The following is a 57671-nucleotide window of genomic DNA, read 5'->3' on the forward strand; positions in this document are numbered from 1 at the left end:
ACTCCTGAATATCACTCCAGCCTTCTGCGCCCGCAATCACGGCACACAGTGACGAAAACAGGATGTCAAATAAAGGATAGGTGACTTTCGCACTCTGGCGAGGGTCTTGGATTGCCGAAAAATGAAGGGTAAAGTTCTCAAGGCACATGATATAGGTTTTCACTCTCAAAAGAGAGTATAAGATCACAGTGCTTTATTTGAAGCAACCTATTTTATTTTTGGCTAAAAAACATTCGTGATCTTGCCCTGCATATCTCATTCCAGTAGTACCCCAATAACCCATACCTCCAATATGGTTATGATTGGGTATTTGTGACTCTGTTAATATTGTATTTTCCACAGTAACATTGACCGAAACTGTAGTTGATGTTGTATTTTTGAAAAAGTTCTTTCCGGTGCCACTACCACTGGCTTTACTATTGCTTTTTCCTGTCTCAGAAATAGTTTCACCACACATGATAAAACGGCTTCTTAAATCTGGCGTTCCATTATTACCATCACAAAAAGTCCAGCCGGTAGGAGTATCTTTACCGGAGAACATCACAATCATTCCTTTTGGGAATACATTATTGGGATCAATACTGATTCCGCTGCTATCTACCTTAATACCATTACTCGCTTTAATTTTTACACTTAATCCATCTTTATCTGCTTTTAAGCCACCATCAGGGTTAATTTTTATTGCTTGTGTATAGTCATCACCCGGTTTTAGCGCTGAATTTGGATTATCAGTCCGACCAAGCGTTTTACCAACTTCATGGCGATCCATAGTATTGGTATTCTCTATATTGGACTCTAAAGTGGACCGGTTATATTCTTTTTCCATTTTTATCACCTTGTATATGATATTGAGTTGTTTTATTTAACAATGAAATTGATGATTTTTTTCCTTTATTTACTATTTACATTTAAAATATAAAAAACGTTTATTACTATGTTTTCATTAGTTTTGATTCAAGGGTATAGCTACCGCAATAACATGATTTATAGATGTTATTGTTTATATTTAAAAATTTAACCAATGGCTATTTAAATAATTTATCGTGAAACAAAATAATTATGGGGATGAGATTCTTATACACAACATTAATTAATGACAGAGATTGTTAATGGATGTTTATTTCTATGATTATTCAATTTCAATTATGACAAGGATGTGATAATGAATAGGGTTATTTTTATTGCTTGGGATAAGTGGATTGGTTTTATTTCTATGTTTATCGTGCTGCTGAAGAATTAATATGCCCGTTATCTTCCAAGTTGCCTTTTTACTGGCAACAAAATGATAAGAAGCTCGTTAATTCACTTAACGAGCTTCTTAAAGATATAAAAAGAACACCATTTTGCGGTGTTAATAAACCTGAGCTAATACAGATTAGTGCCTGTATTATTAGTGAGATTTCCGATTAAATCTGGCCATGCCCGGTTTTTGTGGATTGGAAACGAACCCGGGATTTCCAGCACCTGGTTTCCAGCTTGCTTTCATTTTTGCGCCAATACTATTATAAAACTGATTCAGTTCATCGATATTATTGGCAATGGTCCATTTCCCTTTACTGACAATAGCAACCGGAAATTCCCCTGGTTCAGCAACCGCTTTGACAATTCCCCCGTGTTTCTTTATCTCTTCTTGTTCTTTATCCATCGCAAAAGCAGGGTAGCTTACTTGAGGACCATGCCTGATAACATTATGTTCTATATCTTCAAATGGCCGGTTTGAATCAGATTTAGCAATATATTTGTTAATGCGATCGATGATTTTCTTTTCTTCTGATGAATTGGATGGTACTGAATGCGGTTGAGTGGTGAAACTAATCATGTCATGCATATCATAATCACCGGTGAAAGGCAGTGCGGCCCAATTCTTTTTTTCTTTCAAAGGAGCCAGACTTGTTTCGAGATTGTTTAAATCTATGGGATAAATTTTCCCATTGACTTGTTCATCTGATAGACCGTGACCGCTGCTCATATAAATACCTTCGAGACGTCCCGTTTCTTTATTCCAGTGACCGACATAGCCTTCAATACCCGCCTCCTGCACTTGCTTTATGACATCCGAAGCTTCATCTTTGGGATAAGCTTTGTTAATTGAACCGGGTTTAATGGTTTTTTCCAGAATATCATGCCCCTTGGCTGCGGCGCCTTTACCTAAGGCTCTGAGTGTTGGTTCGCCCGCTGCCCGAAAACTGACAGCAAAATTACCGAGTCTGGACGCTTTTTCAATTGCCTCCATATGGCCTTCCCAGATAAATTGTCTCTTAACTTCTTGGCGAACGGAGGAGTCGTTAGTCAGATTATTTGAAAGTGAAAGATGTCCATCAGAAGGAATTGATAATGGAGATGTTCTACGGCTGTTTTTACTATTCTGTGTGGGTATTCTCTGAGAATTAGAATATCTTGGCATATTTATAAATCCTTGGTCATTAGTTTGATCTATTATCTGTATAATTTTCTCTTTATTAATGATTTTATATTGAAGTTAAACTGTCGGAATTTTCTTTAGCGATAATAATACCTGTTCCATTTACTTTAACTACGGCTTTCTGGTTATTTACCCATGTGGAAAGAATATCTTTTATCTTAGCTAAATAGATTGAACGAGTAATACCCGAAACTTCAAGAATAACACTTTCATTTTCCTGATTATCATTATTATCTGTTGTAGGTTCGGTTATTAGATTCACTTTAGCCAAGGCAAGGCGAATATCTTCTGTACCACCTAAATCGGTACATAATTTATCTGCCAGAGCCTGACTTATTTGTGAATTATCCAGACTGGGTTTTTGAACCACCGAAGTCGATATTTGGCTAATTGGTGTCATATTGTCTTTAATATCTTGTAGTTTCATAGGTACGGTAATGGAATAGAGTAAAGATAGGCGAGGGCGATTACCCAGAGCTTGCCAAAAATTACCTAAGCTATTTAAATTTTCCTGTTGGGGAATAACCCGGGTATAAGCACCGGGAATACCGGTTAATTGGCGGTTGTTGATTAATGCATTTAAAATTCGCGTCATCACTTGCGCAGCTTGATTATTGGGTAGGCTGTCTGGGCTGGAGCTGTCACTAGAGGGCTTGCTGGCATCCCAATAGGTGATTAAATAGTTACAATTTATATTGACCCATCCCGGTAATAATGTGTTAGTTATCGGGTTATAACGTCTTGATTCAGCGGATCGTAATTGTAGATCTTCATGTATTTCATAAAGAAATACACTCACTGTCGGTTCCGATTGGATGGAGTTAATTTCAGGTAGATCAAATCGAATATCAATTTTTTGACCGGAAATGTCTAAATATTGAGATAAAATAGTATTTAATGCTTGATTAATCTCGATAATCGCATTGTCAGAAGCAATGATGGTTGTCATGGTTGTTCCTATTCTATTAAATATTTAAAATGCTAATCGGCCAGTTTTATTTAATTCAAGTATCACGGCGCGATCGATATGTTTATTTTCGATTTGTTCACCGTTATCATTTGCTGATAATATTGATGACAATAAAGCAATATTCCTGATATTAGCACCGGTTAAATCAGCACGTTTAGCCAGATGAGCAAAATCAATTTCATTGGATAATAGCAATTGTTCCGGCCAAATGACTTGCCACATTTTTTTTACGTAACTCTTCATCAGGGTAAGTAAAACGGGTAATAAAGGTAAAGCGGCGATTAAACGCGCTATCTAAATGACTGCGATTATTGGTGGCTAAAATCACTAGCCCCGGATAATTTTCCAGTCGTTGTAATAAGTAAGATACTTCGATATTCGCGTGCCTGTCTTGAGCATCTTTGGTTTCGCTGCGTTTGCCAAATAGGGCATCGGCTTCATCGAAAAACAGGACCCCGGAATCCGCTTCGGCCAGATCGAAAATACGAGAGATGTTTTTTTCTGTTTCACCAATATATTTATTTACTACGGTGGAAAGATCAACTTTAATCAGATCAACCCCAAGATAACCGGCAATCACCTCGGCAGCCATTGTTTTGCCGGTACCCGATTCGCCGTAAAATAGGGCGCTAATACCGGTACCGTAATTGATTTTTTCCTGAAAACCGGCTCCCAAAATTTGGTCACGGTAATTAATCGCTGAGATAATTTCTTTTAATTGTTGTGCTAATGTGTCTGAAACCACTAAATCGTCAAAACTGCGCTTTGGAGTAATTCGTTGAGCCAGTTTGCCGAAATTCTGTTGGGCGCGAAAACTTAATGCTTGACGCAGATCGGTTTCTTCCAGTTGGCCTTCTGGTTGCCGGATCATTTTATATTGATAAGCTTCTTCAAGAATGAGCGGTAATGTTTCCGCAGTAAAAGAGAAGCGCTGGCATAGCTGAGTAATATTAATTTTTTGGGCGATATTTTCCGGTAAGCTTGTTTTTAGTAAAGTTTCTTTATCGGTCAGTGTCGCAACGGGCATATTGATTTGCACCATTGGCAGATGCTTAATCCAGACTAATGCATCTCCCGGTTCTACCAGGCAAACTACGCGTAATTTCGGCTGGTTCAGCAAAATAGATAAATCGCGGTGTAATATTTTCTTTGCCTCTGTAAATAAAGAAAAATTGCGAATTAATAGACAAGCGTTATGTAGCCGGGTTTCTCGTATTGCGTCTGCGAGCAGGCTGGATATTAGGGTTGTGTTTTCTTCATCGGGCAGGAGAGCTAAATCAACAGTTAAGGTATTAATGCCATGAGATGCCATGATATTACTGACTGCTAATTCTCTGGCGCTGCCTTCTTTTCCCCGGAGTATCACCAGTGGTCGTATTTCATCAGTTTCATTCAACAATATCTTTTCCAGTGAATGATAAAGAGGCAGAGGATACCAATTATATGAAGCAGGCGTTTGCCAATTAGCACAGGTTATTAGGGGTGGTAAAAGTGTTCGTTGTCCCGATAAAAAATGCCAGATCGCGTTGTGGGTTAAAAATTGTGTTTGTAACCAGATAGATTCTTCATGATTATTGAGCCGTAATAATTGGTTACTGATTAACGGTGTTTGCGGTAAAAAGCTGTTTTGTAGTAATTGCCGATCACCTTGGCGTTGGCTAAATAATTCAATAGCTAAAGTAAAACTGGGCCACTGTTTTTTACTGCTACCATTTAGAACGGCAAATAACGCATGATAACGGCTATCGAAATGGGGTAATAAACCTAATAATAAAACATCACGCTCAAATTCAGTCAGTTCAAAACGTTCGACTAATAATGATAATGCATCAAGGGCAGGGCTTGCCTCGATTTCTGGATCGCGAATAGGATTATTTACTTCAATTAACCAATGAGGAACTCCTTGCGGTGATATTAAACATTGTTCGACTTCATCTTCGGTCAGTAGAAAACTTTCCGGTAATGAGTCGTATTGGTCTCCCTTTTGATAATAATAGTGCTGTAATAGCAGATCGATACGTTCCAAATGGGGATAAATCCAGTGTAATTCAGCCATGCTACAGGGGATATTTGTCAGTAGGTAGTCCATATAAACCTTCTAAATATTTTTCCAGTCAATCTTTAAAGGGCGATCCAGCCAGGGAAGCTTGGCGATATTTAATGGCCACGGCCAATCGGTTAATAGCATATCAAATGGCTGAGGCTCTACCGTGATGTTGATTTCTTGATCGCTGATCAGCAATTTACCCGGTCGTTGTAAAAACAGTTGGCGAGCGTCATTACGGGTTAATCTTTTCCAGCCGGGAAGTTGGTTAATAATGGCATCTAGCCATTGATCTATGATCAACTGTTTTTCTGGTTCAACAAGCGCTAATTCAATAGGTTCGTTAACCATTAATCCGCACAGAACGTTATTCAATATATTTAGTTCTGTCTGTATTTTTCCGTTTTCCCAAATCAGATAGTTAAGGAAATTAACTGCGCTAAATGGGGCTTGACGATGAATAAATTTTTGCTCTTCAAGTAAGCCAAATTGATTAAATAATGAGGGTAGCATCGGCCATAAAACTAATATTCCAGCATTATTTACCTGATATGGAAGAATTTGTTTAGGTAATAGAACGTATTCAGAGTGTGTTTTATTGATATTCTGTAATTGGTTGGAGTTATTTCCTGTAATATGTGGGTTATTCGATATTGGTGATATTCTCTGGTTTTCGGATATTACTTCCTGATTTGCAGTGTATTGATGTGTCTGAGTATCTTTAATATCAGCGTGAGTAACGGTTAATTTCTTATTAGATTTATTTTTATCTGTATGGCCTGAAATAAAATGTTCTGGAGTATATTGGTTTCCCTGAACGTTTTTGCTGCTAGTGTCAGTAATGACCGGTTGTTTACTGGATTTGTTTTTATTCGTATGGTTTTGAGTAAAATAATTAGGTAAATATTGATTTTCCTGAACATTAATATTGTTATGATTAGTGACAATTAATTTTTCACTGAGCATATCTTTATTCATATGATTTGAAATTAAACGCTCAGATAAATATTGATATTCTTTAGCCGATAGATGTTTTTTACTGAATGTTGCAACAGTAATAGTTTGCCATAATTGTTTTAACCAATTATTTAATGGAATATTGCGAGTGATAATTTGGCGAAATAACGTAATAATAGATGTTGCATTAAGTGTACCACTATCTAATTCAGTGGTGATATGTAATAGCACTTTGGCATCCAGTTTAGGTATTTCCTGTGTATTATTTATCTGTATATATTGCAATGCATTGAGTATCAGTTTTCCGGGGGAGACAGGCTCCCCAAAATATTGTGATCTGTTTATCCTTGCGGATAATCTGTGGTTAATAGCGCTTAATAAAGTGGATTGCTTAAGCGCTATTAACCGTTGTAGACTTGGTTCAGATAAACAGCTTTTTGCTAAAAACAAAGCCCATTTATCTTCTATTCCAACTAATTGATAAACCAATTGCTGAATATTAGTGTCAATATTTTGATGATGAGTTTTAATCTCTATTGAATTGAATGCGGAATTTTTTTGATTTAAGTAATGAATGAAATCTTCAATATTAATTGAATTATTATCGTATAATAAAGAAGGTTTGTTGGTTATTTCCTGTGGTTTTGATTGTCTTTTCTCCTGATGATTAATTTGATATTGGCTTAATGCTTTATTTAGCGCAGTGTTAAGCCGTACAGGGAACAGTGAATTAAAGTTATGTAAACTTATTTCGCCAAGGTCCAGAGTTAATGTTTCTAAATAGATATCCTGATTAATGGGATATTGAGTAAAGAATGTATTAAATAACTTATTGATATCAGCCTGATTAAGCAGGGAGCCATGTAATACTTTTTTAGCCGCCTGTTGATTATTAGCTTCAATAGTAATGGTAATCCGGTTTAACAGATTTGGCTCCCAAGGCATATTAATATTTCCTCTGTCGTGAATTTACGTAATAAATGTGAGGCGGGTTTTATATAGGATATATCACTATGATTAACTGATTTATTTTTTCATAATATATCTCATGAAATATACATTTGCTGCTACATGTGTTCCATAATCTAACTGCCAATAATTAGTATTTTTACCCGTAGAGCCTGAAATTAAATTAATATGGTCAACTGAGTCATGATGATTATTATTAGTATTTAAGTCAGGTGTGCCATTACTTCCATCACACCATACCCAACCAGAAGGAGGGTTATCATAATTGCCATAGAATGGCACAATTGTTCCAGGTGGAATGATTAAATTAGCGAGTTCTGATGCAATTGATTGTATATCAATGCTTACGCCATCACTGTCTACTTTAATACCACTACCAGCCTTAGCTTTTACAGAGACGCCACTACTATCAACATTAATTCCATTACTGGCCTTAACATCCAATCCTCCTCCAACTTTTACCCCCCAACCAAGATTCACAGATATTCCTGTGGGATCAACGCTAATTGTATTATCTTTGGATCTTACAGAGACACCATTCCAATCAGCAGTAATACCATTGCCGGCCTTGACATCTAATCCATCACCTATTTTTATTCCCCAACCAAGTCTTACGGATATCCCTGTAGGGTCAACGTTAATTGTGTTATCTTTGGCTTTTACAGCGACACCATTACTATCAACATTAATGCCGTTGCCTGCTTTAACTTTTACACCGTCTGAACCTAGGCTTAATCCACTTACACCACTCCAACCATTACCGGAATTACCCCCTGCTAATTTTAAATAAAGGCCAGAGCCGTCAGTGACTGTAATACCACCGTTATCCCAACATTTAACAGCTACCCCCTCGTTATCAATGGCAATAGCGCTGTTGGCCTTAGCTTTTACAGAGACGCCACTACTATCAACATTAATGCCATTATTCTCCTTAGCTTTTACAGAAACGCCACTACCATCAACATTAATACCATTACCCGCCTTAACCTTTACACCGTCTGAACCCAGTCCCAATCCACTTACACCACTCCAACCATTACCGGAATTACCCCCTACTAATTTTAAATAAAGACCAGAACCGTCAGTGACTGTGATACCACCGCTCGGCCAACATTTAACAGCTATGCCGCTAGAATCAACAGAAATACCGCCGGTAGGGTTAGTTTTTACTTTCAGTCCAGAGCTATTATCCAGTTCCAGCGCTGAATTTGGATTATTAGTTTGATCCGGTGCTTTGCCCACTGCCCGGCGACCGATATCAGCAATATCAATCAGGTCTGAATAATCAGTTTGTAGGGGAATACTGCCCGCTTTAAAACGATTTTTTAATTCATCTGATGAAGGCCCTATTGATTCAGGATTGGCATTTTCTGTATTGGATTGCCCAGTAGATAGATTATATTCTTTTTCCATTTTAGTGACCTTATATATAATATTGAATTATTCTGTTTTAAATATCCTGTAAATATTGCCTGATCATAGGATAGTAATCTGAGGATATTTTATTTAGTAATGAAATTGATGGTTGTTTTTATAGCGCGGTATGAATTTCTGCGACTATTTTTATTTAGATTGAATATTAGCTTGAATTTTCGGTACATATAATAACTGATTATCTTCTATTACCTTTTCGTTCCATTCGGTTCCAGAGTCGCCGATAACCTCTTTGCGCTGCTGTTCGGTGGCGATTCGCATATTACCCGTACCGGTTGCCTCTGAAGGTAAACGCCCTAACGTTAAGGTTTCTAAAATATTATAGGCTTCATCACCCAGAGGCGCGCCATTGTTCTGCCAACGCTTGTAAGTACTGGCAAAATTCTTGAAATGTTCTGGTGATAGCCAGTGGAAAATCATGGAAAGATGTGCCGGGAATTCAGCTAAGATTTCCGTTTTTACCCACGCCTCCAGTTTATAAGGATCGACTTTATCATTCTCAATAAGTTGACGATTAATCACCACACTGACCATAAATGAAAAGCGGTCAGCTAGGGCATATTTGTCATTGGAAAAGTACCAATGGTAGCGCCATGCGTCTTCTGGTTTTGGAAAATTATATTGTTGGCCCGGTATTTTTTTAATTAATATCCGGCCTTTAATGCGATCAAATTCTACAACTTGTGCTTTAAGCTCATAATCGGTTGGAGAATCACTATTAGCTAATATTGTTGTTGGCGGTCCATCGGGGGTAATAACATATTTCAGCGTAATTTCATCATTGACTTCGATCATGGCAGGGAAGGGACTTTGGGTGCTGGAGGTGATCCAACGTTCATCTTCTGTTCCCGTTTGATATGTGTCACTGGCATAAACCAGTTGGTAATCCATATCCTCCATCCATACCGGGCTATTACACCAGCGTAAATTACCTTGCTTAAACGCTTGTTCCACGCGGTTTAAATTGCGCTCTAGATCGGTGCTATTACGGGTGTTAAGAGAGAAGGCGTCTCCTGTAATATCGGTGATCATTTGGCCTCGTAATATGAATTTTCTGTCTCCCTCAATAATAATCAGATTAATGACCTGCCCGTGCAATAATTGGTCCGCTGTTCCTTTCTGGGTAATGATTAATTGATGATTTTTAGCATTTGGCTCACTTTTTTATTTCCAGATTATCGGGTTTTTGCTCACTATCGAATTTTTTGTCAGGTTTTATCGGTAATAGCTGAAGATGTTCAATCAGATAGAAAGGCAAATTAGCCAAGTTGGGGTTGTCTTTAAAACATTCTCCACCTAAGCCAATGCGGGCGGCAATCCGTTTTTGCAGCGCTGACACTTTATCAACACGAATATTATTACGCTGATAGGTCAGTTCAGGTTGTTGCGCCAAATAACCGCGCTGAGTAGAGAGAAAATCCAATGAATCCAGAGTGAGTGGTCTGGCTGCACGATGGGTGCCAAAATATTCCAATAAATAATTCAGGATTGATAATTCTTTTGCATAATTTTGTCGATGGATACCGTCATCATTATTAATTTGGGAATCATTATTTAGTTGTTTGATTAAATTGGGCATGATCTCCTGATGAACTTTCTGACCGACGGTATTAGCTTTAAAAGGCCATTTGGCGCCATATACCGCATTTCCCCGTTGTTTAAAGGCTAACAATTTCGGCAAAATAGCAAGTTCAGCGCAGCCGTTAGCCAGCATCTGTTCAAAAGGCAGCATAAATTGGTGCAAGTGTATTTGCTGTTGAGTTTCCGCATAGGTCTGTAATCCATAGCAGGCGGGTAATTTATTGCTGATCGGATAGTAGTCCAGAACTTTACGATGTTTGCCCCAGTTTAATAGTTCGGGTTGTGTCTGAATTAATGGTGCAATAATAATTTTGTTCTCTATATCTTGTTTAGAAACGGCGACTTTTACCCCGCCTTTGGCGGTAATAATGAGCGGGCTTGCTGGTGAAGTAATTAAGCTTAAGGGATCACTGCCCCATAGCCTGGGATAATATCTTTGAGCGATTGTCCAGGACCAATTATCGTCCGCCAACGGAGAAATATTTTCATCGTGTTTGCCTAATGCTAATTGGGTAATACTTTGTACTCCGGGGATAGCCAATAAGCAATTAGCCAAATGGCTGAGTTTTAATTCTGTCGGCTTGGTGTAATCTTTGGCCGCCGGTAATTCGGGTATCCAGCCGTGATGTAAATAAGGTCCCGCGAATATTTCTTCATTACTGTAGCCTAATTCTTTCATGGCCTGAGTGGTATGACGTAACGGTTTAGCCAATGCCATCTGTGCGGTTGTCATATAGACTTTGGCGAAGATGTCAGCAATATCTTTTACATCATCATCCAGCTCGATAGCAAGCTGCAACAGGAAATCCGTCGGTTGTAGCCAGATAATTTTACTGACGGATTCCCCTAGATTACGGTTATTTTTTAAGAAAGCCGCCAGACTCTGTTGTGCCAGTACCTTATCGGCCTCAGTTTCCCGGCTAGGGAGTAAATAAAGCCAGTAGTTGCCTCTCAGGGTTAACTGTTGGCTATCTGGCGTCTGAATGAAACTGTATTCACGTTTCTGTTTGTTATACCAGTACTGATAACGTTCACTTTCAGGTTCACGAACTAGCTGCACATCGTTAAAGAAAAAATAACCTTCACTTTTGTCGTTAATATTATCGCTGCTATGTAAATCCAGTAAGGCGCGGCGATAATCTTCCGCGGTAATGGGGCCGCAGGTCAGCATTTGTTGTGGGCCGAATTCTTGTGGAAAAATGCCATCGTTCGGTGTCTGTTCTTGTTTTTCGGGGGTAAGCAGATCGCGCAGGGGTAGCGAATGACGATAGGCCAGATCAGATGCACCGTAACAACCGGCTTCTAATAAGGTAATACCGGGATCATTTTCTGCTGTATTGCTCCAGAGTTGCCCAGACTGTTGCTCAATCACTGTCTTGGCTTGAGTGAGTAGGGTTTCAAAGGCGATATCGTCTTTAACGGTGGGAAACAGGGCATCCTGATTATCCATTGTTTGCTCCTTTATTAGCGGAACTCTTTTCTGACCAAACTAAAATCAGTACTTCATTATCAGCGGCCTCTACGCTGTCACCGACTGCTTCTGCGGTTTGGGGCGATTTTTTCAACGTTAAGTTAGTGACCCGTTCAACTAAAGGTGACTGCTGAATGATGGCTAATAACGGGTAGTAATCAATGCGATTACCGGTTGTGACGCCGATAGCGCTATCTTCTGCCCACGGCATATATTTTCGGCTTAGCTCCTGCTGTAACTGATGACGGCCATAGTCGGGATTAACCCCTGCGACAAATACCAGTTGATAGCTGATCAGCACGTCAACGTATTTGGGATTGTCGATTTTGAGGGTGGTCCAAGGGCTGCTTAACTGGCTTATCCAATCGGCCATTTCCGCCAGTCGGGCCGGATTCAGGATCGGGCGCAGCGCATCGTCGTTATCTTTGTAACGACTGTTAGGGATCACAGTCAGTTGTTGCGTTTCCGGCGCCGGGATTTTGGTTAGTTCATTGGCGGAAGGGTATTTGACATCAAATATACTGATAAAATTCTCTTTCAGTAGCGTAACGATATTATCCCAACTTAAAGCACGGTTACGATGGGACAACCGGGGAGGAATTCGCTTGAGAAAAGCGGATTCTGTTTCTTTCGGATGACCGTTCCAGGATGCCCAGGGTTGCGTCACACGGTTAATGGCATCGGACGCGCTGACGGTCTGCTTGATGCTATCGGCGGCTAATCCATTGATAAAGTGATCATTTTCAATGACTTCTGAGTTGATTAATGTAACGGTGGCGGCGTTATACAGTATGCCTTGCATTTTTGGGTAATTCTCAGGGGCGGTCTGTTGAGTGATCTCTGCTTTCAACCAGTATCGTCCTGACGGCATTAAGGCTGCCTGATTTGACGCGTCTTGTGGCAATAACGTACTCCATATTCCCCGGTCAAACAGGTTGTGAGTTTGGTCGTGAACCAGTTGATTTAATGGCTGCCAGGTGTTTTGTTGATTCAGATAAGACCAGAATAGCGTAAGTTCCTGAACACCGACCAATTGCCAGTATAGGGATAAGGTTTGTCCCGGTGACACGTTAGTGAAACCCAAATAGAGTGCGTCATTGGCGAATGAAGGCGTTTCAGCGTTCGCGTTTCCCCAACCGAAAGGCGTGAGAGGATAAACGGTGTATTGCTCGGTTTTTACTTTAGCGCTGAATGTGATTTGCAATGCGCTGATTTGTGGGGTGTAGGGTAAATTTTTACCGGTCGGATCTTGCCAGTATTGGGTGTGCATAAAATCTTGTTCAGCCAATTCTATGCGCACTGACGCAGGCCAGTCGTTGGGTGATGGGCTATCAGACACAGAGTAGTCCATTGTCGGTAAGGTAAAACTCAGGCTTTGTCCTTGAGGTGCATCGGTTCCGCCAAATAACGATGGGGTTCCCGTGAGCTTTTTTCTTTCCTGAGGCGTGACTAAATAGCCCTGGACTTTAAACGCGCTATTATCCGGTTCAGGGGTGTACCCTTTATACCACGCTTTAAAACTCTTTGTCGGCAAGCCAACCCATTGCGGAGTCAGGGTAAGCGTCGCGTTTTCAGAACCATACCATTCAGGGGCAACCAGATTAAAGCCGGAACCCAACGATGGAAATTGACCAAAGGGGAAACTGGTTTTATCGGTTTGTTCAGTTCCGCCGTCAGAGGCATAGTGCACACTACGGTTGCCGTTAATGTTGATTGCAATCCCGGTAATTTTGGGCAAAGTGGGTTTTTGAGTTGTGCCTAATTTTAATACCGGTACGTCGAATGCCATGCCATCAAGGTTATCTGGCGGGCTGATAGGATCAGCCGTGGATGATAATCCTAGTTCAATATTCTTTTTGTCGATAAGTTTTACCGACAACGATAACCAGTGATCTTCTGCACTGATTTTAGCGGTGAGATGTTCCGCTTGACCTTCCCAATCATTTTCCAGCGTCAATGTGATATGGCGTTCTCCGGCGGACATTGCAAATAAAGAGGAGGTAATCAGATAACCGGATAGCACCGGCATATCATTAGCTGTCGGGCTAAAAAGTCGGATACCTTTTTCAGGTAATGCAATGTTATCCGAAAGATTAAAAGGGATTGCCGATTGCCAGCCATTATTGCCGTCTTTCCTATACCAACGCAGGTCGGTCAGCGCCCCTTGATTGGCCAATAAATCCGTGTCTGACGCATACTGTAACGAATTGCCGGCGCTATCTTGCCCGGCATCAAACAGCGTGCCTTGTGCTACTAAAAATTCCGCGTTATCCGTATTCAGGATAACGCTGATGGCGACACTATCCGCTTGGGCGTTTTTAGGATTCAGTCCCAGTAATTCTCGATAATAAAGATCACGGTGTCGTGCCGGGAAGGTGTTTAATAAGCGTTTGGTTGTTTCTAATAGTTTTAAAAAAGCCAGTACGAAAGCCTGATGTGGCGGTAAAAGGCCATTGGCTTGATTAACTTGCTGGTAAATATTGGCTAATTGCTGAGGACTATTTTTTTGAATAAAGTAGAAACTGTCCCAGAACTGTTTTTTATCTTGATCGAAAGGGATGATTGAGGAGTATTTTTTAAGCCAGTTTAAAATATCCAGCGTACTTCTTTCATCAAGTTTAAACGCAGTATTTGGCACAATAGCGGAGAGTTTATTATCTAACTCGGCCTGTCCCATATTGACACCACCTATTATTTGAATATATTCCTGATCAATTTTCAGGAGATCATGGTTATTTAGAAATAAGGTTGAAGGGAGGATTTATCCGGCAGTGACGCTATATTGGCTGGCAATAAAACGGCCTTTTCCCATACTCGGCGTTGTCACATCCGGGCCACTCGATGGATTATTCGCCGGTTGTGTCGGGGTGAAACGGGCGGTAAATTGCTGACCGACAATAATCACCGTGGCGGTGCTGCGACAAAAGTTTGCCTGCTGGCTGGCATCCAATTGAGCAATGGTGACCATTCCCATACCGGGTATCGGATGGCTAGGGGTAATATATTGCGCCTGAAATTGGACCTTTTTTTTCGTCACCCACAATGGCGATCTTTTTGCCTTGGATCTGGGCGTGCCCGCTGCCTCTAATGGTGGCTGGTCCCAGAAGAGTGACTTGCCGGTTGCCGAATAACGGTTCAAATAGCAGATTGTCGCCATCCACTACCAGTTGTTTACTCATAGGTTCACCCACACCTGGCCTTCGCTGACCTCAAGGATGCCATCAATTTGTTGATTGATTTCGCTCCCTCTCAGGGCGTAAGTCACCTGAACATGCAGGGTATTGGGCAAGTCCGTTCTCTGATTGACCTGAATTATCGTGATTTCCGCACGTGGTTCATAACGCAATACCCGTTCTTCAATTCGGGTTTGGATTTCTGCTATCAGTGCATCATTGATATTGGCAAACAGATAATCATTCAGGCCACAACCGTAATCTTCACGCATAATCCGTTCGCCGGGTTCAGTGAGAAAAAGAATTTTCATGCTTTGGCGAACATTTTCCGCACCTGCCGCCATTTGGACACCGGTAGGTATTTCTGAGTGTGCATTATCTTGGATAGAAAATTGTGGCGGAAAAGCCCAACCCCGGCCATAAATATCGGCTAATATGTTGTCTGTCATTTCGCTGTCCTATTATTGTGTTAAATTAATTTTCGCACCTTTAATATCGACGCCGGACTTTCCTGTGGCTGACAGGGATTTTTCCGCCTGTAGGTTAATTTCCTGACCTTTGGTGATAATATTCTTGGCCGAATTTATCGTAATATCTTTATCTTGTTGCAGAGATAACGAGTTTTTCCCGCTATTAAGAGCGGCAATTTTATCTTGATGATTGAATATTAGTTCTTGTTGATTATCCCCTTGTTTAATGACCAGAGTTTTTATTGGGTTTTTCTCACTGGGTTCGATTGGTGTTTTATTTTTCGGGTTGTGCATAGCGCCTAATATCACCGGGAAGCGGGGATCGCATTCAAAAAAGCCGATAATCACTTCATCCCCCGGTTCCGGGTAGAAACAGAACCCGCTTTCATGACTGGCATAAGGTTTACCCAGTCGGGCGAAAAGTGCGCTGTTGGTTAAATTCAACGCCGGTATCCTGACCGGAATTCGGTCCAGTGACTGCTTGTCTTGTTGGTATTTCTCCACAATCCCTACATGCAGCTCTTTAACCTGCGGGACTGCCGGTTCTGTCTCCGGCAACAAACCCAAAGTTAACCGGGTACGCCAGCCTTGCCGTTGATTGATGGTCTGACTGACGCCGGTGATAATACCTTTACCATCCATTCCCTGACCAAAGCCGCTTAACGCCAGAACATCCCCCGGTTGATAGCGGCTATTCCCTGCAACTTCAACATTGCCGGAGACGTTATCACTTCGCAGGTTATTCAGGATGCCTTGCGCAAGGTATTTAGCTTGTTCATTATCTTGCGGATAGCTAAAAACCCATTGCCATGCCTGATCGGTCAAAGTCGCTAAACTGTCTGGCGCGAGTTGACCACTGCCAAGCCGACTGTTTTTTGCCTGAGTGGCCTGAGACAGTTTTTGTTGTGCGATATCCCAGGATTGTACGCTTACTGTTTTGGGGTTGTGCCGGTTATCCCATTGCAGATCTGCCTCAAACAGCACAATGCCTTGATCGCCGGCACGTTGTTTAATTGTGTGCACCGTTGATTGATTAAGTGATTCCGGCGTCGCCAGCGTGACCGTTTCGTTACCGGGTAATAACCAGATATTGGTGGCGGCCAGTCGGCTTTTTAAGAATTTCCAGTCATGGCAGCGAAACTGGACCATTTGCTCATGCTCAGTTTTAAGCTGAGGCGCCTGTTTGATCGTGACGGGTATTCCTGCCTGACTGAATAGTTTTCTGATAATGGCTTCATCACTTTGTTGGCTGAATAGCTGTGAATGGAAATTGTCAGTGAGTTTTTGCAGTGGATGTTTCGCCGTTAGAGTAACCAGACTGTCCTGACCTTTGAACTTAAGCGCTTGTCGAACAATGATCCCCTTAAACAACACGGTTTTTTGCACTCTCACGATCAGCTCTTGATTGGGCCGACAGCTGGTGAGTTCAGTTTGCGCTTTAGCGGCAAAAATCGCGTTGGCGTCACCGGCTACGCTAAGCGTGATTTTGGCGGTGGGAATACCGTTGATTTGGTGGTTGACGGTCAGACTTATCACAGAAAATTGGCTGAGGGTTTTTCCCGCTATTTTAACGTCTATCGCCGGTATCTTCATGCGTCCCCCTGTGCCTGTAGCGTTTGCCCGGGGGTGAAATCATCAAGATTATCCAGATTGTTTTGCCAGGCAAGGGTGAGGTAATCAATGCCGCCTGCCAGAGAAGCCCCGGCGCCTAAGGCGATTAACGGCAGCGAGAGCATATCGGTGACGCTGACTGCGGTGATCGGCGGTGATTTTAACTGCTGTTCCGTAGCTTGAATAACAAAGCTTTCGTCCGCGATCAGCGATAAAGTGGCGCTGGCTCGTAGTGGCGTAGCGTCCCGGTCAAACAGGGTGTAATTGATGGTGAGATCACTAGCCCGGCAAGCGAAATAACCTTTGTTTTCCCAACGCATTTTGCCCCATTTGATTTTGAGGAAGTGGGGGACGCTGGTGCTGGCATCTACCGTACACAGGGCTTTCAAGGTTGCGAGTTGGGTTTCTACCGGGATATTGTTGCCCGGCATGGTGGCGTCAAATAGCAGAACTAACGTCAAACCGGCGGGTTGTGATAGCACATAGCGGCTGCTTTGGCTGGCATTGTTAACGCTTTCATCCTGTTGGTAGCGGGTTTGATAATCGAGCTGAATCCCATCAGGGTTATACATTGCCTGTAAGCTGCCTACGGAGATTTTCCCTTCCCGGTCTTTAAAGGCGGTCAGGGTGAGTTTGGACAGGCTGCGTTCAATTAAGCTCATAATAGCCTCCGGTTTCACGCAACGCCTCTAACACTTCCCGTTTGACGATTTCGATCAGACGGGCGTTATTCAGTGTCTCTTGGGCTAATGTCTGTGGTGTGATGGGATTGAGTGTGATGGGATTACTCTCGGAATCAGTCACTTTAGCCCGAATAATCAGCTCCTTAATTTCGACGGTCATACTTTTACTCCTAACCAGCGCATATCTTGATAACGCAACTCCAGCGAGTTCACCAAAACGGTGTTGCTATTGGCGTCAAAGTCGCCGGTGGACCAGCGCACCGGTAGCGCGTTGCTTAATGTCCAGCTTGCCACGGGTAACGAATTTTCATTCAGCAGCATAATCACGACATCGGCATAGACCGCTTTTTCGCCACGCAGGACGCGATCAAACACCAGCGTGAGTGGTGTCACGGTCATCACGCCACGTTCCAACATCAGACTGCCATGTTGGATTTTTTCGGCCAGCCAGGTATTTCTGGCGTTTTCCCCGCCCTGGCTGTGTTGGGTGGTTTGCAGCTCGCGGCTCAAGCCCGATATCCGTTGAAAGGCGATATCCAGTGGACTGGGAATGTTGTTAAAAAGAAAACTGGCGATAAAACGGTGTGACACTGCCGGGGTGTAGAGGTTGTTCATATTTTGCCTCTGTTTAACTTTTGTTTCTGTTTAACTTAGCGGGTGGTACCGGTACGGGTATCGAATGTCAGGCTTAGCTCAATAAATTCGGCCGGAATTAAGACTGAAAGGCTGATTTTCATGATCATTTTTCCGGCCCGTATATCGGCTTCACTCATTGATTCACCCACACCCAATAACACCTTGAACGCCTGATCTTCTTGGGTGCCTCGTAGCCCGCCGTTTAACCATAATTGACGCAACCAGTTGTGGGCTTGTCCTTTGAGTTTCATCCAAGTGATAGCGTTATTAGGCTCAAAGACAAAGGCGCGACCTAGTTGGGTCATATGGGCTTCGATATAAGAAACCAGACGACGGATTTGGATATAACGCCAGAGTGAACCGGGCGTATTTTCCAACGTTCGGCATCCCCAGATCCGAATGCCTTTGCCGGGAAAGCTGCGCACCAGATTCAGCGAGGCGCCATCCGGGTTAAAGAGTATATTCGCTTCAATATAAGAGCGTACCGGGCTAATCACTTTGGCTAAGGCAATGTTGGCCGGAGCGGTCCATACGCCTTGTTGGTTATCGTTACGCTGGATGACGGCCGCCACTGCGGCGGTCGGTGAAAGCACGATAGGATTTTGCGCATTATCCTGATAGGCGCTTTTCAGCAACGGCCAGTATACGGCGCCCCATTGTCGATCCGCGGAAGAAAACCGTTTTAAACACTCAGCGGCTAATGTGGGATTGTCTGGGGCATCCAATAATCCCATAATACCGCGTCGGCTCTTGCAAAGATTGAGCACTGATTGCCAAAATTGTAACCAAAGATCTCTTTGAGTATAGGAAACCTCTGTTTGATTAAAGCGGATAACATCCGGGGTGATAATCAAGGTAATGTCGTTCTCTGCGGAAATCGTTTGTGCCAGCCACGTTTGTTGCAGCGTGGTGATCAATGACGGAAAATCGCTCAATTGCTTCTCAGTACCCAATGACAGCACATAAGCCTGTTGACCGCCGTTTTCAAAGAAATGACGCACGGAATAGTACATTAATCCTGACTCAGGAAATGACCGGGCAAAATCGGCCAGACTGTTAAGCTTGATAGCCGTTTTATTGACCGGCGATGAGGTGTAACCAATAAAAACCGGTATACCGATAAACGTGTCATCCTGTTTTGGGGATATCAGGTTTTCTGTGACGGTGACGCTCGGCTGTATTATCTCCATTATCGTCTCCTTAGCGACTGAATAGACGCGGTGTTTAACCGCGTCTCAGTACGATTACTGTGCTACATGTTGTGAAAACTGAAGGATAATAAATTCAGCCGGACGTACCGCGGCCATACCCACTTTGACAATCATTTTCCCTTGTTTAATGTCGTCGTCAGACATGGTGATACCTTTACCAATCTGAACAAAATAAGCTTCCTGAGGTTTATTTCCCGCTAATGCCCCTTGTTGCCATAAGGAATAGAGATAATTGTCAATGGCTGACTTCACTCGCTCCCAAGTAGGTTGGCTATTGGGTTCAAAAACAGCGGTGCGCATGGCTTGCTTGATATCCCGCTCTGCGCTGTTAAACAGACGTCGAACCGGAATATAGCGCCAGTTGTCATCATTTTGCAGAGTACGTGCGCCCCACACCACAAAGCCCCTCCCATTGAAATAGCGAATAGCATTGATGCCCTGTTGATTCATGGTGCCTTGTTCATCGTCATTGAGTCGTTCAGTGACATCACTGATACCGCTTAGCACGACATTCGCCGGGGCTTTCCAGACACCACGGCTGGCATCAGTGGCACAATACACGCCCGCCATTACTGCACTGGCAGGAATGACGTTGCCGTTGGCGGCTATTTTGTTCTGTATTGTTTGAGTAGCTTGTTGGTAGACAGCTAGATTTTTCTGTTTGAGTTGTGACAGATTGGTGATTGCATCGGGCTTTGTTTCCGCATCTTCATAACCTGAAACAGCTATAGCACTATCTTCCGCTTGCATAAGTTGTGAGACTTTCACCGCTGGATAGTAAGTTGCGGTTTGCGATTGCACATTAACGCCAGGTATGCTGGTTTTAGTTTGGCTGTCAGCGATCAGAAAATAGCCGGCATTCAATAATGCGGGGGTTAAGCTGTTGTATATCGCGCTCTGGTAAGAAGAATCCTGTTCAGGGCAGACGATTAAAGTAATCTCCAGAGCCTGCTCAATTAACTCAGGGATTAATGCCGAAGTAGCAGTATCTTGGGGATTAGCAACCGGCAGGATATAACAAGGTCCACCGCCATTTTGAAAATAAAGTTTTACCGCTTCACTACTTGTTGTGTAGGTACCGACAGTCACAGTGTAAGTGTAACCGGAGCCTGTATCATTTGCGTTAAGAGCGATATCGGTTGTAGCAACAACTGCTGCATCGCCTGCAACTTTCTCGGAAGGCGGAGTGGGAGGCGGTGGTGTTGGCGTTGGTTTAGTCGATGTGATGGCGATTGACGTAATACAACCGACATTAAATAGATTGGTAAAATCCAGCCAGCTACTAATGCGTATCGCTTTTAGGGGTGAGCTGGTTTTTTTAGGTTGGAAACGGCCAATAAAAACAGGTATTGCGGTATTCCCGTGGCTGACAGAGAGCGATAATGACGCATCTTCTTCAATATAGACGCCAGGATAAGTTGGTGTCGTTGGCATGCTGCCTCCAATTATTGTGCGATATTCTGCGTGAACTGCAAGATAATGAATTCGGCTGGACGAACAGCGGCCATGCCGATTTTGACGATCATTTTGCCCTGCTTGATATCGTCATCAGTCATGGTGACGCCTTTACCGATTTGAACAAAATAAGCCTGTTCGGCTTTGTCGCCCATCAATCCGCCTTGCTGCCAGAGGGAATGGAGATAGTTATCAATGGCCCGGCGTACAGCTTCCCAGGTGGGTTGGCTGTTAGGCTCGAACACCGCGAAACTCATGGCATTTTTAATGTCCCGTTCCGCGCTGTTAAACAGGCGACGAACCGGGATATAACGCCAGTTATCGCTGTCTTCAAGGGTTCTAGCTCCCCAAACCAGCGTACCGATCCTAGGAAAAGTACGGATCATATTCAGTGCTTTACCCTGGTTATATCTCCCTTGCAGGTCGTCGGTCATCGGATATTTAGGTTGTAATCCGCCCTGAACAGGGACATTGGCAGGGGCTTGCCAGACGCCCCGGCTATTATCGACGCTGGCATAAATACCAGCCATGACGGCACTCGGTGGAATATCAATGGAGGCTTTATTTTCTCCCCACTCAGCGGTCAGCCAGGGATAGTAAACTGCGGCATATTGAGTTGCTGAATAAGGCTTAAGTACATCATCGGGTGTTTGGGTTGAGGTTATTTGAGTTTTAGGGCCGTCAAAAATGGCGAATAATCCCTTGCCTAATTGACAAAGTGTTCCGACGGCGGTGGTGATCTCTTCTCCGGCGGCAACCAATAGCGTGACATCATCAAGTACCGGCACTTGCTTTTCTAAATCTTGCGTTTTGACGAGATAACCATATCCACCGCCGTTAATAAAATAGGCGCGCAGTGCGATATCGAGTTTATCGGAAGGATTAAATTGTCCACCTTTTAGTGTCAAATACTCCAGCCAGCTACTGACGCGAATATAGGGCTTACTTGATATTAATGAATTATTATTTGCGACGGCAAAAACAGGTACTGCCGTTGCACCGGAACGAACAGAAAGGGACGGTGAAGCGTCCTCTTCAATATAAACGCCGGGATAAGTTGGGGTTATTGGCATATTGCCTCCAAGTTATTGTGCGATATTTTGCGCGAACTGTAGGATGATGAATTCGGTCGTGATGAGCCATGCCAATATTGATCATCATGTGTTAGCGCATGGATAATTGGCTATGTCAGACGATTATCTTCTGCAATATAAACATCGGGATAGATCGTTATTACCGAGGTATTAAGGTGCTTGAATAGTGACCCGATCCGCGACCAGAGCAATTTCTTGAATGGCAATATCATTGCTGGTGGCGTCAAAAGAAGGGGAGGTGAATGACGTTGGGAAGGCATTTGTCACATTCCAGGTCATTAGAATCTCGGTACCGGCTTCGTTGGTCAGACTAATTGCGATATCTTTTTTCTCAACTTGATTAAGTTGAATAGCATTAATCCAGTCAAAAAGCTTAGTATCGCCAGGGAAGACGCCTTTACGCAGGGTAATATTGATCGCTTGACGCTGGCCCGGCATTTTATAGTAATTACCGGTACCATCTTTATATTCGATGACGTCATGAGAGATATCGAGTCCGGAAACATTGTTAAAAGGGATTTTCTCATCGCCAATAGAGACAACAAACCGATAAGCAGGAATGGGATAGTCAACAGCAATTTGTTCTGGAGTTATAGCCATGATTGTTTCCTTGATTGTTTACATTTGAAATATAAGGAAAACGTCTATTACTTTGTTTTCCTTAGTACCTAACGATTGAGTATAGCTACCGCAACAACCTGATTTACATAGGTCTTTATTCGTATTAACGGGTTTGTTCAATGATTATTTAAATCACCTTTGATAAAGCGAGGTGATTATAGAGAATGGATTTTTAGGCGGTAGCATCAATTAATAATGATATTTATTTTTAATTGATGTGGCAGGTTTTAGTGATTTCATGTATCAGCGTTAATTTACTGCTTTCTGTAAACATGAAAATAAATAACAGGTGTGATTTTTATGTTGAATAATATCACGTGGTTATGAGATTTTTCATTGTCAGGTAGTTTTGTGCTTTAATAATTTCCATTATAAATTAATGAACAGACAAAAAGATAATTGTAAAATAATTAGCTGTGAAATTAGTTAGAATGTTTATTGGGGTGAAAAGAGAGAACAGCGATTTCAGAAGCACGTGGATTCAAATCCGGTCTTTCGCTTGGAATGTAAATGTGCGGCTTCTATGCGTTTTGTGCATTGACTCAAGCATTTTTATGCCGATAACGTATCAAAAGTAAGTTTGTTGGACGTTTGTTCAAGTTCACTTTGGTGATTTCCATCACCGTTTCACGGTCAAGACTCATACCTCGGTGACTGTTTTGCCAGTCACCGTAAGATTCTCTTTTAACACGAATCGTTGAATACTGATGAAGAACTCTCAGCACGAGTTAGTGGCGTATTTGCTCAAGTTCGTTCTGACTCAGACCGGTGGTTTTCATCACCGTTTCACGATCGATTCCGCTGTTCAGCAATGCATGAGCAATTTTTAACGTTGCCTCCTGGCGTCCTTCTTGACGTCCCTCCTGGCGTCCTTCTTGATGTCCTTCCTGGAGTCCTTCTTGACGTGCTTTATGTTCCAATCTTTGCGCTATTGTCATCAGTACCTCCCCATACCTCGGTGACTGTTTTGCCAGTCACCGTAAGATTCTCTTTTAACACGAATCGTTGAATACTGATTAAGAACTCTCAGCACGAGTTAGTGGCGTATTTGCTCAAGTTCGTTCTGACTCAGACCGGTGGTTTTCATCACTGTTTCACGATCGATTCCGCTGTTCAGCAATGCATGAGCAATTTTTAACGTTGCTTCCTGGCGTCCCTCCTGGCGTCCCTCCTGACGTCCTTCCTGACGTCCTTCCTGACGCCCTTCCTGACGTCCTTCCTGACGTCCTTCTTGGAGTCCTTCCTGACGTCCTTCCTGACGTGCTTTATGTTCTAATCTTTGCGCTATTGTCATCAGTACCTCCTCATACTTCGGGGACTGTTCTGCCAGTCGCCGGATAAAACCCTCTGGATCGGCGGTATCTCCCGCCTGTAATAAGTAGTTTAGCACGCTTCTTAGCTGATCTTCCGTATGGTAACCATACGCCAGCAATATGGACAGTTTTTGCAGTGACCCCATCATATCACGCTGCCAGATATGCTTTTGCACCATTTCCAGTAGCGCGACCCGTTTATGCGTTAGGATTTCATCATCCGAAATTACCGTCACATCTACCAGCGGGAATGGACTGGAATAGAGCTCCTTCGCCAGAGCTGGATCATCGAAGCAGTCGAGCCAATTGGTACTCCAGGGATACGGTTGTATTTTCCCGTGATAAAACAACACCGGAATGACCAGCGGCAATTTTTCATGTCCTTGCTCCAGATGCCGTTGCATGGCTGAAATACTGTAACGTATTAATCGGAACGCCATCATTTTGTCCGGGGAACTTTGGTGTTCGATCACGCAGTACACATAACCGTCACCTTGCACCGTTTTCAGTGAATACAAAATATCGGAATAATGCGCACGCAGATTGTCTTCAATAAACGACCCTGATGCCAATTGCAATGTATCCAGATCACAAATTGCCCGTAATGTCGCAGGCAAATGTATCTCCAGAAAGTCTCTGGCCGTATCAATATGACCTAGAAACTGTTTGAAAATAGCGTCATGTGGCGTTGGTGTATTTTTTTTCTTCATAGGCGGATAATAGCATACTTTTTTTATATTGAAGGAATATTAAGCAAGAAACTGAGCGGACTGTGATGTCTTGAATTTCCCTCTTAATCGAAGTTCAGGTTAATTATCAACATAACTTGTTACTGGATTGGTATTGGTATAAAAGCGCAAAGCCTGATCATTGCGACTAAAACAATAGCCTAAAATAACATGATAATCCGGAGAATTAATAATTTCTTCCATCTCCTGATAGGTAGTTTTTCTGACATCTTTGATATGTATTGGTTCACTCCTATCATATTCACCTTTTCTATCATCTTTGTCTTCATTAAAAAATAGCTTTTCACGTAAGTCTTTTCTTCTGACTCCATTAGTATTAGCATCCCAATTAAACCCAAAAGCATCACCGTGAGATCCCGTTAGGATTAAAATGGGTTTACCGTCATATTGAGGATTGGACGTAATCATTCTTATCGGGTGATTTAAATCATAAGCTGTTATTGCGGTATCCGAACCATAAATTTTTTTACCATTAAATAATATAGAATGCCAATTTTTTCCACTGGCATTTCTTTTCTTAAGTTGTTGTTTGGTTAAAACAACTATTTTGGGATCACGTAACTGTTGAAACTCATCAGGTATATTCGGTTGCTTCGTGTTTCATTGAATTTGCTTTTTTATTGAATATGGAGTACATGTTATCACCTAAATTTTGATTAAAATGTATATTAGGGGAAAATGAATTTTAAATTGTTGTTTATATTTTAATTTCATTTAAGAATTGATTTGAACAACTGTCAATATATTAATAGAATAGATTATTCTATATCTAGCCATTATTTCTTTCCTCCTTTTGTGTGAGCCGAAAGTGTAGGGTTTTTATCTCTGGTAAATATAATTTGGTGTTTGAAATTATATTTTTCCCTCATTTTATTTAAATGTTCCTGCATAGGATTAATACTGAGGTGAGCATCTCCTATGGAGATAACAAATGTATGATTCTCTTTTTCAGCGGCATGTTTTGCGATTTTCTCTGCTAACGTTGGGTTGATATATTCATCGCGCCATGTACCAGAAGTAAAACGGAGCATTTCTGGCGCGACTTTCTCCAGCTCCCCTTTACTGCCGGCTTTCGCCATAATTTCATTCAATTCATTACCTAATTTTTTGAAATTAGGTAAAAAGCTCTGAATAGCAGTCATATAGAATTCATAAAATGAAGAAATATCTTTTTCCGTTAACTTCGTTGGTTCACTTATTGATGTCATCGATAGATCAAACATCTCCTTCATGGCGTTGGATAACGCTGAATCCTCCCACCCAACAATTTCAGCTCGCCTATTTTTATTCATGAATGGCCATGATTTTGCCATAAAATCTTTTGGTATATATTCTGCTTTATTTTCATTTATCTGTTCATCTGTTGCTTCAATATAAAGTTGAAGTGTGCCAGAATCAAAACTACCATTAACATCAGGTATATTTTTTGCGTATTGAAATGGTGGTTTATTATGACCATCACCGGCAATAATAATTTTAGGCCGTTTGTTTGAGAATATTTCTTTTATTTTTTCTGTAGTCAGTTCCACCTCTTTATCACCTTCATAAGTAAACCATTTGTTATGATGATCGGCAGGTGTCACAGAATTAGAATGCCTACCTAATTCTAATGAATTACTTTCATCATGAGTTGCATTATTTGACTGTAATGGCGGTCTTTTTTGCTTTTCTTTCTCTTTATATTCATGTTCCATATTATCACCTATTAGGCTGATGTAAGAAATATATTTTAAAAGTGATATTTTTATCCTAAATCATGATGCATTTGGCAAGGACTTTTCAGGCTTGCCAAATGTCCTGTCATATATTTTTAAAATTTCTATAGGCGCATTTTTATTTGCGACAAAGCCTGATTCACTTTCACTACCTGGTGATAAATATTTTGATTTTATTTTAACAACTACCCCATATCTGTTCCTTGAGAAACGATCAAATACACTTTCATCTACTGAAAACTCTGGCAAATATGCGCCTTTTCCTACTTGTTGGCGAGCGTTTTCTATTGTGGGGGGCGGGGTATTAATATTGGCAGGTTCTCCTCCTGCACTATTATTCTTATGCATGTTGAAGGCTGTGTTGCTGCTTACTCCACGATATAAAATAAAAGATACCTCTGGGTCTATTGCTTCATTAATAGCTTTGGCTACTGTGTGATATTCTAATGTCTTAAATTGACCGGAAGTTATGTCATCTGGTAGTGGGCCATCCTCACCTGCACCTTCATCTGAATCATAATTATCATCATCGTTAGGAAGTTGATTATAAGCTAAGAGTCGTTGTGAATTATCTTTTAGCCATTTACTCTTGTCAGATTCATCAATCTTTTCTTGGTCTGTATATATGGGCATAGTCGCTCCTTAATATATTATGGAAATAGGGAAAGCCTTGTTTTTATGAAATTTTCAATTGATATTTATGTTGTTGATGGATTAAATTTATAACATAGAAAACTCAAATAAACATATTAAAAATAATTAATTTTAATAAATAATTATTTGTTAAGTGAATGTTTGCTATTTTAGTATGAAAATAATTTTAAATTCCAATTAACTTATCAGCATTTTCTTTAGAAACAACAATGCCAACACCATTTATATTAATAATAGCTTCTTGGCTATCTTTCCATTTGGCAAGCGTATCTTTTATTGGTGTTAAATAAGTTGCACTAGTAATGCCGGAAACTTCGACAATGACATTTTGATTTCCTTGGTTTTGATTATTTTCTGTATCAGGCTCGGTTGTCAGATTCACTTTAACAAGGGCAAGACGTACATCTTCTGTACCGCCTAATTCTGCGCATAATTTATCTATTAAAGCTTGGTTTATTTGTGAATTATCCAGATTGGGTTTTTGATCCACAGAAGCGGATATTTTACTGACAGGGGTTACATTGTCTTCAATATTTTGCAATTTCATCGGTACGGTAATGGAATAAAGTAAAGAGAGGCGAGGGCGATTACCCAAGGCTTGCCAAAAATTACCTAAGCTATTTAAATTTTCCTGTTGGGGTATAACCCGGGTATAAGCACCGGGAATACCGGTTAATTGGCGGTTATTAATCAGTGCTCTCAAAACACGCGTCATGACTTGTGCCGCTTGATTATCCGGTTGACTGTCCGGGTTGGCGCTGTCGTTCGATGGTTTATTCGGCTCCCAGTAAGTCATTAAATAGTTGCAGTTAATATTTACCCACCCCGGTAATAGTGTACTGGTTGCCGGGTTATAACGTCTTGGTTCGGCAGAGCGTAATTGTAGATCTTCATGTATCTCATAAAGAAATACACTGACTGTCGGTTCCGATTGAACGGAGTTAATGTCGGGTAGATCAAAGCGAATATCAATTTTTTGACCGGGAATGTCTAAATATTTAATTAAAATGTCATTTAATGCTTGATTAATATCAATAATTATATTATCAGAAGCAATGATAGTTGTCATGTTGACTCCAATTCTACTTAATTTTTAAAATGCCAATCGGCCGGTTTTATTTAATTCAAGTATCACGGCCCGTTCTATATGCTTATTTTCAACTTGTCCAATATTATCATCTGCGGCTAATATGGATGATAATAAGGCGATATTTCTGATGTTCGCTCCGGTTAAATCAGACCGTTTAGCCAGATGTTCGAAATCAATTTCGTCGGATAATGTCAGTTGTTCAGGCCAAATTTTTTGCCACATTTTCTTACGTAATGCTTCATCGGGATAAGTAAAGCGGGTAATAAAGGTAAAACGGCGATTAAACGCGCTGTCCAAATGGCTGCGGTTATTGGTGGCTAAAATCACTAATCCCGGATAATTCTCTAGCCGCTGTAATAAATAAGATACTTCGATATTGGCGTGTCTGTCTTGGGCATCTTTGGTCTCGCTGCGTTTGCCAAATAGGGCATCTGCTTCATCGAAAAATAGCACCCCGGAATCTGCTTCCGCTAGGTCGAAAATACGGGAGATGTTTTTTTCCGTTTCACCGATATATTTATTTACCACGGTAGAGAGATCAACCTTAATCAGATCAACCCCAAGATAACCGGCAATGACCTCGGCAGCCATTGTTTTGCCGGTACCCGATTCTCCGTAAAATAATGCACTAATACCGGTACCGTAACTGATTTTTTCCTGAAAGCCAGCGCTTAGAATTTGGTCACGGTAATGAATGGCGGCAATAATTTCTTTTAACTGTTGCGCTAACGCATCTGAAACCACTAAATCATTAAAATTGCGTTTTGGGTTTATTCGTTGGGCTAATTTACCGAAATTTTGTTGAGCACGGAAACTTAATGCCTTACGTAAATCTGTTTCTTTTAATTGTCCTTCTGGTTGCCGAATTTTTTGATATTGATGTGCTTCTTCAAGAATGAACGGTAATGTTTCCGCGGTAAATGAAAAACGCTGACAGAGCTGAGTAATATTGATTTCCTGAGCGACATTCTCCGGTAAACTTGCTATTAGCATTGATTTTCTTTCTGCTAAAGTCATTACTGGCATGTCAATCTGCACGATTGGCAGATGCTTAAGCCAGACTAATGCATCTCCCGATTCTACCAAGCAAACCACGCGTAATTTTGGCTGATTTAGTAAAATAGATAATTCATGGTGTAGTATTTTCTTCTCCGCTGTAAACAAAGAGAAATTGCGGATCAATAAACAGGCATCATGTAACCGGGTTTCGCGTATTACGTCCGTTAATAAGCTGGATATTCTGACTCTGTTTTCTTCATTCGACAGGTGGGCTAAATCAACGGTTAAGGTATTAATGCCATGAGATGCCATAATATTACTGACCGCTAATTCTCTGGCGTTGCCTTCTTTTCCTCTGAGTATGACCAGTGGACGTATTTTATCGGTTTCATTTAATAATATCTTTTCCAGTGAATGATAAAGAGTTTGTGGATACCAATTATGTGAGGTAGGAATACACCAGTTAGCACAGGTTATCACTGGTGGTAAAAGCGTTCGTTGTCCCGATAAAAAATGCCATACCGCGCTGTGAGTTGAGAATTGTGTTTGTAACCAAATAGCTTCTTCGTGATTATTAAGCCGTAAGAGTTGGTTATGAATTAACGGTGTTTGCGGTAAAAAGCTGTTTTGCAGTAATTGTCGATCACTTTGGCGTTGGCTAAATAATTCAATCGCTAATGAGAAACTGGGCCATTGTTTTTTACTATTACCATTCAGCGCAGCAAATAATGCATGATAACGGCTGTCAAAATGGGGTAATAAACCTAATAGTAAAACATCACGCTCAAATTCGGTCAGTTCAAAACGTTCAATTAATAATGATAATGCATCAATGGCAGGGTTTTCCTCGATTTCTGGATAGTGAATAGGATTATTTACTTGAGTTAGCCAATGAGGAATACCCTGCGGTGATGTTAAACATTGTTCGACTTCATCTTCGGTTAATAAAAAACTTTCTGGTAATGAATCGTACAGGTCGCTCTTTTGATAATAGTATTGCTGTAATAGCAGATCGATACGTTCCAGTTGGGGATAAATCCAGCGTAATTCAGTCCCCCTATAGGGGTTATTTGTCAGTAGGTAGTCCATATAAACCTTCTAAATGTTTTGCCAGTCGATCAGTAAAAGGCGAGCCAGCCAGGGAAGTTTGGCGATATTTAATGGCCACGGCCAGTCGGTTAATAGCACATCAAATGGCTGATGCTCTACCGTGATATTAATTTCTTGATCATTGATCAGCAATTCCCCCGGTCGTTGTAAAAACAGTTGCCGAGCGTCATTACGGGTTAATTTTTTCCAGCCGGGAAGTTGGCTAATAATAGCGTCTAACCATTGATCTATTATCAACTGTTTCTCTGGTTCAACAGGCGCTAATTCAATAGACTCGTTAACCATTAATCCACACAGAATATTATTCAATATATTTGGTTCTACTTGTATCTCTTCATTTCCCCAAATCAAATAATTAAAGAAATTAATCGCGCTGAATTGAGCTTGACGATGAATAAATCTTTGACCCTCAAGTAGGTTTAATTGATTAAATAACGTGGATAGCATCGGCCATAAAATCAATATTCCGGCATTATTTACCTGATAGGGAAGAGTTTGTTCGGATAATAAAGCCGATTCAGAATGTGCTTTTCTGGTGGTTCGGAATTGGTTATGCCTATTATTTGTAATAGATGAATTATTCGATACTGAAAATTTTTTCTGATTTTCAGATGTTACCTTTTTATTTGCCGGATATTGATAACTATGAATATCAACATCAGTTACGGATAATTTTTTGCCAGATTTATTGTTATTTGTGTGGTTTACAATAAGATTTTCAGGTAAATGTTGTTCTTCTTGAACATTGAGATTGTTAATCTTATTAATGATTGATTGTTTATTGGGTTTATTTTTATTCGTATGATTTGGAATAAAATGTTCAGACCAATATTGATCTTCTTGGGAATTATGGATATTGGTATGAGCAATAGTTAATTCTATATCAATGTGGTTTTTATCCGTGTGGTTTGAAGTAATATATTCCTCCAAGTATTGATACTCTTCAACAGATAGATATTTTGCGCTAAATTTTGCAACCGCCGTGGTTTGCCAAATCTGCCTTAACCAACTATTTAATGGAATATTGTGAATGATAATCTGGCGAAATAATGTAATAACAGATGCTGGATTAAGTGCGCCGCTTTCCAATTCAGTGGTGATATATGATATTACTTTCGCATCCAGTTTAGGTATTTCCTGTGTATTATTTAGTTGTATATATTGCAATGCATTGAGTATCAATTGTCCGGGGGAGACAGATTCCCCCAAATATTGTGATCTGTTTATCCTTTCGGATAGTTTGTGGTTAATAGCGATGAATAAAGCGGGCTGCTTAAGCGCTAATAACCGTTGCAGACTTGGTTCAGATAAACAGCTTTTTGCTAATAACAGAACCCATTTATCTTCTATTCCAATTAATTGATTAATTAGTTGCTGAATATTGATGTCAATATTATGATGATTATCTATTACCTCCACTGAGTTTAATGCTTTATTTTTCTGATTTAAATAATGAATGAAATTCTCAATATTCATTAAATTATTATCATGTAATAAAGATGGATTGTTGTTTGTTTTCTGTGACTTTGATTGTTTTAGGGATATTTTTTTCTCCTGATTATTAATTTGATATTGGCTTAATGCTTTATTCAGAGCAGTATTAAGCCGTGCCGGGAATAGTGAATTAAAACTATGAAAGTTTATTTCTCCAAGATCCAAGGTTAATGTTTCTAAATGGATATCCCGATTAATCGGATATTGAGTAAAGAATGTATTAAATAAGTTACTTATATTGGCTTGATTAAGCAGGGAGCCATGCAATACTTTTTTAGCTACCTGTGAATTATTAGCATCAATAGTAATGATTATCCGGTTTAACAGATTTGGCTCCAAGGGCATATTAATATTTCCTCTGTCGTGAATTGACGTAATAAATGTGCAGTGGGTTTTATATAGGATATATCACTATGATTACTTAATTTATTTTTTCATAATGTATCTCATGTAATATATATTTGCTGCTATATGTTTTCCTGAGCCTAATTGCCAAAAATCAGTATGTATGTCCCCCCAACCTGAAATTAAATTAATATTGTCCCCTGAATCGTGACCATTACGGTTAGTATTTAAGTCAGGCGTTCCGTTACTTCCATCACACCATACCCAACCATTAGGTAAACTACCATTACTATAAAATGGCACAATTGTTCCTGATGGGATAATTAGGTTAGCGAGTGCTGATGCAATTGATTGTATATCAACGCTTACACCATCTTGGTCTACCTTAATACCACCATTAGTTTTGGCTTTAACAGCAACATTATTTGTATTTACTTGAATGCCATTACCAGCTCCAACACTAATACCATGATCTTTTGTTAATACAATTCCCAGGCCATCATCTACTTGTAATCCACTACTTGTCAGGGACAGCCCAGTTAATGTTTGGTCACTATTCGCAAGTTTAATGCTTACTCCACTGGTATCAACATTAATTCCATTACCTGCTTTGACTTTTACGCCATTTGTACTTAAGCTCAAACCACTTGTGCCGCTCGAACCACTTGTATCACCTCCCTCTAGTTTTAAATAAATACCCGTACTGTCAGTCACTCGAATACCGCCACCTTCCCAGCATAGAACACTTACACCATCTGCATTAGCGGAAATACCGCTATTAGGTTTGGGTTTTACGGAAACTCCATCGGCATTAGTAATAATGCCATTAGAAGATCTTATTGAAATGCCATCGGTATCAACGTTAATACCACTATTAGGTTTGAGTTTTACCGAAACTCCATCTGTATCAACAGAAATACCGCCATTAGTTTTGGGTTTTACAGCTATATCATCTGGATTGACTTGAATACCATTTCCTTCTCCTACACTAACACCGTGACCTGTTTCTAATTTAATCCCTTTGCCAGGATCTACTCTTAATCCATCAGTTGTTAGAAACAGCCCGGTATTTGTTTGATCGTTGCTATCAGTAAGCTGAATACTGACACCGTGACCTTCTGTTAATATAATCCCCAAACCAGAATCTACTTTTAATCCACTGCTTGTTAGGGATAACCCAGTTTTTGTCTGATCGCTATCAGTAAGTTTAATCCCTAACCCTTTTATGCTTCGCTTTAGGCCACCGTCGGGGTCAATTTTTACTATTAGTAAATCGTTACTATCTAGCTCCAGAGTAGGGTCTTGGCTAGGGGTTTGGCCGAATGCTTGCCCGGTTGCTTTGCGGCCAATATCAGCAATATCAATCAAGTCGGAATAATCGGTCTGTAATGGAATACTTTCCGCCTTAAAGCGATTTTTTAAATCATCTGTTGAAGGGCCTATTGATTCAATATTGATATTTTCTGAATTGGACAGATTGTCTTTCTTTTCCATTTTTATCACCTTGGATAGTATCAAATTATTTTGTTTTAAATATTTAGTGAATATTACCACATAGTGGGGTTGTTATAAGAAAGGATGTTTTATTTAATAGTAAAATAAATGTTTATTACTGTGGGATCATATTAATCCTCCTCTTTTTTATTGGGTAAATTAATCTATTATTTCACCATTCTAGATCTAATTTAAGAGTTCTCAATAAATGTCTTTCACCATTATTCATTAATTAATAACCGTGATTATTTAGGTTTTTCTTCCACCATATAGGGAGGTACATATAATAGCTGATTACTAATGATTACCTCAGTATTCCACTCAGTTCCAGATTTACCAATTACAGCATCTCGTTGCTCTGGGGTAGCAATTCGCATATGTCCTGTGCCGGTTAATCCTGAGGGTAGGCGTCCTAGGGTTAACATTTCTAAAATATGGTATGATTCATCCCCTAAAGGCGCGTCATTCTTTTGCCAACGTTTATAGGTACTGGCAAAATTCCTAAAATGTTCCTGCGGTAGCCAGTGAATAATCATCGCAAGATGGGCTGGGAATTCAGCTAAAATCTCACTCTTAATCCACGATTCCAATTTGTAAGGTTCGACGTCGTTATTTTCAATGAATTGGTAATTAATTACTACGCTCACCACGAATGAGAAACGATCGGTTTTGGCATATTCGTCACTGGAGAAATACCAACGATAACGCCATGCCTCTTCCTTTGGAGGAAAAATATTATGTGGATTTTGTGGGTCTGGGATTTGTTTAAGTAATATTGTCCCTTGAATACGATCAAACTCAATTACGTGTGCTTTGAGTTCATAATCGGATGTCTGTATAGGGCCATCATCGGGTGTAATCACATATTTCAACGTGATTTCATCATTTATTTTGATCATTGCAGGGAAGGAACTTTGGGGGCTGAAAGTGATCCAGCGTTCATCTTCTGCATTATGTTGAGGTGTTTTATCGGCATAAACTAATTGATAATCCATATCTTCCATCCATACTGGGCTATTTTGCCAACGCAGCTTACCGTCATTAAATGCCTGTTTTACTCTTTTTAGATTGTACTCCAGAGCTGTACTATTACGGGTGTTAAGGGAAAATGTTTCTCCTGCTACATCCACATCCGTGATGACTTGGCCCCGCAATGTGAATTCTCTGTCACCTTCAATAATAATCAGGTTGATCAGCTGACCTTGTAATAATTGACCCTCTGTACCTTGCTTTGTAATCATTAGCAGATGACTTTTAGTATCGGGAGCATCTTTAATTTCTACTTTACTAGGCGTCTGTTCACTGTTGAATGCTGGATCGGGTTTTTCTGGTAATAGCTGACGATGTTCAATCAGATAAAAAGGAAGATTAGCTAGATCGGGTGTTTCTCTGAAGCATTCTCCACCTAAGCCTAGCCGGGCAGCAATCCGTTTTTGCAGTGCTGACACTTTATCAATACGAATATTATTACGGTGATAGGTCAACTCAGGTTGTTGAGCCAAATAGCCTTGTTGAGTTGATAGAAAATCCTTTAAGCCCAGTAGTGAATCTGGTGTAAGTGGTCTGGCTGCTCGATGGGTACCAAAATAGCCCAACAGATAATCAAGAATCGCTAGCTCTTTTATGTAGTTTTGTTGATGAATACCATCATTATTATAGATTTGGGAATCATTATTTAATTTTTCCATCAAAGTAGATTTTATGTCTTGATAGACTTGATCACTGACGGTATTAGGTTTAAAAGGCCATTGAGCACCATATACACTATTTCCCCGTTGTTTAAAGGCTAATAATTTTGGCAAGAGATTGAGTTCGTCGCAGCTATTAGCCAGCATCTGCTCAAAAGGCAGGATAAATTGATGCAATTTTAGTTGCTGTGATGGTATATTAGGGCAGGTCTGCAATCCATAGCAGGCGGGTAATTTATTGCTCACCGGGTAGTAATTCAGGACTTTACGATGTTTGCCCCAGTTTAATAGTTCTGGCTGGGTATTGATCAGCGGCTCTGTAATGATTTTATTCTCTATATCTTGTTTGGAAACAGTAACTTTAACCCCACCTTTGGCGGTAATTTTGAGCGGGCTGTTTGGTGAGGTAATTATTGTTAAGGGGTCATTACCCCATAATCTGGGATAGTACCCTTGGGAAATAGTCCAGGACCACTCGTCTGACGGCAATGGAGAAATATTTCCATCGTGCTCACCTAATGATAGATCGGTAATGCGTTGTATCCCTTTGATATCGAGTAATCGGTTAACTAAATGGCTGAGATTTAATTCTGTAGAGTCGGTGTAATCTTTGGTTTGAGGTAATTGGGGTATCCAGCCGTGATGTAAATAAGGTCCTGAAAATATCTCTTCATTATTGTAACCCTGTTCCATCATAGAGTGGGTGGTATAGCGTAATGGCGTTGCAATAACCATTTGTTCTGCTGTCATATAAACTTGGGCAAAGATATCCGCAATATCTTTGACGTCATCATCAAGTTCAATCGCAATTTGCAAAGATAAATCAGTTGGGTTTAGCCAGATAATTTTACTGACTGATTCTCCCAAATTACGGTTATTTTTCAGGAAGTTCTTTAATCTTGTTTGAGCTTGAGTTTTATCCGTTTCAGTTTCCCGACTGGGCAGTAAATAAAGCCAATAATTTCCTTTTAATGTTAATTGGCTATCTGAGCCGGAATTTTTAAAGCTATACTCACGTTTCTCTTTGTTATACCAGTATTGATAGCGTTGACTTTCAGGTTCACGAATAAGCTGTACATTGTTAAAGAAAAAATAACCTTCACTGTTGTCATTAATGTTATCGCTGCTATGTAAATCCAGTAAGGCCCGGCGATAATCCTCCACGGTAATGGGGCCGCAGGTCAGCATTTGTTGCGGGCCAAATTCTTGTGGAAAAATACCGTCGCCCGCTGTCTGTTCAGGGGTAAGGAGATCGGTGAGTGGCAGCGAAAGGCGATAGGCCAGATCGGACGCACCATAACAACAGGCTTCCAGTAACGTCATGCCGGGATCACTTTCACCCGTGTCGCTCCAGAGTTGACCAGATTGTTGTTCAATAACTGCCTTGGCTTGGGTAAGTAAGGTATCAAAGGCAATATCGTCTTTAACGGTGGGAAACAGGGCATCTTGATTACTCATTTATTAGCTCCTTGGCTTGAAAACGTGTCATTAGACCAGACTAAAATCAGCACTTCATTATCATCAGCTTCTACACTGCCACTCACTGCTTCTGTGGTTTGGAGCAATTTTTTCAAGGTTAAGTTGGTGACTCGTTCAACTAAAGGTGATTGCTGAATGGTGGCTAATAACTGGTAGTAATCAATACGATTACCGGTTGTCACGCTGATAGTAGGATCTTCTGCCCACGGCATATATTTCCGAATCAGAGCTTGTTTTAACTGATAGTGGCCGTAGTCAGGGTTGATGCCTGAGACAAACACAAGTTCGTAACTGATCAGGACATTAATGTAGGTTGGATTATCGATCTTAATGTTTGTCCAGGGGCTGCTGAGTTGCTTTAACCATTCGACCATCTCTGCCAGTCGGGCAGGGTTCAATGTTGGGCGCAATGCATCATCATTATCTTTGTAACGGCTGTCCGGGATGACAATTAATTGTTGCGTTTCTGGGGCCGGAATTTGGGTTAATTTATTGCCGGAGGGATATTTGATATCAAATAAGCTGACAAAGTGTTCTTTCAATAAGATGACAATATTCCCCCAGTTTAATGCCCGGTTACGATGGGACAGCCGGGTGGGAATCCGGGCGAGGAAAGCGGATTCGGTCTCTTTCGGGCGACCATTCCAGGAGGCCCAAGGTTGAGTGGCGCCGCTAATGGCAGGGGATGTATTGACTAGCTGTTTAATACTGTCGGCGGCTAATCCGTTGGTAAAGTGATCCGACTCAATAGTTTCTGGGTTGATTAAGGTGGCGGTTGTCGCGTTATACAGTATGCCTTGCATTTTGGGGTAATTCTTAAGAGCGGTCTGCTGAGTTATCTCCGCTTTCAGCCAATATCGTCCTATCGGCATCAAGGCTGCCTGATTTGATGCGTCCTGTGGCAACAGCGTACTCCATATCCCCCGGTCAAACAGGTTGTGAGTTTGATCGTGAACCAGTTGGTTTAATGGTTGCCAGGTGTTTTGTTGATTCAGATAAGACCAGAATAGCGTAAGTTCTTGAACACCGACTAACTGCCAGTATAGGGATAAGGTTTGTCCCGGTGACACATTGGTGAAGCCTAAATAGAGTGCGTCATTGGTGAATGAAGGCGTCTCGGTGTTCGCGTTGCCCCAGCCAAAAGGGGTGAGTGGATAAACGGTGTATTGCTCCGTTTTCACTATCGCGTTGAATGTAACCTGTAATGCACTAATTTGCGGGGTGTAGGGTAAATTTTTATCGTTAGGATCTCGCCAGTATTGCGTGTGCAGAAAATCCTGTTCGGCCAATTCTATGCGTACTGATGCCGGCCAATCATTGGCGGAGGGGCTGTCTGCAACAGGGTAGTCCATTGCCGGTAAGGTAAAACTTAGGCTTTGTCCTTGTGGTGCGTCGGTTCCGCCAAATAATGACTGGAGGCCATCAATGGTCTGTCTTTCCTGAGACGTGATTAAATAGCCCTGTACTTTAAACGCGCTATTATCGGCAGGTTTAGGATCATATTTTTCATACCAATTTGGAAAATTCTCTGTAGGCAAGCCAACCCATTGAGGGGTCAGAGTAAGCGTCGCGTTTTCAGAACCATACCATTCAGGGGCAACCAGATTAAAGCCAGAACCCAACGAGGGCAATTGACCAAAGGGAAAGCTGGTTTTATCGGTTTGTTCAATTCCGCCATCAGAGGCATAGCGCACACTACGGTTGCCGTTAATGCTGATTTCAATACCGCTAATTTTGGGTAACGTAGGCTGCTGAGTGGTGCCTAATTTCAATACCGGTACGTCGAATGTCATTCCGTCAAGGTTATCTGGTGGGCTGATAGGATCATCAGTGGATGATAATCCCAGTTCAATGTTCTTTGTGTCGATAAGATTTACCGACAACGATAACCAATGATCTTTGGCGCTGATTTTAGCGGTGAGGTGTTCCGCTTGACCTTCCCAATCGTTTTCCAGCGTTAATGTGATATGACGTTCTCCTGTGGTCATGGCAAACAAAGAAGAGGTAATCAGATAACCGGAAAGAACCGGCACGTCATTGGCTGTTGGGCTAAAGAGTTGGATACCGTTCTCGGGTAATTTAATGTTATTTGAGAGATCCAGAGGTATCGCCGATTGCCAACCATCGTTATTTTTTCGATACCAACGCAAGTCGGTTAATGCTCCCTGATTCACCAGTAAATCCGTGTCTGACGCATATTGTAATGAATTACCGGCGCTGTCTTGTCCGGCGTCAAAAAGGGTTCTTTGCGCTACCAGAGATTCAGGGTTATCTGCATTCAGGCTAATGCCGATGGCAACGCGATCCGCTTGGGCGCTTCTGGGTTTCAGGCCCAATAATTGCCGATAATAAAGATCACGATGTCGGGCCGGGAAGGTATTAAATAATACCTTGGGTGTTTCTAACAGTTTTAAAAAAGCCAATACAAAAGCTTGATGTGCCGGTAAAAGACCATTCGCTTGATTAACATTCTGGTAAAGATCCGCTAATTGCTGAGGGTTATTTTCCTGTGTAAAGTAGAAACTGTCCCAGGACTTTTTTCTCTCTTGATCGAAAGGAATAATTGCGGCGTATTCTTTGAGCCAGTTTAAAATATCCAGCGCACTTCTTTCATCAAGTTTAAATGCATTATCTGGCACGATAGCAGAGAGCTTATTATCTAACTCGGCTTGTCCCATATTTATACCACCTGTTATTGAATTATATCCCTGAGATGTTTTCAGGAGATGGTTGTTATTTAGAAATAAAGTTGAAGGCGTTATTTATCCGGCCGTGACGATATATTGACTGGCGATAAAACGGCCTTTTCCCATACTGGGTGTTGTTACATCCGGGCCACTCAATGGGTTATTTGCCGGTTGTGTCGGGGTGAAACGGGCGGTAAATTGCTGCCCGACGATAATCACCGATGCAGGGCTGCGGCAAAAATTTGCTTGTTGGCTGGCATCTAACTGGGCAATGGTGACTATACCCATACCGGGTATTGGATAACCGGGAGCAATATACTGCGCCTGAAGCTGTACCTTTTTTTCATCTCCCACAATGGCAATTTTTTTATTTTGGATTTGTGCATGCCCGCTGCCCCGAATAGTTGCCGGCCCCAAGATTGTCACCTGCCGGTTGCCGAATAACGGTTCGAATAGCAGGTTGTCGCCATCCACTATCAGTTGTTTGCTCATTGGCTCACCTGTATCCGGCCTTCACTCACTTCAAGGACGCCTTCAAGCTGTTGGTTGATATCGCTGCCTCTTAGTGCATAAGTAACCTGAACATGTAAGGTATTTAGCAAGTCCGTTCTCTGATTGACCTGAATCACCGTGATTTCCGCCCGCGGTTCATAGCGCAGTACACGCTCTTCAATCCGGGTTTGAATTTCCGCCATCAATTCATCATTGATATTGGCAAACAGATAATCATTTAGGCCGCAACCATAATCTTCACGCATAATCCGTTCGCCGGGCTCGGTGAGAAAAAGAATTTTCATGCTTTGGCGAACATTTTCCGCTCCTGCCGCCATTTTGACACCGGTGGGTATTTCTGACTGTATATTCTCTTGGATAAAAAACTGTGGCGGAAAGGCCCAACCTTGACCATAAATATCGGCTAATATTTTGTCTGTCATCTCATTGCCTTATTATTGTGTTAAGTTAATTTTCGCACCTTTAATATCGACGCCGGATTTTCCAGTGGCTGACAAGGATTTCTCAGCCTGTATATTAATTTCCTGACCTTTGGTGATAATATTCTTTGCCGAATTTAGCGTAATATCTTTATCCTGTTGCAGTGATAATGAATGTTCTCCGCTATGAAGGGCGATAATTTTATCTTGATCATTGAATTCTAATGCTTGTTGATGATCCCCTTGCTTAATAATCAAAGTTTTTCTTGAGTTTTTTTCACTGGGTTCTACCGGTGATTTATTTTTCGGGTTATGCATGGAGCCTAATATCACCGGAAAACGGGGATCACATTCAAAGAAACCGATAATCACCTCATCCCCCGGTTCCGGGTAGAAGCAGAATCCGCTTTCATGACTGGCGTAAGGTTTTCCCAGCCGGGCAAAAAGTATGCCGTGAGTTAAATTAAAGGCGGGTATTTTGACGGGAATACGGCCCAATGATTGGTCGTCTTGCTGGTATTTTTCCACGATACCGACGTGTAACTCTTTCACCTGCGGTATAACGTGTTCTGTTTCCGGCAATAAACCCAGCGTTAACCGGGTACGCCAGCCTTGCCGCTGGGTGATTATCTGGCTCACGCCGGTGATAATCGCCTGACCATCCATCCCTTGACCAAATCCTTTCAGTGCAAGGCGATCCCCCGGTTGATAACGGTCACTGCCTTCAACTTCAACGCTGCCGGAGACATTATCACTTCGCCGGTTATCCATAATGCCTTGCGCAAGCTGTTTGGCTTGTTCGTTATCCAGTGGGTAGCTGAAAATCCATTGCCAGTCTTGCTCGGTCAGCGCGGCTACGTTGTCCGTGGCAAGTTGACCACTGCCAAGCCCGCTGCTTTTTGATTGGGCTGCCTGAAATAGTTTTTGCTGGGTAATGTCCCAGGATTGTATGCTGACGGTTTTAGGGCTGCGTTGGTTATCCCATTGCAGATCTGCTTCAAACAGTACAATGTCCTGATCGTTGGCACGCTGGTGGAGAGTATGGATAGCTGACTGGTTCAGTGACTTAGGTGTCACCAGCGTAGCTGAATCGTTGCCGGGAAGCAGCCAGGTATTAGTGGCAACGAATCGGTTTTTTAAGAAGGTCCAGTCATTGCAACGGAATTGCACCATTTGTTCATGAACGGTTTTAAGCTGAGGCGCTTGCTTTATCGTCACCGGTATATTTGCCTGACTAAATAGTTTTCTGATAATGGCCTCATCACTCTGTTGGCTGAATAGCTGCGAATGGAAACCGTTAGTGAGTTTTTGCAGTGGATGCTTCGCCGTTAGGGTAATCAGGCTGTCTTGGCCCTTAAGCTTAAGTGCCTGTCGAACAATGATCCCCTTGAACAACACGGTTTTTTGCAGTTGTACGATCAGTGCTTGATTGGGCTGACAGCTTGTAAGTTCAGCTTGCGCTTGGGCGGCAAAAATCGCGTTGGCGTCACCGGTTACGCTAAGAGTGATATTGGCTGAGGGGATACCGTTGATTTGATGATTGACGGTTAGACTCATCACAGAAAACTGGCTAAGTGTTTTTCCCGCTATCTTAATGTCTATCGCCGGTATTTTCATTCGTCCCCCTGTGCTTGCAGCGTTTGCCCTGGGGTGAAATCATCAAGATTATCCAGACCGTTTTGCCAGGCCAGAGAGAGGTAATCAATACCGCCCGCCAGAGAGGCCCCGGCGCCGAGGGCGATCAACGGCAGCGAGAGCATATCGGTGACGCTGACTGCGGTGGCTGGCGGCGATTTTAATTGCTGTTCGGTGGCCTGAATAACAAAGCTCTCATCCGCAACTAAAGATAACGTGGCTGTGGCGCGCAGTGGAGTGGCATCCCGATCAAACAGGGTGTAATTAATGGCGAGGCCGCTGGAGCGGCAGGCAAAATAGCCTTTGTTTTCCCAGCGCATTTTGCCCCATTTGATCTTGAGGAAGTGGGGTACGTTGGTGCTGGCATCCACCGCACACAGAGTTTTCAGGGTTGCTAGTTGGGTTTCTACCGGGGTGCTGTTGCCGGGCATTGTGGCATCAAACAACAACGTTAATGACAGGCCGGTGGGTTGCGATAACATATAACGACTGCTTTGGCTGGCGCGGTTAATGCTTTCATCCTGTTGATAGTGGGTTTGATAATCCAGTTGGATAGCATCAGGGTTATACATTGCTTGCAAACTGCCCACTGAGATTTTACCTTCCCGGTCTTTAAAGGCGGTGAGCGTGAGTCTGGTCAAACTGCGTTCAATTAAGCTCATAATTGATTGCCTCCCGCTTCACGCAATGCGTCTAGTACTTCACGTTTTATCCTCTCAATTAAGCGAGCGTTATCCAGCGCTTCCTGAGCTAATGTCTGTGGGAATCGGGAGGATTGATCGCTTGCGGGATCGGTGACTTTGGCCTGAATAATCAGTTCCTTAATTTCAACGGTCATACTTTCACTCCTAACCAGCGCATATCCTGATAACGTAATTCCAGTGAGTTAACCAGAATGGCATTGCTATTGGCGTCAAAATCCCCAGTGGACCAGCGCACCGGCAGTGCATTACTGACAGTCCAACTTGCCACGGGCAATGAATTTTCGTTCAGTAGCATAATTACGACATCGGCATAGACCGCTTTTTCGCCCCGCAGGACGCGATCAAACACCAGCGTGAGCGGGGTGACTATCATTACGCCACGCTCCAGAACCAAACTGCCATGCTGGATTTTCTCTGCCAGCCAGGTATTTCTGGCGTTTTCCCCGCCTTGACTATGTTGGGTGGCTTGCAGCTCGCGGCTCAGGCCCGATATGCGTTGAAAGGCGATATCCAGTGGGCTGGGAATGTTGTTAAAAAGAAAACTGGCGATAAAACGGTGTGACACTGCCGGGGTGTAGAGGTTATTCATATTTTGCCTCTGTTTAACTTTTGTTTCTGTTTAACTTAACGAGTGGTGCCGGTACGGGTATCAAATGTCAGGCTCAGTTCAATAAATTCGGCTGGAATTAACACTGCTAATTTGATCTTGACGATCATTTTCCCAGCTTGTAGATCTGCTTCACTCATTGACTCGTCAATACCTAGCAATACCTCAAATGCTTGATCTTCCTGGGTGCCCCGTAATCCGCCTTTTAACCATAACTGACGTAGCCAGTTATGGGCCTGGCCTTTGAATTTCATCCAAGTGATGGCGTTATTGGGTTCAAAGACAAAGGCGCGGCCCAGTTGGGTCATGTGGGCTTCGATATAGGAAACCAGACGGCGGGTCTGAATATAACGCCAGGGGGAATCGTGGGTATTTTCCAACGTTCGGCATCCCCAGATCCTAATGCCTTTGCCGGGAAAGCTGCGCACCAGATTCAGCGAGGCGCCATCCGGGTTAAAGAGTGCATCGGCTTCAATATAAGAATGTACCGGGCTAATCACTTTGGCTAAGGCAATGTTGGCCGGAGCGGTCCATACGCCTTGTTGGTTATCGTTACGCTGGATGACGGCCGCCACTGCGGCGGTCGGTGAAAGCACGATAAAGTTTTGTTCTTTATCTTGATAGGCACTGTTTAGATTCGGCCAATAGACGGCACTCCACTGTCGATCACTTGAGGAGAATTGCGTTAAACATTGAGCGGCCAGTTTAGGATCATGCGGCGCATCCAGTAATCCCATAATGCCGCGCCGATTCTTGCAAAGATCGAGTACGGATTGCCAGAACGATAACCAAAGGTCTATTTTGACATCGGGAGAATTTTCCTGATTAAAGCTAACAATATCAGGCACAACGATCAGCGTGATTTCGTTCTCTGCGGCAATGGCTTGTTGAAGCCAATCTTGCTTTAGTGTGTTTATCAATGTTTGAAAATCTGTTGGCGGTTGAGCCGAACTTAGAGACAGTACGTAGGCTTGTTGACCACCGTTCTCAAAGAAGTGGCGCACGGAATAGTACATTAATCCTGTTTTTTTAAACGACAGGGTAAAATCGGCCAGGCTATTTAGTTTGATGGTGGTTTGATCACTGATATGGCTATTTTCAGCAGATTGGGTATAACCAATAAAGACTGGTACGCCGATAAATTCATTATCCGGTTTTTGGGATATCAGATTTTCTGTGACGGTGACACTTGGCTGTGTTATCTCCATTATCGTCTCCTTAGCGACTGAATAGACGCGGCGCTGAACCGCGTCTCAGTACGATTACTGTGCTACATGTTGTGAAAACTGAAGGATAATAAATTCAGCCGGACGTACCGCGGCCATGCCCACTTTGACAATCATTTTCCCTTGTTTGATATCGTCGTCAGACATGGTGATCCCTTTACCAATCTGGACAAAATAGGCTTCCTGCGGTTTATTTCCCGCTAATGCTCCTTGTTGCCATAAGGAATAGAGATAGTTGTCAATAGCAGATTTCACCCGTTCCCAGGTAGGCTGGCTATTGGGTTCAAAAACGGCGGTGCGCATGGCTTGCTTGATATCCCGCTCTGCGCTGTTAAAGAGACGTCGAACCGGAATATAGCGCCAATTGTCATCATCTTGCAGAGTACGAGCGCCCCAAATCAGCGTACCTTTGCCGGTAAATTCACGGATGGCATTAATGCCCGCTTTATTCATATCACTTTGATCATCATCTGAGATTGCTACAGATGGTTTAGCATTACTCAATGCCACGTTAGCTGGCGCTTTCCAGACACCGCGGCTGGCATCGGTTGCCGCATAGGCACCCGCGACTGCGGCACTTGGGGGTAAGGTAATGGGGGTTGTCGGTACACTAGCCGTTTTCCATGCATCGTCGACGGCTTGTTTAGCTTTAGTATATTCCGCTAGATCAGCCGTTTTTAGGTCGGCCAAGGTAACAACATTGTCATAACCGCTTATCTTAATATCAATATCGGCTGGTTGGTTATAAGTAAAAGAAGTCGCTAAATCAGGGTAATAAACGGCGGTTTTATCCGCTTGAGTAGCAGGTTTATCTGTTCCATCTGTACTATCAGCGATGAGGAAGTAATCCACTTTATCTTGCAACAGGGAATTCACTGCATTGTAGACATCTTGTTTTGTGTAATGTGCTAACGTTTCATTCTTTTCAGGGCAAACCAGTAAGGTAATCTCCTGTTGTTGTTCGATCAGATCCGGCAACGTGGCTAGTTCTGCTGTTGCTGTGGATTGATCGGTCGCTATCAGCGGCAATACATAGCATATGCCACCACCATTATTGAAATAGTGCTGTACTGCAAAAGCACCGTAAGAAGTTGCCGTGACGGTTGCAGTATAGGTATAGGAATCTTTAGCGTCCCCTTCGTTATCTGCGATATTTGCTGCTTTTTCTGCCTGTATTGACACAGCAGGTGAGGGTGAAAACTGAGAGATAAAATCTAACCAACTGGTGATTTTAATACAGCTTGTCTCACTAGGCAGAGTTCCGTCTTGTTTGAAAAACTTACCAATAAAAACCGGGATCGCGGTCGGGTTGGTGTTTATTGACAGTGATAACGAAGCGTCTTCTTCGATATAAACGCCCGGAGTGTTATAGGTTGCAGAAGCCATGAGGTTTTCCTTGTATTAAGACTGGGCAACGTTTTGGGTAAATTGCAGAATAATAAATTCAGCCGGACGCACTGCTGCCATACCGATTTTGACGATCATTCTGCCCTGTTTAATATCGTCATCGGTCATGGTGACGCCTTTACCGATTTGAACAAAATAAGCCTGATCGGCTTTGTTACCCATCAATCCGCCTTGCTGCCAGAGGGAATGGAGGTAGTTATCAATGGCCCGACGCACCGCTTCCCAGGTCGGTTGGCTGTTAGGCTCAAAGACTGCGAAACTCATGGCGTTTTTAATGTCCCGTTCTGCGCTATTAAACAGGCGACGAACCGGGATATAACGCCAGTTATCGCTATCCTCAAGGGTGCGTGCTCCCCAAACGGTGGTTCCAGTATTAGGAAATTCACGGATTATATTGATAGCTTTGCCGGTGTTATAAGTGCCTTGCAAATCATCGGTGACTTTAAACTTCGGTTTCATCCCACCTTGTAACACGACATTCGCCGGTGCTTTCCAAACACCACGGGAACGGTCAACCGAACAATAGACACCGGCAATGGCTGCGCTTGGCGGGATGTCGATATCGGTAGCCCAATCAGCTGTTAGCCAAGGATAATAAACAGCGGCAAAAGGGTTTGAATCATAATTACTGTTGGATGAACCTTGGGGGTCTAGTTTTTCGGTTGGACCATCAAAAATGGCGAATAATCCTTTGCCTGATTGGCAAAGGGTTCCGACGGCAGTTTTGATATCTTCTCCGGCAGCAACCAGTAATGTCACATCGTCCAGTTTTGGCACCTGACCTTCTAAATTTGTGGTTTTGACAAGATAACCATATCCACCGCCGTTAACAAAATAGGCGCGTAGTGCGATATCGAGCTTATCGGTGGGATCAAATGGTTTATTTTTTAGTGTCAAATATTCCAGCCAGCTACTAATACGAATATAGGAATCATTGGATATTAATGAATTGTCATCTGCGACGGCGAAAACAGGCACTCCGGTTGCACCGGAACGGACAGAAAGGGACGGTGAGGCGTCCTCTTCAATATAAACGCCGGGATAAGTTGGGGTTATTGGCATATTGCCTCCAAATTATTAAACACTGGAATAGATCGTTATTGTGGATGTATTAAGGTGTTTGAATGGTGACTCGATCTGCGACCAGTGTTATCTCCTGAACGGCAATATCATTGCTGGCGGCATCAAAAGAGGGGGAGGTGAATGACGTTGGGAAAGCATTTGCCACATTCCAGGTCATTAGAATTTCGGTGCCGACTTCATTGGTTAGGCTAATTGCAATATCTTTTTTCTCGACTTGATTAAGTTGAATAGCATTAATCCAGTCAAAAAGTTTCGTGTCGCCAGGGAAGACGCCTTTACGCAGAGTAATATTAATCGATTGACGTTGACCCGGCATTTTATAGTAATTGCCGGTGCCATCTTTATATTCGATGACATCATGAGAAATATCTAGCCCGGAAACGTTGTTAAAAGGGATTTGCTCGTCACCAACCGAGACAACAAACCGATAAGCAGGGATGGGATAGTCAACAGCAATTTGTTCTGGAGTTAGAGCCATGATTTTTTTCCTTTATTATTTACATTTGAAATATAAGAAAAACGTCTATTACTTTGTTTCTCTTTTTACCTAACGATTGGGTATAGCTACCGCAACAACCTGATTTATAGAGGTTATTGTTTGTATGAAATAGTTTATTTTACGATTGTCTAAATTGTTTTTCGTAAAACGAAGTAATTATAGGTAATGAATTTTTATATGGGTTATCAATTAATAATAATGGTGGTTGTTAATTGATATAGCAGATTCTAATAATTTTATTCATCGACAATTTTTTATTGCTTTCTATAGTGGAAAGATAAATAACGAAATGTAACTTTAATGTTAAATGATATTTCAAATCTATAGAGTTATTTGTTGGTGAGTATTTATATTTTATTTTTCAGGTTATTTTTCTGTTTATGATTTTACCGATAAATTAATAGCAAAGTACAAAGATAATCATACCAATGATTATCAGAAAAATAAATTAAAATGATTATTTTGTAGGTATATATTGTCTTGGTTATTTAATAACGTTTTTAGTATATGAGAATGACCATGTTGTATTCTGACTATTGCAATAATGAAATAGAATCGGAAATTTATTGACATAATGGCACTTTCTTTTCAAGAAAGTTGCCATTATAGATTATTTATATAATCAATTCCTGCCTTATATTAATGATTATTGCAACTTATTAATATCGAGATAGCTATCTCGGATATCAGGTTAGGCGCTATAAAACGGCGGAGAGTGTCATTCGGACAGGCTATAACAACCGTTTTTTGAGTGAATTGATAACCTTAATACTATTACCGTTCTTGCCAGGGGAAACGATAGCGTCCTCCGACAATACTTTGACGCTCACCTTGCCGTTATCATTAGCTAACAGCGCGTAGCTATAGCCGGCTCTAATAGCGGATTTTCCGGGTTTGATTTCATCATAGTTAAAAACGCTGACATTTTCTGCGGTATTATCAATCACAACTGCCTGTTTTCCCATATAGGTAATAACACTCTGATCATATTCTGCAAAAATATTCACTAAATCGTTATTTTGTTTATTAACTGCAATTGGTCTGCTATCCGATAAAAGGGCTTTGTGACTCTGAGCGGTAGTGACAACACCATCCTGGCCGGTTCTCCATTCATCATCGCCCGGTTTTTGGCCGGTATGATAAGCAAAGAAATAATTATCCTTCACGGCATACACCATAGTACAACCGCTTAACGCCCCTGACGTGACAATGACCGGATACCCGGGCCGAATATCTCGCAAGGCAATTTTTATTCCCACAGTTCCCGATGCGCCATTAACCACATTAATACCGGTAATATTGTGGTCTAATTTATTTTTTCCCCAATGCTTTCCTATAGCTCCTGAACCCGATTCTGAAGAGGTTACTTGATCACCACGAAATCCCGTAACAACATCATGAAAAGGGATCTCCTGACCAGAGTCACTATTTCTCAAAGAGCTGGCCTGCTCAAGCTGATTATTGCTATCATAACGATGCGCTATCACCGGTATATCGATTGGCGCATTATCACTACCCACCAGTAATCCCTTTCTCTTGAGCGGAGAAATATGCCCTTTATTAAGCTTATTATCCGCGGTGAAGTATTTTAACATTGATAATTCCTCTATAATAATTAAATTTTTTACCTTTAAGATTTATCTGATAATGATTATTCAGATAATCTGATACTACGAATATAAATATTTAAATAATGCATCTATTTTCGATTGACAAACAAACTTTCATAGGTATTTCTTTAGTGAAATAGTTTTAGTTTACAGCATAATGTTATCCGTTTTTACTTTGTTGTTTAATTGTATGTATTTAATCATAAAGTTGAATAATGGGTATTTAATTGAGATCTATTTTCAGATTTGTCTTGTTTTTATTATCAACGTTTTGGTGCAATAATTATCTGATTAATCAGAAAAATAATAAAATGTATGGATTTGAAAAATTAATTATCATTGGAAATAAAGAGGGCTATATTATTAAATATAGCCCCCGGGTTTTACATATAAATTATGGTATATTATTTAACGTCTATAATACTAAATTTTACTTTGATGTAATAACTGTTTTCACTTTCACGCTTTAGATATAAATTATTAACATTTAGAATACTTGTTTCAAGTTTCCCATTTTCTACTTTTCCGGCTTTAAAATCTTGGGAATTGCTATTGATAATATTTGCCAGATAGATTCCCATCATGTTTAGATTTATAACCTTTATTGCCAATGAACGGAAACCTTCTGAATCATTAATTTCTAAAATGACATTTCCATCTGATTTCTCTCCGTTTTTAAAATGTAGGTGTTTTCCTACTGTTATTTCACTGAAATCAAGCAAGTTATTACTATATATATTGAAATTGGGTAGAGCATGATTATCCAGTACTGTTTGTATTTGCATTAATTCAGGGCTATCTTCTTCTCTGCCGGGTAAAAAAATATCATAATTTTCTTGTTTTAAAGAGTGAGCAAAAGTAATGACTTTATCATCTAGTGTTACCATGCCAATCACATATTCGCTATAACTGATGGTGTTATTGCTATTAGTAAATAACATCGATGTTAAAAGATATTTTATATCTCGCGGTTCACTAAGATATTCATTGACGTTAATAGCATAAGTATCTCGTTTAGTTCTGCTTGAACTCACAGCCTTAGATTGTGGCAGGGTTGTTAATTCTTTATTTTCCCAATACTTTTCATGTTCGTTTCGATAGCCACGAGTGACCGCATAAGAACGAGTTGTACTTCTGGGTTTGCCGTTATCCCAAATTTCTCTACACGCTAATACATGAATATTTTCATAATTTTTCTCTTTAATGAATTCAATAAGATCTTTAATACTGACTTTTTTATCAATAGGAACATTTGGGCTAATGCTTATTAAGTCAACTGCTGGTGTGCCATCATTTACCCTTATTACTGTTTTTCTGTTTTCGATTAATGCCAGAACATACTCTTTTTCTTTATCTTTTTCATACCATGAAAATTGATATTCTGCGACTTTTGGCACTGAACTATTTTTTAATTTTGAGGCGCTAATACCTGCTGCATCTTCTGCCCTTAAATTTGTATGTTTTTCTATAATGTTACCAATATCCTTTAATTGTTCAAATTTCTTTTCGGTGAATAGCGATTTTAATAAATCATAATCTTTATATCTGTTAGGGAATGTGGTCCAGAATTTCTCATAATTTCCGCCAACTGCTGAGTGAGGATTTAATTTATTAAACTCATTAACAAATCGTTCAATAAGAGGATCATCTAACCGGTATTCATCTGGCGCCCAAAATATAAGGTTTTTACTCTTTGGAAATATAATTGGTCTGGCTGAATTTTCACGGCCGCCATGAGCGGAAAAGATGGCGGTTTTACTGGTGGCAGGAGTGCCATTTTTATTCCAGGCGGTATAGACATTGAATTTAGGATTAGATTCATCAACCCCTACCGCATAGCTTGAATCACTGTTATCCAATATTTTAAATTTACCAACTTCTCCTTTATCTCTTGGTAGATAAAATGCATCCTGACGAGTATCCCCGGTCGGCGATCTAACAAATGTTTTAGGTCTATTAGCATTCTCGGTCAAAAATTTTTCTGATGAGTTTGTTAATGCTTGGAATTTTCTATGCTTATTAATATAAGCCAGAGCATAAGCTGATCTGGCGACTCTGCCATTTCCGTCACCAAATGGATGAATTTCAATTAAAGTTGAATAGATGAGGAAAGGATCAACGCCGTTAACGCTTTTGGTTCTGGTCAAATAATAAGGAAGAATCGTTTTAGATGATTCCATATGTGGAAATATTTGATCACCGAAACCACGATAATATCTTAAATTAGCACCCGGTTTTAAGCGATAGAGTTCATCGTGCAGTTGTGTCAATATATTAAAATCACTGATATCTTTGTTAATATATTTGGACAGTACTCTTGTAACATGGTGTGCATCATTAGCGTTTGATGTGCTTTTACTGACAATCCAATTGGCTGCTTTATTTAAATGACTGCTTCCTGAAATATCTTCAACATTAATTATTTTTCTTAGCTGATCTGAAAAGGTTAATTCCTCATCGAGGAAAATTGATATATCATTAATTCGTCTTCTGTCATTTCTTAAAGTATAACTTCTTGCTGCTACTTCATCTTCAAGCTTCCTGAATGATATTTTATTGACTAGATTTCCTTCATAATCTAATGTGAGTGAATCCTTTATCATCTTATTAAGTTTTTCCCAGCCGACAATTTCAGCCAACTCTTTGGCCTCTTGCGTTTTCATCAGATGTGATTGTAAAACTTCTGTCTTTTTCTCAGTATTAAATCTTGACCAATATTTTCGATCAAAAAACCATTTATACCTATTGCGGATATTTTCTAATTTCCACGGATTAGTGCTTGAGCCAGGAATTTTCTTGACACTCTCTCTGGCTAATTGAGAATTTCCTCTATAATTAATGTTTATTTTTTTGATATTGAATTTATTAGTAATGTATCCACCGCTATTCTCAATTAACTTTGCGCCTTTAGCAATTTTTCTACTGATTGCCCGATTACTAAAAATTGCATGGAAAGCGGATGAAACAGCAAAATTAACCCAAGCCTCTTGTTGTAATGCGTGACTCTCCTCATTAGTGTTCACAATCGCTGATTGAATAAGTGGTATGATGGTATTGGCCGTAATAGTGGCTAAATAACCTTTGATCGGGCTGATAGGGAGAGTCATTGAGATAGCCTCGAAAATTTGTCTGATTATATTAAGGTAATAATCAGCTATAATTTCACTTTCCGTATAGCTTATCTCATCCATATGTTCTATATATTTATCAAGAAATTCATCTACTGTTGTTCCTGTGGAGCCAAAAAGTTTATTAATTCCTTCATTGATATAATATTTCACATCTTCATTGTTTCTAAATTTATTGATATATCTTTCATAATCACCGGCCACATCGTGCAATTTAGTTAAAACATTTTCAACATCGCTATTTAATCGATACTCTATATCTTTACCACTATATTCAACTTTATTAAACTCTTTGTGATTAATGTTTCTAATTAAATCATAAACTGTGAAATATTTAGTTATCGGTTTTGGGTGATTTTTACATACATCAAATTTTCTATTAATCTTAGGCTTGCATTTATCAAGCATTCTCTTTGAAACAATAACAGTAACTCGTTGATCTAAAAAAACACGATTACCAGAAATCTCTTTAACTCTAGATTCAATATACTGATAAGGTGATAATATTTTTGAAACCGTATCTTCCGCTTTTGCTAATCTTTGAAGTTTTGTAATAACGTTCTGATTAAATTCACCTATTTTATTACCTAAATCATTATTAAGCAGATCTTGCTGCATTTCAAATGTGATCCCTTCAGGGAAAATAATTTTTTGTTTAATATCATCTGATATATTACCTTTCAGTAATCCCAGAATCGAAACTCTAGCAATACTATCTTCAATAGCAAGGCAAGTTTCTATATCAATCTTAGAAGCTAGGTTATGTTCTTGACGCCATCCCTCAAAGTAATCAATCAGAACTATGTTATTAAGCTCCTTATTCTCAAAATTAGATTTATGATAACGATTCAATTCTTCGGAATATTTAGTCTTTAAATATTGTAATGAAGTGTAGCCGTAAAAATCATAATTATAAAAAATATGATTGGACATGACAGTAATAGCGTCGGCATCAGGTTTAAATTGTCGATTTTTATTAAGATAGATCATATCCTCATATCTATTTTCTAACTCAAATATTGAATAAGTTTGTTGATGAATATCCGTATGATGAAAGGCCCTGAAATACCTTGCATAAGGCTCTTGTTCTACCCTTAATCCATAATAATTAAAATTTTTAGCGTGGTATATTTCATAAGCTTTGGTAAAGTCTTGTTCATGGAAAATAGCGACAGGAATATCAGAATGATAACCGCTATAGGATTGTTCACTTATTTGATAATTAAATTTCATTTTATTAGTCTCTCTATTGTTTTATTGATGGTGTTTTATTGCATGATGAGTGTTTTCATTGTGTTTTCATTGTGTTTTCATTGTGTTTTCATTGTATTTTTTGTTTTTAACATTTCCATCTGTTAATTTTATAATGGAAAATATATTACGGGTAAATAATATATGGATTAATTGTCATTGATATTTTTCCTGTTATATCCGGAAACTTTCATATTTTTGGAGGTAAAGGTATCGGCTTCAATTTCACCTAAATCGGAAAATAATTTATCTGTCAGAGCTTGATTAATTTGTGAATTATTTAGGCTTGGTTTCTGATCCACAGAAGCGGAAATTTGTCTAATCTGGGTAATATTATATTTAATATCTTGCAATTTCATGGGTACGGTAGTGGAATACATTAGAGAGGGGCGAGGGTGATTACTGAGAGCTTGCCAGAAATTACCTAAGCTATTTAAGTTCTCCTGTCGGGGAATAATTCGGGTATAGGCGCCGGGAATGTCGGTTAATTGGCGGTTATTAATTAATACATTCAGAATACGAGTCATCACTTGCGCTGCTTGATTATTGGGTTGGCTATCCGGGCTTGAACTATCGCTTGATGGTTTACTGGTGTCCCAATAAATAATTAAATAGTTACAATTGATATTGACCCAACCCGGTAATAATGTGCTGGTCATTGGATTATAACGTCTTGGTTCGCTTGGTGGCGGTTTTATCACTGACATGGCTATTTTCAGTCGGTTGAGTATAGCCGATAAAAACCGGTATACCGATAAATGCCTCATCTTGTTGCTGGGATATCAGGTTCTCCGTGATGGTGACGCCCGGCTGTGTTGTTTCCATTCTCGATTCCTCAATAGAACAGGCGCGGCGAACCGCGCCTCAGTACGGTTACTGTGTTACATTTTGCGAAAATTGCAGGATGATAAATTCAGCCGGACGAACCGCCGCCATGCCAACCTTAACCACCATTTTGCCTTGTTTAATATCGTCATCGGACATGGTGACACTTTGACCAATCTGGACAAAATAGGCTTCCTGTGGGCTGTTACCGGCCAGTGCCCCTTGTTGCCAGAGTTGATGGAGATAGTTGTCAATAGCTGACCGAACCCGTTCCCAAGTGGGCTGACTGTTGGGTTCAAAAACGGCAATTCGCATGGCTTGCTTGATATCCCGTTCTGCCGCGTTAAAGAGACGCCGAACCGGAATGTAGCGCCAGTTGTCATCATCTTGCAAAGTACGTGCGCCCCAGACGACAAATCCTTTGTTGCTGAAATAACGGATAGCATTGATGCCTTTTTGATTCATAGTGCTTTGTTCATTGTCGCTGAGTCGATCCGCGACATCGCTAATTCCTTTGAGAACAACATTCGCCGGTGCTTTCCAGACGCCCCGACGAGCATCGGTAGCACAGTACACGCCTGCCATGATTGCACTGGCAGGAATAAATTTTTTGTTATCTGCAATTTTTCGTTTTATTGCCTCGATAACTTGCTTATAGAGTTCTGGGTTTTGCTTTTTGAGTTCCGCCAGATGGGTAATTTTTGCATCCTGATAACCTGAAATCGCGATGCTATTCTCCTCTACCTGAATAAGTTGTGAGACTTTAACAGCGGGATAATAAGTCGCGGTTTGTGATTGCTGGCTCACATTGAGTGCGGTTTCTTTATCTTGATTATCAGTGATAAGGAAATAGCCCTCATTTAATAATGAAGATGTCAGACTGTTATATATTTTGCTCTGGTAATTAGAATCTTGTTCAGGGCAGACGATTAAGGTAATTTCTAAAGCCTGCTTAATTAACTCAGGAATTAATGCCAGCGTGTGAGAATCTTCTGAATCAGGAATTGGCAGGATATAACAAGGTCCGCCACCATTTTGGAAATAAAGTTTTAAAGCATCACTGCTTGTTGTGTAGGTGACGGTAGTTACATCGTAAGAATCACTGTTGTTTTTATCGTCTGTATCAAGCGTAATATTTTGGGCGGCAAAATTTTTTACATTATCTTTGGTTTTTGTATTGCCTTCGTTTTTCTCAGGATGGGAAGGGGCAGGCGGTAGAGTAGGTTCCGTTAATTTGACTGCTACCGACGTAATACAACCCACATGAAACTGATTAGTAAAATCCAACCAGTTACTCACACGTGTTATTTGTGGCGTTGCGCTGATTTTTTTCGGCGAGAAACGGCCAATAAAAACCGGGATTGCCGTGTTCCCCTGGCTAACGGAGAGAGCCAGTGATGCATCTTCTTCAATATAGACGCCGGGATAAGTTGGTGTTGTTGGCATGTTGCCTCCAATGATTATGCAATATTCTGAGTAGCTAGCTTGATAAATAAGTATTAAGCCGCTTGAATAGTGACTCGATCTGCGGTCAGGCTAATTTCCTGCACCGCGACTTCGTTGCTGGCGGCATCAAAAGAGGGGGCGGTTAATGAGGTTGGGAAAGCATTTACCACGCTCCAGGTCATCAAAATTTCAGTACCGGCTTCGTTGGTTAAACTAATTGAAATATCTTTTTTCTCGACCTGATTAAGTTGAATAGAATTAATCCAATCAAAAAGTTTAGTATCACCGGAGAAGACGCCTTTACGCAGGGTAATATTGATCGCCTGACGTTGACCGGGCATTTTGTAATAATTGCCTGTATCGTCTTTATATTCGATGACGTCATGAGAAATATCTAGCCCGGAAACATTATTAAAGGCGACTTTTTCATCACCGATGGAAACAACAAAACGGTAAGTAGAAATAGGATATTCAACAGCAATTTGTTCAGGAGTTGTAGGCATAATTTTTCCTTGATTAGTTCTTTACGTTTAAAAGATAAACAGAGCGTTGTTACCTTGTTTTGATTTTGATTAGCACTGAGCTATGGCTATAGCTACCGCAGCAACCTGCCTTGTGGCGGTTATTATTTATGCTGAAAAAATTTACTTCGAGATTATTTAGTTCGAATTTAATAAAGCGGCATGATTATAAGTAATGAATCTTTAGAGGGAATATTAATTAATAGTGCGTGATAATTATTAATTGGTATGGCAAAGGGTACCCATTTTGGATATTGGTGCGGTTTTATTTGGCTTTAGGGGTAGGGAAATTATAAAGGGATGATTATTTTCTATTTTATCGATCAATTGAGGATAAAAAGAATTAGTAAATGAAGATCGTGTTGAGCCTATGATTTGCTTTTTTCGAAGGATAAATGAAACACAAGGAGAGCAACCATAAGCCCTTCATTAATTCAAGGATTTATACCCGTTATCTTTCAAGTTGCCTCTTTGTCGGCTGTATTCACTCACCCCGGTCGCAGAGTTATCTATGCTCCCGGGGATTCGCGATCTTGCTGCCGCGATGTGTCTTGAAATCCATAGGGTATAAATAAGAACAAAAATGCCGATTTTGAATATCGGCATTTTACTGTAAAAGAGAAGATTAATTTAATGCTTTAACGCTTCAATTTTATCCCGGCTCAGTCCGGTACTGGTGACAATAATGTCCAGACTGACACCATGCCGTAATAAAGCACGAGCCGTTTCCAGTTTACCTTCCTCTCTACCTTTCTCTCGGCCTAGTTCAATACCTTTCTCTCGGCCTAGTTCAATACCTTCCTCTCGACCTAGTTCAATACCTCGCTCAAGCCCTTTTTGTTCAAGCTGTTCTGCAATAGTCATCAACATCGTTTCATGCTCCGGAGATTGTTCAATCAGTTGATGGACAAATTGGGAGAGATCCGGCGTATGTCCATTCAGTAAAATATAGTGTAACACCACATTGTGCTGCTCGGTTGTATTATACCCTGCATTCAGGAGTTCCACCAATTTGGGGACCCATTCCAGCATGTCCCGGCAGCGGATGTGTTTTTGCACCAGCTCCATCAGGGCAACCCCTTTATGCGTCAGGATCTCTTCATCGCTGAGTACACTGACGTCCACCAACGGAAACGCCTGACCGTATAAGCGGGCAGCTTGTTTTGGGAGCGTAAAAC

43 protein-coding genes and 5 pseudogenes (1 of these 48 running past the window's edge) are annotated in these 57671 nt (G+C 41.0%); 1 reads left to right on the top strand and 47 read right to left on the bottom strand.

Annotation, left to right across the window (positions count from 1 at the left end; genetic code table 11):
- On the bottom strand, positions 1 to 148 hold a 148-nt coding region (locus C6H66_RS17255), incomplete at its 3' end, for a transposase family protein (RefSeq protein ID WP_146111062.1).
- Positions 149 to 193: 45 nt separating this feature from the next.
- On the bottom strand, positions 194 to 826 hold the full coding sequence (locus C6H66_RS25665) for a tail fiber protein (protein WP_146111063.1): 633 nt from the start codon (positions 824 to 826) through the stop codon (positions 194 to 196).
- Between the two features lie 368 nt (positions 827 to 1194).
- Here C6H66_RS25665 and C6H66_RS17265 point away from each other — a divergent pair, with 368 nt between their 5' ends.
- Complete coding sequence (locus C6H66_RS17265; RefSeq protein ID WP_248000714.1) at positions 1195 to 1410, top strand: type II toxin-antitoxin system YoeB family toxin; 216 nt, start codon at positions 1195 to 1197, stop codon at positions 1408 to 1410.
- Here the strand turns inward: C6H66_RS17265 and C6H66_RS17270 are convergent.
- The 45 genes and pseudogenes from C6H66_RS17270 to C6H66_RS17485 all read right to left on the bottom strand — a co-directional run.
- A complete protein-coding gene (locus C6H66_RS17270) occupies positions 1391 to 2404 on the bottom strand; it encodes an Insecticial toxin (protein ID WP_105396226.1) in 1014 nt (337 codons plus the stop codon). The two genes, C6H66_RS17265 and C6H66_RS17270, sit on opposite strands and share 20 nt — an antisense overlap.
- Positions 2405 to 2468: 64 nt before the next feature.
- Positions 2469 to 3371, bottom strand: coding sequence for a Pvc16 family protein (locus C6H66_RS17275; protein WP_105396227.1), 903 nt, complete (start codon positions 3369 to 3371; stop codon positions 2469 to 2471).
- Positions 3372 to 3395: 24 nt separating this feature from the next.
- A pseudogene (locus C6H66_RS17280) lies at positions 3396 to 5481 on the bottom strand (ATP-binding protein).
- 9 nt (positions 5482 to 5490) lie between these two features.
- On the bottom strand, positions 5491 to 7338 hold the full coding sequence (locus tag C6H66_RS17285; protein WP_105396228.1) for a contractile injection system tape measure protein: 1848 nt from the start codon (positions 7336 to 7338) through the stop codon (positions 5491 to 5493).
- A gap of 81 nt (positions 7339 to 7419) precedes the next feature.
- Positions 7420 to 8775, bottom strand: a complete 1356-nt coding sequence (locus C6H66_RS17290; protein ID WP_105396229.1) for a phage tail protein — start codon at positions 8773 to 8775, stop codon at positions 7420 to 7422.
- A 150-nt stretch (positions 8776 to 8925) separates the two neighbouring features.
- Positions 8926 to 11827 (bottom strand): annotated as a pseudogene (locus C6H66_RS17295) (hypothetical protein).
- Positions 11820 to 14525: a baseplate J/gp47 family protein gene (locus C6H66_RS17300; RefSeq protein WP_105396230.1), complete on the bottom strand. Its 2706-nt coding sequence runs from the start codon at positions 14523 to 14525 to the stop codon at positions 11820 to 11822. Before C6H66_RS17300 ends, C6H66_RS17295 begins: the two are co-directional and overlap by 8 nt.
- An 84-nt stretch (positions 14526 to 14609) precedes the next feature.
- Positions 14610 to 15027, bottom strand: a pseudogene (locus tag C6H66_RS17305) (hypothetical protein).
- Entirely contained in the window at positions 15024 to 15470 is a 447-nt protein-coding gene (locus C6H66_RS17310) for a GPW/gp25 family protein (RefSeq protein ID WP_105396231.1), read from the bottom strand. Before C6H66_RS17310 ends, C6H66_RS17305 begins: the two are co-directional and overlap by 4 nt.
- Positions 15471 to 15482: 12 nt before the next feature.
- A complete protein-coding gene (locus C6H66_RS17315) occupies positions 15483 to 17084 on the bottom strand; it encodes a phage baseplate assembly protein V (RefSeq protein ID WP_105396232.1) in 1602 nt (533 codons plus the stop codon).
- Complete coding sequence (locus tag C6H66_RS17320; RefSeq protein ID WP_040149145.1) at positions 17081 to 17764, bottom strand: CIS tube protein; 684 nt, start codon at positions 17762 to 17764, stop codon at positions 17081 to 17083. The genes C6H66_RS17315 and C6H66_RS17320 overlap by 4 nt, the downstream gene beginning before the upstream one ends.
- Positions 17751 to 17945: a DUF5908 family protein gene (locus tag C6H66_RS17325; RefSeq protein ID WP_105396233.1), complete on the bottom strand. Its 195-nt coding sequence runs from the start codon at positions 17943 to 17945 to the stop codon at positions 17751 to 17753. Before C6H66_RS17325 ends, C6H66_RS17320 begins: the two co-directional genes overlap by 14 nt.
- Positions 17942 to 18400 (bottom strand): phage tail protein, encoded by a 459-nt coding sequence (locus tag C6H66_RS17330; protein ID WP_040149144.1) that lies wholly within the window; start codon positions 18398 to 18400, stop codon positions 17942 to 17944. Before C6H66_RS17330 ends, C6H66_RS17325 begins: the two co-directional genes overlap by 4 nt.
- Before the next feature lie 35 nt (positions 18401 to 18435).
- Positions 18436 to 19611, bottom strand: a complete 1176-nt coding sequence (locus C6H66_RS17335) for a phage tail sheath family protein (protein WP_105396234.1) — start codon at positions 19609 to 19611, stop codon at positions 18436 to 18438.
- 54 nt (positions 19612 to 19665) lie between these two features.
- Positions 19666 to 21066: a phage tail sheath family protein gene (locus C6H66_RS17340; RefSeq protein WP_105396235.1), complete on the bottom strand. Its 1401-nt coding sequence runs from the start codon at positions 21064 to 21066 to the stop codon at positions 19666 to 19668.
- A gap of 11 nt (positions 21067 to 21077) precedes the next feature.
- Positions 21078 to 22160, bottom strand: a complete 1083-nt coding sequence (locus tag C6H66_RS17345) for a phage tail sheath family protein (protein ID WP_105396236.1) — start codon at positions 22158 to 22160, stop codon at positions 21078 to 21080.
- A gap of 171 nt (positions 22161 to 22331) precedes the next feature.
- On the bottom strand, positions 22332 to 22781 hold the full coding sequence (locus C6H66_RS17350; protein ID WP_036780559.1) for a phage tail protein: 450 nt from the start codon (positions 22779 to 22781) through the stop codon (positions 22332 to 22334).
- A gap of 749 nt (positions 22782 to 23530) precedes the next feature.
- Entirely contained in the window at positions 23531 to 23740 is a 210-nt protein-coding gene (locus tag C6H66_RS17355) for an RpnC/YadD family protein (RefSeq protein ID WP_422615621.1), read from the bottom strand.
- Between the two features lie 98 nt (positions 23741 to 23838).
- Positions 23839 to 24825 (bottom strand): Rpn family recombination-promoting nuclease/putative transposase, encoded by a 987-nt coding sequence (locus C6H66_RS17360; RefSeq protein WP_046397062.1) that lies wholly within the window; start codon positions 24823 to 24825, stop codon positions 23839 to 23841.
- A gap of 99 nt (positions 24826 to 24924) precedes the next feature.
- A complete protein-coding gene (locus tag C6H66_RS17365; protein ID WP_082300887.1) occupies positions 24925 to 25446 on the bottom strand; it encodes a hypothetical protein in 522 nt (173 codons plus the stop codon).
- Between the two features lie 194 nt (positions 25447 to 25640).
- Complete coding sequence (locus tag C6H66_RS17370) at positions 25641 to 26558, bottom strand: hypothetical protein (RefSeq protein ID WP_046397060.1); 918 nt, start codon at positions 26556 to 26558, stop codon at positions 25641 to 25643.
- 60 nt (positions 26559 to 26618) lie between these two features.
- Positions 26619 to 27212 (bottom strand): DUF4765 family protein, encoded by a 594-nt coding sequence (locus C6H66_RS17375; RefSeq protein ID WP_046397059.1) that lies wholly within the window; start codon positions 27210 to 27212, stop codon positions 26619 to 26621.
- Between the two features lie 187 nt (positions 27213 to 27399).
- Positions 27400 to 28302 (bottom strand): Pvc16 family protein, encoded by a 903-nt coding sequence (locus tag C6H66_RS17380; protein WP_046397058.1) that lies wholly within the window; start codon positions 28300 to 28302, stop codon positions 27400 to 27402.
- Between the two features lie 24 nt (positions 28303 to 28326).
- Positions 28327 to 30411 carry an ATP-binding protein gene (locus tag C6H66_RS17385; RefSeq protein WP_046397057.1) on the bottom strand — a complete coding sequence of 695 codons (2085 nt, stop codon included), beginning with the start codon at positions 30409 to 30411 and terminating at the stop codon, positions 28327 to 28329.
- Positions 30412 to 30420: 9 nt separating this feature from the next.
- A complete protein-coding gene (locus tag C6H66_RS17390; RefSeq protein ID WP_105396237.1) occupies positions 30421 to 32271 on the bottom strand; it encodes a contractile injection system tape measure protein in 1851 nt (616 codons plus the stop codon).
- A gap of 81 nt (positions 32272 to 32352) precedes the next feature.
- On the bottom strand, positions 32353 to 33765 hold the full coding sequence (locus tag C6H66_RS17395; protein ID WP_105396238.1) for a hypothetical protein: 1413 nt from the start codon (positions 33763 to 33765) through the stop codon (positions 32353 to 32355).
- Between the two features lie 245 nt (positions 33766 to 34010).
- Positions 34011 to 36911: a hypothetical protein gene (locus C6H66_RS17400; protein WP_105396239.1), complete on the bottom strand. Its 2901-nt coding sequence runs from the start codon at positions 36909 to 36911 to the stop codon at positions 34011 to 34013.
- On the bottom strand, positions 36908 to 39610 hold the full coding sequence (locus C6H66_RS17405) for a baseplate J/gp47 family protein (RefSeq protein ID WP_105396240.1): 2703 nt from the start codon (positions 39608 to 39610) through the stop codon (positions 36908 to 36910). Before C6H66_RS17405 ends, C6H66_RS17400 begins: the two co-directional genes overlap by 4 nt.
- 84 nt (positions 39611 to 39694) lie before the next feature.
- Positions 39695 to 40111: a hypothetical protein gene (locus C6H66_RS17410; RefSeq protein ID WP_046397053.1), complete on the bottom strand. Its 417-nt coding sequence runs from the start codon at positions 40109 to 40111 to the stop codon at positions 39695 to 39697.
- A complete protein-coding gene (locus C6H66_RS17415) occupies positions 40108 to 40554 on the bottom strand; it encodes a GPW/gp25 family protein (RefSeq protein ID WP_105396241.1) in 447 nt (148 codons plus the stop codon). Before C6H66_RS17415 ends, C6H66_RS17410 begins: the two co-directional genes overlap by 4 nt.
- A 12-nt stretch (positions 40555 to 40566) precedes the next feature.
- On the bottom strand, positions 40567 to 42168 hold the full coding sequence (locus tag C6H66_RS17420; protein WP_105396242.1) for a phage baseplate assembly protein V: 1602 nt from the start codon (positions 42166 to 42168) through the stop codon (positions 40567 to 40569).
- Positions 42165 to 42848 carry a CIS tube protein gene (locus tag C6H66_RS17425; protein WP_105396243.1) on the bottom strand — a complete coding sequence of 228 codons (684 nt, stop codon included), beginning with the start codon at positions 42846 to 42848 and terminating at the stop codon, positions 42165 to 42167. The genes C6H66_RS17420 and C6H66_RS17425 overlap by 4 nt, the downstream gene beginning before the upstream one ends.
- Positions 42845 to 43024, bottom strand: a complete 180-nt coding sequence (locus C6H66_RS17430; RefSeq protein ID WP_046397049.1) for a DUF5908 family protein — start codon at positions 43022 to 43024, stop codon at positions 42845 to 42847. Before C6H66_RS17430 ends, C6H66_RS17425 begins: the two co-directional genes overlap by 4 nt.
- Positions 43021 to 43479: a phage tail protein gene (locus C6H66_RS17435; protein ID WP_105396244.1), complete on the bottom strand. Its 459-nt coding sequence runs from the start codon at positions 43477 to 43479 to the stop codon at positions 43021 to 43023. The genes C6H66_RS17430 and C6H66_RS17435 overlap by 4 nt, the downstream gene beginning before the upstream one ends.
- A 35-nt stretch (positions 43480 to 43514) precedes the next feature.
- A complete protein-coding gene (locus tag C6H66_RS17440) occupies positions 43515 to 44705 on the bottom strand; it encodes a phage tail sheath family protein (protein ID WP_105396245.1) in 1191 nt (396 codons plus the stop codon).
- A gap of 54 nt (positions 44706 to 44759) precedes the next feature.
- On the bottom strand, positions 44760 to 46109 hold the full coding sequence (locus tag C6H66_RS17445; RefSeq protein WP_105396246.1) for a phage tail sheath C-terminal domain-containing protein: 1350 nt from the start codon (positions 46107 to 46109) through the stop codon (positions 44760 to 44762).
- A gap of 15 nt (positions 46110 to 46124) precedes the next feature.
- Positions 46125 to 47192 (bottom strand): phage tail sheath family protein, encoded by a 1068-nt coding sequence (locus C6H66_RS17450; protein ID WP_046397449.1) that lies wholly within the window; start codon positions 47190 to 47192, stop codon positions 46125 to 46127.
- Between the two features lie 49 nt (positions 47193 to 47241).
- On the bottom strand, positions 47242 to 47691 hold the full coding sequence (locus tag C6H66_RS17455; protein WP_046397450.1) for a phage tail protein: 450 nt from the start codon (positions 47689 to 47691) through the stop codon (positions 47242 to 47244).
- Between the two features lie 752 nt (positions 47692 to 48443).
- Positions 48444 to 49307: a cytotoxic necrotizing factor Rho-activating domain-containing protein gene (locus tag C6H66_RS17460; protein ID WP_065390808.1), complete on the bottom strand. Its 864-nt coding sequence runs from the start codon at positions 49305 to 49307 to the stop codon at positions 48444 to 48446.
- Between the two features lie 419 nt (positions 49308 to 49726).
- Positions 49727 to 53683: a putative adhesin gene (locus tag C6H66_RS17465; RefSeq protein ID WP_105396247.1), complete on the bottom strand. Its 3957-nt coding sequence runs from the start codon at positions 53681 to 53683 to the stop codon at positions 49727 to 49729.
- Positions 53684 to 53919: 236 nt separating this feature from the next.
- Positions 53920 to 54384, bottom strand: a pseudogene (locus C6H66_RS17470) (Pvc16 family protein); the annotation flags it as partial.
- Positions 54383 to 54526, bottom strand: a pseudogene (locus C6H66_RS26050) (phage tail sheath family protein); the annotation flags it as partial. The pseudogenes C6H66_RS26050 and C6H66_RS17470, both read right to left, overlap by 2 nt.
- A gap of 48 nt (positions 54527 to 54574) precedes the next feature.
- Positions 54575 to 55972: a phage tail sheath family protein gene (locus tag C6H66_RS17475; protein ID WP_046396366.1), complete on the bottom strand. Its 1398-nt coding sequence runs from the start codon at positions 55970 to 55972 to the stop codon at positions 54575 to 54577.
- Positions 55973 to 56025: 53 nt separating this feature from the next.
- The gene (locus C6H66_RS17480) at positions 56026 to 56475 is read right to left on the bottom strand and encodes a phage tail protein (protein WP_046396367.1); all 450 of its coding nucleotides are present in this window, start codon (positions 56473 to 56475) and stop codon (positions 56026 to 56028) included.
- A gap of 648 nt (positions 56476 to 57123) precedes the next feature.
- Positions 57124 to 57671 carry the 3' portion of an Rpn family recombination-promoting nuclease/putative transposase gene (locus C6H66_RS17485; RefSeq protein ID WP_105396248.1) on the bottom strand. The gene runs 415 nt beyond the window's last position, so only the last 548 of its 963 coding nucleotides appear in the window; its start codon lies off the right edge, out of view — the gene reads right to left on this strand; its stop codon occupies positions 57124 to 57126.

The organism is Photorhabdus hindustanensis (assembly GCF_002968995.1).
GTDB lineage: Bacteria > Pseudomonadota > Gammaproteobacteria > Enterobacterales > Enterobacteriaceae > Photorhabdus > Photorhabdus akhurstii.

Coding starts and splice junctions, on each gene's coding strand:
- C6H66_RS25665 (WP_146111063.1), bottom strand. CDS start 826: ATGGAAAAAGAATATAACCGGTCCACTTTAGAGTCCAATATAGAGAAT.
- C6H66_RS17270 (WP_105396226.1), bottom strand. CDS start 2,404: ATGCCAAGATATTCTAATTCTCAGAGAATACCCACACAGAATAGTAAA.
- C6H66_RS17275 (WP_105396227.1), bottom strand. CDS start 3,371: ATGACAACCATCATTGCTTCTGACAATGCGATTATCGAGATTAATCAA.
- C6H66_RS17285 (WP_105396228.1), bottom strand. CDS start 7,338: ATGCCTTGGGAGCCAAATCTGTTAAACCGGATTACCATTACTATTGAA.
- C6H66_RS17290 (WP_105396229.1), bottom strand. CDS start 8,775: ATGGAAAAAGAATATAATCTATCTACTGGGCAATCCAATACAGAAAAT.
- C6H66_RS17300 (WP_105396230.1), bottom strand. CDS start 14,525: ATGGGACAGGCCGAGTTAGATAATAAACTCTCCGCTATTGTGCCAAAT.
- C6H66_RS17310 (WP_105396231.1), bottom strand. CDS start 15,470: ATGACAGACAACATATTAGCCGATATTTATGGCCGGGGTTGGGCTTTT.
- C6H66_RS17315 (WP_105396232.1), bottom strand. CDS start 17,084: ATGAAGATACCGGCGATAGACGTTAAAATAGCGGGAAAAACCCTCAGC.
- C6H66_RS17320 (WP_040149145.1), bottom strand. CDS start 17,764: ATGAGCTTAATTGAACGCAGCCTGTCCAAACTCACCCTGACCGCCTTT.
- C6H66_RS17325 (WP_105396233.1), bottom strand. CDS start 17,945: ATGACCGTCGAAATTAAGGAGCTGATTATTCGGGCTAAAGTGACTGAT.
- C6H66_RS17330 (WP_040149144.1), bottom strand. CDS start 18,400: ATGAACAACCTCTACACCCCGGCAGTGTCACACCGTTTTATCGCCAGT.
- C6H66_RS17335 (WP_105396234.1), bottom strand. CDS start 19,611: ATGGAGATAATACAGCCGAGCGTCACCGTCACAGAAAACCTGATATCC.
- C6H66_RS17340 (WP_105396235.1), bottom strand. CDS start 21,066: ATGCCAACGACACCAACTTATCCTGGCGTCTATATTGAAGAAGATGCG.
- C6H66_RS17345 (WP_105396236.1), bottom strand. CDS start 22,160: ATGCCAATAACCCCAACTTATCCCGGCGTTTATATTGAAGAGGACGCT.
- C6H66_RS17350 (WP_036780559.1), bottom strand. CDS start 22,781: ATGGCTATAACTCCAGAACAAATTGCTGTTGACTATCCCATTCCTGCT.
- C6H66_RS17355 (WP_422615621.1), bottom strand. CDS start 23,740: ATGACAATAGCGCAAAGATTGGAACATAAAGCACGTCAAGAAGGACTC.
- C6H66_RS17360 (WP_046397062.1), bottom strand. CDS start 24,825: ATGAAGAAAAAAAATACACCAACGCCACATGACGCTATTTTCAAACAG.
- C6H66_RS17370 (WP_046397060.1), bottom strand. CDS start 26,558: ATGGAACATGAATATAAAGAGAAAGAAAAGCAAAAAAGACCGCCATTA.
- C6H66_RS17375 (WP_046397059.1), bottom strand. CDS start 27,212: ATGCCCATATATACAGACCAAGAAAAGATTGATGAATCTGACAAGAGT.
- C6H66_RS17380 (WP_046397058.1), bottom strand. CDS start 28,302: ATGACAACTATCATTGCTTCTGATAATATAATTATTGATATTAATCAA.
- C6H66_RS17385 (WP_046397057.1), bottom strand. CDS start 30,411: ATGGACTACCTACTGACAAATAACCCCTATAGGGGGACTGAATTACGC.
- C6H66_RS17390 (WP_105396237.1), bottom strand. CDS start 32,271: ATGCCCTTGGAGCCAAATCTGTTAAACCGGATAATCATTACTATTGAT.
- C6H66_RS17395 (WP_105396238.1), bottom strand. CDS start 33,765: ATGGAAAAGAAAGACAATCTGTCCAATTCAGAAAATATCAATATTGAA.
- C6H66_RS17400 (WP_105396239.1), bottom strand. CDS start 36,911: ATGAGTAATCAAGATGCCCTGTTTCCCACCGTTAAAGACGATATTGCC.
- C6H66_RS17405 (WP_105396240.1), bottom strand. CDS start 39,610: ATGGGACAAGCCGAGTTAGATAATAAGCTCTCTGCTATCGTGCCAGAT.
- C6H66_RS17410 (WP_046397053.1), bottom strand. CDS start 40,111: ATGAGCAAACAACTGATAGTGGATGGCGACAACCTGCTATTCGAACCG.
- C6H66_RS17415 (WP_105396241.1), bottom strand. CDS start 40,554: ATGACAGACAAAATATTAGCCGATATTTATGGTCAAGGTTGGGCCTTT.
- C6H66_RS17420 (WP_105396242.1), bottom strand. CDS start 42,168: ATGAAAATACCGGCGATAGACATTAAGATAGCGGGAAAAACACTTAGC.
- C6H66_RS17425 (WP_105396243.1), bottom strand. CDS start 42,848: ATGAGCTTAATTGAACGCAGTTTGACCAGACTCACGCTCACCGCCTTT.
- C6H66_RS17430 (WP_046397049.1), bottom strand. CDS start 43,024: ATGACCGTTGAAATTAAGGAACTGATTATTCAGGCCAAAGTCACCGAT.
- C6H66_RS17435 (WP_105396244.1), bottom strand. CDS start 43,479: ATGAATAACCTCTACACCCCGGCAGTGTCACACCGTTTTATCGCCAGT.
- C6H66_RS17440 (WP_105396245.1), bottom strand. CDS start 44,705: ATGGAGATAACACAGCCAAGTGTCACCGTCACAGAAAATCTGATATCC.
- C6H66_RS17445 (WP_105396246.1), bottom strand. CDS start 46,109: ATGGCTTCTGCAACCTATAACACTCCGGGCGTTTATATCGAAGAAGAC.
- C6H66_RS17450 (WP_046397449.1), bottom strand. CDS start 47,192: ATGCCAATAACCCCAACTTATCCCGGCGTTTATATTGAAGAGGACGCC.
- C6H66_RS17455 (WP_046397450.1), bottom strand. CDS start 47,691: ATGGCTCTAACTCCAGAACAAATTGCTGTTGACTATCCCATCCCTGCT.
- C6H66_RS17460 (WP_065390808.1), bottom strand. CDS start 49,307: ATGTTAAAATACTTCACCGCGGATAATAAGCTTAATAAAGGGCATATT.
- C6H66_RS17465 (WP_105396247.1), bottom strand. CDS start 53,683: ATGAAATTTAATTATCAAATAAGTGAACAATCCTATAGCGGTTATCAT.
- C6H66_RS17475 (WP_046396366.1), bottom strand. CDS start 55,972: ATGCCAACAACACCAACTTATCCCGGCGTCTATATTGAAGAAGATGCA.
- C6H66_RS17480 (WP_046396367.1), bottom strand. CDS start 56,475: ATGCCTACAACTCCTGAACAAATTGCTGTTGAATATCCTATTTCTACT.